This is a genomic window from Streptomyces sp. NPDC059679 (assembly GCF_042734105.1).
GTDB lineage: Bacteria > Actinomycetota > Actinomycetes > Streptomycetales > Streptomycetaceae > Streptomyces.
Genome location: NZ_JBHWES010000006.1, coordinates 230,047 through 280,665, shown reverse-complemented (window position 1 = coordinate 280,665; position 50,619 = coordinate 230,047). Strand labels below are relative to the sequence as shown.

Below are 50,619 nucleotides of genomic sequence, written 5' to 3'. Positions count from 1 at the left end.
GGTCCGAGCCGTCGGGGCGTCGGCGGATGTTCCACACCAGGGACAGGCCACGGCCGTTCGGCAGCCGGACCCGGGGCCCAACCCGTTTGTGCTGCACCCGTTTGTGCTGCGCGCTCAGCGCTTGTCGTGCTGCGAGGGCGCGACCGTCACCTCGACCCGCTGGAACTCCTTGAGCTCCGAGTAGCCCGTCGTGGCCATCGCCCGGCGCAGCGCACCGAAGAAGTTCATCGAGCCGTCCGGGGTGTGGGACGGGCCCAGCAGAATCTCCTCCGTGGTGCCCACCGTGCCCAGGTTCATCCGCTTGCCGCGCGGCACCTCGTCGTGCACGGCCTCCATGCCCCAGTGGTGACCCCGGCCCGGCGCGTCCGTGGCCCGCGCCAGCGGCGAGCCGATCATGACCGAGTCCGCACCGCAGGCGATGGCCTTGGGCAGATCGCCGCTCCAGCCGACGCCGCCATCAGCGATCACATGCACATACCGGCCGCCGGACTCGTCCATGTAGTCCCGGCGGGCGGCGGCGACATCGGCGACAGCGGTCGCCATCGGCACCTGGATGCCCAGCACATTGCGCGTGGTGTGCGCGGCGCCGCCGCCGAACCCGACCAGCACACCGGCCGCGCCTGTCCGCATCAGATGCAGCGCGGCGGTGTAGGTGGCACAGCCGCCCACGATGACCGGGACGTCCAGCTCATAGATGAACTGCTTCAGGTTCAGCGGCTCGGCGGCGCCGGAGACATGCTCGGCCGAGACCGTGGTGCCACGGATCACAAAGATGTCGACCCCGGCGTCCACGACGGCCTTGGAGAACTGCGCGGTGCGCTGCGGGGAGAGCGCGGCGGCCGTCACCACGCCCGAGTCGCGCACCTCCTTCAGCCGCTGTCCGATCAGCTCTTCCTTGATCGGCGCGGCGTAGATCTCCTGCATACGCCGGGTCGCGGTCTGCTCGTCCAGCTCGGCGATCTCCGCGAGCAGCGGCTCCGGGTCCTCGTAGCGGGTCCACAGGCCCTCGAGGTTGAGCACCCCGAGACCGCCCAGCTCGCCGATCCGGATGGCGGTCTTCGGCGAGACCACCGAGTCCATCGGGGCGGCGAGGAACGGCAGCTCAAAGCGGTAGGCGTCGATCTGCCAGGCGATGGAGACCTCCTTCGGGTCCCGGGTACGACGACTCGGCACAACGGCGATGTCGTCGAACGCGTACGCCCTGCGGCCGCGCTTGCCGCGCCCGATCTCGATCTCAGTCACGTTGGGTGCCTTTCGCTCTTCAGGTCTGCCGTCCCAGTATCCCTGCCCCTTCGTACGCGCTAACGAGCGGAGTAGTTGGGTGCCTCGGTGGTCACCTGGATGTCGTGCGGGTGGCTCTCCTTGAGCCCGGCCGCCGTGATCCGTACGAAGCGGCCCTTCTCCTTGAGCTCCGCCACATTCGCCGAGCCGACATACCCCATCGACGCCCGCAGACCGCCCACGAGCTGGTGCGCCACCGAGGCGAGCGGGCCCCGGTAGGGCACCTGGCCCTCGATGCCCTCGGGCACCAGCTTGTCCTCGGAGAGCACATTGTCCTGGAAGTAGCGGTCCTTGGAGTACGAGCGGGCCTGGCCGCGCGACTGCATCGCGCCCAGCGAACCCATGCCCCGGTAGGACTTGAACTGCTTGCCGTTGATGAAGACCATCTCGCCCGGCGACTCCTCGCACCCGGCCAGCAGGCTGCCCAGCATGACCGTGTCCGCGCCCGCCGCGATCGCCTTCGCGATATCGCCAGAGAACTGCAGGCCGCCGTCACCGATCAGCGGCACCCCGGCCGCATGGCACGCCTGCGCGGCCTCGTAGATCGCCGTCACCTGCGGCACACCGATGCCCGCGACCACCCGGGTGGTGCAGATCGAGCCCGGCCCGACGCCGACCTTGACCCCGTCCACACCGGCGTCGATCAGCGCCTGGGCGCCGTCCCGGGTGGCGACATTGCCGCCCACCACATCGACCCTGATGTTGGACTTCAGCTTGGCGATCATGTCGAGGATGCCCCGGCTGTGGCCATGCGCACTGTCGACCACGAGGAAGTCCACCCCGGCCTCGACCAGCGCCTGCGCCCTGTCGTACGACTCGTCCCCGACGCCGACCGCCGCGCCGACGATCAGCCGCCCGTCGGCGTCCTTGGCCGCATTCGGATACTTCTCGGCCTTCACGAAGTCCTTGACGGTGATCAGGCCCTTGAGCACGCCCGCGTCGTCGACCAGCGGCAGCTTCTCGATCTTGTGGCGGCGCAGCAGCTGCATCGCGTCCTCGCCGGAGATCCCGACCTTGCCGGTGACCAGCGGCATCGGGGTCATGACCTCGCGGACCTGGCGGCCCCGGTCCGTCTCGAAGGCCATGTCACGGTTGGTGACGATGCCGAGCAGCTTGCCCGCCGCGTCCGTCACCGGGACGCCGCTGATCCGGAACTTTCCGCACAGGGCGTCCGCCTCGGCCAGCGTCGCATCCGGCCGGACCGTGATCGGGTCGGACACCATGCCGGACTCGGACCGCTTGACCAGGTCGACCTGGTTGGCCTGGTCCTCGATCGACAGATTGCGGTGCAGCACGCCCACACCGCCCTGACGGGCCATGGCGATGGCCATCCGGGACTCGGTCACCTTGTCCATGGCGGCGGACAGCAGCGGCACATTGACCCGGACGTTTCGAGAGACTCTGGACGAGGTGTCGACCGCGTTCGGCAGCACCTCGGAGGCGCCCGGCAGCAGCAGCACATCGTCGTACGTCAGCCCGAGCATCGCGAATTTCTCAGGCACTCCGTCGACGTTGACAGTCATGACACCCTTCCAATGGTCTTGCCCCAGCGCGGACTCCCATGCTAACGGGCGCGACAGCTGCCCCATTCCTCCCTGTGGAAAACCCCGTGGCCTGCTGAAACCCGCCGGGACCTACTGCTCGGCGAGCGCTCGCAGCCTGCTCAGGGCCCGGTGCTGGGCCACCCGCACGGCGCCAGGCGACATCCCGAGCATCTGCCCGGTCTCCTCCGCGGTCAGCCCGACCGCGACCCGCAGCAGCACCAGCTCGCGCTGGTTCTCGGGAAGGTTCGCCAGCAGCTTCTTGGCCCACTCGGCGTCGCTGCTCAGCAGCGCCTGCTCCTCGGGGCCGAGCGAATCGTCCGGCTGCTCCGGCATCTCGTCCGAGGGCACAGCCGTGCTGCCCGGGTGGCGCATGGCCGCGCGCTGGAGATCGGCGACCTTGTGCGCGGCGATGGCCACGACGAACGCCTCGAAGGGCCGGCCGGTGTCGCGGTAGCGCGGCAGCGCGCACAAGACCGCGAGGCAGACCTCCTGCGCCAGGTCGTCCACGAAATGGCGGGCGTCGCCCGGCAGCCGCGAAAGCCGCGTACGGCAATAGCGCAGGGCGAGCGGATGCACATGGGCGAGCAGATCGTGGGTGGCCCGCTCATCCCCCTCTGCGGCGCGCCGGACAAGGGCGCCGATGGCCCCTTGGGTCCCGGAGCCGCCGACCGGCGGGGACCCCTGGGTCTCGTCGTCGCGCATCCGTCCATGGTGCCTTGGCGCCGAGGCTTCCGTGGCACCGCGTGCGTAGTTGTGCGCTGAAGCGTTATGAGCAGGTGCGCCGGCTGTCGTCACGTCCTGCGCTCTCCCCTCACGCCCGACCGACATGTCCCCGAGGAACTCCACACCTTCAAGGATGCGGCATCGCCCGGCGAACCAACATAAGCCGCCGCCCTTCGCCCCGCCCGCCACCCGACGGGCGGGGACCGTCGGCCCCCTGTTTTGGGCTCTTGTCCGGTCTAACGGACCAGGCCCCAGCGGAAGCCGAGCGCCACCGCGTGTGCCCGGTCCGAGGCGCCGAGTTTCTTGAACAGTCGCCGGGCGTGCGTCTTGACGGTGTCCTCGGACAGGAACAGCTCACGGCCGATCTCCGCATTGGACCGGCCGTGGCTCATGCCCTCCAGCACCTGGATCTCACGGGCGGTGAGCGTGGGCGCCGCGCCCATCTCGGCGGAGCGCAGCCGGCGCGGGGCCAGCCGCCAGGTCGGGTCGGCCAGCGCCTGGGTCACGGTGGCGCGCAGCTCGGCGCGCGAGGCGTCCTTGTGCAGATAGCCACGGGCGCCGGCGGCCACGGCCAGCGCGACGCCGTCCAGGTCCTCGGCGACCGTGAGCATGATGATCCGGGCGCCGGGGTCGGCCGAGAGCAGCCGCCGCACGGTCTCGACACCGCCGAGGCCGGGCATCCGCACGTCCATCAGAATCAGATCCGAACGGTCGGCCCCCCAGCGGCGGAGGACTTCCTCGCCGTTGGCCGCCGTCGTCACACGCTCGACGCCGGGCACGGTCGCCACCGCACGGCGCAGCGCCTCTCGGGCAAGCGGGGAGTCGTCGCAGACGAGGACGGATGTCATGACCGCCCTCCGCAGCTGATGCGCGTCACCTTGAGCCTCCAGGCTGGTACATATCGTCACCTGTGCGATTGACAGCCTCGGACATCCGTCCGAGAGCTTTACCCATCAACCGCCTCCGCACTCTCAACGACGGTCACCCGAAAGAGTTACGGGGTCCAGCGGCCACCTTCGACACTCTACGTGAGGGAACGGACACAGAGCTGCTTCATCGCGGCCGCCGCGCCCCAGCCCGACTTTCGCCCTCTTCGATGGCATTTGGCGACCTTGCTTCCAATTTGCCGGTCTCTGTGGCTAGATTCGCAATGAGTCATATTTACATCTACTTACACAGTAGGTGTACGACCCAGGACGCAGCGTCCGCACCAGATCGCTTCGAGGAGATAAGGCAATGGCAGATTTCTCCCGTCTTCCCGGTCCGAACGCCGACCTGTGGGACTGGCAGCTGCTGGCCGCGTGTCGCGGGGTCGACAGCTCGCTCTTCTTCCATCCGGAGGGAGAGCGCGGCGCTGCCCGCAGCGCGCGCGAGATGTCAGCCAAAGAGGTGTGCATGCGATGCCCCGTACGCGCGGAGTGCGCGGCGCACGCGCTGGCGGTTCGTGAGCCGTACGGCGTGTGGGGCGGACTGACCGAGGACGAACGTGAGGAGCTCATGGGGCGGGCACGCCACCGGGCCGTGGCCACCTCGGGCGCCGGAGCTCCCGGCGCCTGATCGCGCCCGCGATCACCACAATTCTGAAGAAACGTATCGGCACCGACCGCGGAGCCTTCTTTCGAGGGCTCGGCCGCTGCTGCCGCCCGCCCATGCCTGCCTCCGAACCGCCGTTCAGCCGCCCGTCACGGCCGCGGTTCGCCTCGCGCCGCCGACTCCAGCCGCTCCAGCATCGCCGCCACCGCCGGGACCCGGGCGAGGTCCGGCAGAGTGAGCGCGACGACCTCCCGCCGCACGGCCGGCTCCACCGCCACCATGGCGGCGCCCTTGGCCCGTACGGACTCCAGCGCCAGCTCCGGCAGCACCGCCACCCCAAGACCGGCCGCCACCAGCCCGATCACCGCCGGATAGTCGTCCGTCGCGAAGTCGATCCGGGGCGTGAAGCCCGCCGCCTCGCACACATCCACCAGATGCCTGCGGCAGCGCGGGCAGCCCGCGATCCACGGCTCCTCGGCCAGCTCCCCGATGCCCACCGCACCGGCCCCCGCCAGCCGGTGCCCCTCGGGCACCACGCCCACCAGCCGGTCGCTCAGCAGCGGCCGTACGACCAGGTCGTCCTTGCCCCACGGGCCCTCGGCCGGAGCGATCAGCTCCTCCGCGTCCGCCACCGCCGGCTCGACCTCCGGGTAGCGGAAGGCCACGGCGATCTCGACGTCGCCCGCGCGCAGCAGCTCCACCGAGCGCGGCGGCTCGGCCTCCACCAGCGAGACCCGGGTCCCCGGGTAGTCCTTGCGCATCTCGGCGAGCGCGGTCGGCACGAGCGTCGAGCTGCCACTGGGGAAGGACGCCAGCCGCACCCGGCCGGCCCGCAGCCCGGCGATCGCGGCGACCTCCTCCTCGGCGGCGGTCAGCCCGGCCAGGATCCCCGCCGCATGCCGCACCAGCGCCTCGCCGGCCTGCGTCAGCCGCATCTCCCGGCCCGTACGGATCAGCAGCGGCGTGCCCGTGGACTGTTCCAGGGCCTTCATCTGCTGGCTGACGGCGGGCTGGGTGCAGCCCAGCTCACGGGCGGCCGCGGAGAAGGAGCCCGTGGCGGCCACGGCGCGCAGCACCCTCAGATGACGAGGCTCGATCATGCTTCGAGCATAAGCGATCCTTGGATACGACCTCGAATATCGCGTTGATGCTTTGGTCGATGTTTTGAAGCTCGAAGGCCGAAACACCTTTGAACCGCGCCGCCGCGGTCCCTTAGCGTGCTGTCATGACCCGTATCCCCGAGGCGACCGCGACCGTGCTCACCGTGAACGTCGGCCGCCTCATGCCGGTCGAGTACACCGACGCCCCCTCCGGCGGCACCGGTATCGACAAGCGCCCCGCCGACGGGCCGGTGCGGGTGGTGGCCCCGGGCCGCAAGGGCGAGGCCGGGAGCGGACTCGTCGGCGATATGGTCAGCGACACCCGCCACCACGGCGGGAACGATCAGGCGGTGTACGCCTACGCGCGCGAGGACCTGGACGCCTGGGCGCGCGAGCTGGGCCGCGAGCTGCCGAACGGCGTCTTCGGCGAGAACCTCACCACCCAGGGCCTCGACGTGACCGGCGCCCGAATCGGCGAGCGCTGGCGGATCGGCCCCGACCTGCTGCTCGAGGTGGCCTCCGCGCGTATCCCGTGCCGGACCTTCGCGTCCTGGCTGGGCGAAGTGCGCTGGGTGAAGCGGTTCACTCAGGCCGCCGTGCCCGGCGCGTATCTGCGGGTCCTCGAGCCGGGCGAGATACGCGCCGGGGACCCGGTCGAGATCGTGCGCCGTCCCGACCACGAGGTGACCGTCGGCTTCGCCTTCCGCGCCGCGACCACCGAACGCGCCCTGCTGCCGCGGGTGCTGGCCGCGGGCGACGCGCTCCACCCCGAACTGCGGGAATCCGCGCGCTCTTTCACCGGAACTCTTTCCATCACATCGAAGAACTGATCCGGACGAGTGCGCTCCGCCCCCTCCATGGCCGCTAACGTGCGCGTATGACGACTGCGTTGATTACGGGAACCACAGCGGGCATCGGCGCCGCCTTCGCGAGCCGGCTCGCGGCGGACGGGCACAACCTGGTGCTGGTGGCGCGGGACGAGAAGCGGCTGCGCGAACAGGCCGCCGACCTCCACGACCGCCACGGGGTGGAGGCGGACGTACTGCGGGCCGACCTGTCCGAGGACGACGGCATCGCGGCGGTCGAGGCGCGCCTGGGCGACCGCAAGCACCCGATCGATCTGCTCGTCAACAACGCCGGGTTCGGCAACAAGGGCCGCTACCTCGAGGTGTCCCTGGCGGATGAGCTGCGGATGATGAAGGTGCACTGCGAGGCCGTCCTGCGGCTCACCACCGCCGCGGCCGAGACCATGCGGGCCCGGGGGCGCGGCGGGGTGATCAACGTCGCCTCGATCGCGGCGTTCTTCCCGCGCGGCACGTACGGGGCCAGCAAGGCATGGGTCGTGCAGTTCACCCAGGGCGCGGCGCGGGACCTGGCGAGCTCGGGGGTGCGGCTGATGGCGCTGTGCCCGGGGTTCGTACGGACCGAGTTCCACGCGCGGGCCGGGATCAAGCCGGACAGCGTGCCGAGCTGGATGTGGCTGGACGCGGACCGGTTGGTGACGGCGGCGCTCAAGGACTTCGCGCGGGGCAAGGCGCTGTCCATCCCCGATCCGCGGTACAAGGCCATGACGGGGCTGGCGAAGATCGCGCCGCGGGCGGCGGTCTCGGTCGTCTCGTCGAACGTGGGACGGCCCCCCAAAGGACAGCCGAAGGGACAGTCCGAGGAATAGCCCGAGGGACGCTGCCCCCCCCCAGGACTGAATCCCCAGACCCGAACCCCCAGACCCGAACCCTCAGACCCGAAACCGCCCCGGAACGCATCAGGCGCGGCCACCCGCGAGGGGTGACCGCGCCGTGCGTGGAGTGCGCGGTGCGCGCGTCAGTGCGAGTGACCGTGGCCGTGGCCCGCGGCCTCCGGCTCCTCCTCGGCCGGCTTCTCGACCACCAGCGTCTCGGTGGTGAGCAGCAGGGAGGCGATGGACGCCGCGTTCTCCAGGGCGGAGCGGGTGACCTTGACCGGGTCGATGACGCCGGCCTTCACCAGGTCGCCGTACTCGTCGGTGGCCGCGTTGTAGCCGTGGCCCTTCTCGAGCTCGGCCACCTTGGAGGTGATGACGTAGCCCTCAAGGCCCGCGTTCTCGGCGATCCAGCGCAGCGGCTCGACCGCGGCGCGGCGGACGACCGCGACACCGGTGGCCTCGTCGCCCTGCTTGCCGAGGTTGTCCTCGAGCACCTTGACGGCGTGGACGAGCGCGGAGCCACCACCGGAGACGATGCCCTCCTCGACCGCGGCGCGGGTCGCGGAGATGGCGTCCTCCAGGCGGTGCTTCTTCTCCTTGAGCTCCACCTCGGTGGCGGCGCCGACCCGGATGACGCAGACGCCGCCGGCCAGCTTGGCCAGCCGCTCCTGCAGCTTCTCGCGGTCCCAGTCGGAGTCCGTGGCCTCGATCTCGGCCTTGATCTGGGCGATCCGGCCGGTGACGTCCCCGGTGTTGCCGCCGCCGTCGACGATGGTGGTGTCGTCCTTGGTGACGGTCACGCGGCGGGCGGTGCCCAGCACGTCCAGGCCGACCTGGTCGAGCTTGAGGCCGACCTCCTCGGCGACGACGGTGGCGCCGGTGAGGGCGGCCATGTCGCCGAGCATCGCCTTGCGGCGGTCGCCGAAGCCGGGGGCCTTCACCGCGACGGCGTTGAAGGTGCCGCGGATCTTGTTGACGACGAGGGTGGACAGGGCCTCGCCCTCCACGTCCTCGGCGATGATCAGCAGCGGCTTGCTGCCACCCTGGATGACCTTCTCCAGCAGCGGCAGCAGGTCCTGGATCGAGGCGATCTTGCCCTGGTGGATCAGGATGTACGGGTCCTCGAGGACGGCTTCCATGCGCTCCTGGTCGGTGACCATGTACGGAGACAGGTAGCCCTTGTCGAAGGCCATGCCCTCGGTGAAGTCGAGCTCCAGGCCGAAGGTGTTGGACTCCTCGACGGTGATCACACCGTCCTTGCCGACCTTGTCCATCGCCTCGGCGATGAGCTCGCCGACCTGCTTGTCCTGGGCGGACAGGGCGGCCACGGCGGCGATGTCGGACTTCTCGTCGATCGGGCGGGCGGTGGCCAGCAGCTCGTCGGACACGGCCTTGACGGCCGCGTCGATGCCCTTCTTCAGGGCGGCCGGGGAGGCGCCGGCGGCCACGTTCCGCAGGCCCTCGCGGACCAGCGCCTGGGCCAGCACGGTGGCGGTGGTGGTGCCGTCACCCGCGATGTCGTTGGTCTTGGTCGCCACCTCCTTGACGAGCTGGGCGCCCAGGTTCTCGTACGGGTCCTCGACCTCGACCTCACGAGCGATGGTGACACCGTCGTTGGTGATGGTCGGAGCGCCGAACTTCTTGTCGATGACGACGTTGCGGCCCTTGGGGCCGATCGTCACCTTGACGGTGTCGGCGAGCTTGTTGACGCCGCGCTCGAGGGCGCGACGGGCGTCCTCGTCAAACTTCAGGATCTTCGCCATGGGTTGCGTATGTCCTCTCGAACGAACCGCGCCCCGGCCCCGGTATGGACAGGGGCACCGGGGCGCGGCTCACAGGCAAAACTTCGGTGACTTACTTCTCGATGATCGCGAGGACGTCGCGAGCCGAGAGGACGAGGTACTCCTCGCCGTTGTACTTCACCTCGGTACCGCCGTACTTGCTGTAGAGCACGACGTCGCCGACGGAGACGTCGAGCGGGAGACGGTTGCCGTCCTCGAAGCGGCCCGGGCCCACGGCCAGGACGACGCCCTCCTGGGGCTTCTCCTTGGCAGTGTCCGGAATAACCAGGCCAGAGGCCGTGGTCTGCTCGGCGTCGAGCGGCTGGACCACAATGCGGTCCTCGAGCGGCTTGATGGCAACCTTGGAGCTGGCGGTCGTCACGATCCGACCTCCCCCTTCGGAGATCTCACGGGGTTAACTGTCTGAGGTGGCGACCAGGTGGATCCGTCGTCGCGGGTGCCGGACCTGCCCGTCGCTGTGTTTGGCACTCATCGATGCCGAGTGCCAGCCACGACATTATGACGCGGTTAGCACTCAGTCAACCAGAGTGCCAAAGCGGCGGGGTGACGCGGCGCCCTCCGGGTGCCCCTCAGGCGCCCCGGCAGTGCCCCTCAGGCGGCCCGCAGACGCCCCTCAGGCGGCCCGCAGACGCCCCTCAGGCGGCCCGGGCAGCGCCCCCTCAGAGGTAGTCCTCCAGCCGCGCCACGGCGAAGCCCTGCGACTGGATCTCCCGCAGCAGCGAGGTCATCACATCGGTCATCGTCCGCCCCTCCTGCTGGGCGGGGCCGCGGAAGTGGGCCAGGATGATGTCGCCGGGGTGCAGCCGGTCGCCGGCCGCGTACTCAAGACCGCCGGCCTTCATCTCGGCCGACCACATCACGAGCGCCCGCACCCCGCAGGCCGCCGCCGCGCGCACGGTGTCGTCGTCGACCGCCCCGTACGGCGGGCGGAAGAGATACGGCCGGGTGCCGAACTCGCGGGTGAGGTTCTCCTGCTGGCCGCAGATCTCGTAGACCTGATGCTCGTACTCCAGATCGGGCAGCCTCGGATGGGTGAGCGTGTGGTTCTGCATCCCGTTGCCGAGCCGGCGCAGCTGCTCGAAGTAGCCGTAGTCGCCGGCCACCACGTCGTCCGTCAGAAAGCCGGTGAACGGCAGCCCCAGGTCATGGGCCTGCTGCAGAAAGGCCGGGTCCTTCTCGGCGCCGTCGTCGATGGTCACGAAGACGACCGGCTCGTGGGTCGGCACATGGTCGATGATCGGCGGCCCGGCGGGCGCGCCCGCGGCCGGCGGTACGAGGGCCGGTTTGGCCGAGGGCGGCGGCGCCGTCTCCAGCGGCCCGTCGAGCCCCCAGCGGTGGTAGCCGTCCGGAGCCGCGGCGGAGGGCGAGGGCAGGCCGGAGCCCGACGCGTGGGGCGAGTCGTGGCCCGCGCCCGGGGCACGGGTCCCCGACCCGGACGACGACGTGAAGGACGGCGAAGACGAGGCGGCGCCCGAGCCCTTGCCCACCCGCGCGGTCCCGGCACCGGCTCCGTCGACATCCGAGCAGCCCGCGAGCAGAGTCGCGGCCGCGACCAATACGAAACACCTTGAAAGGCCAGTAAGGCCATTCTTGATCATCATCACATAAGCGATCTTCAGCCGGGTGTCGCGAACGCGCTCGCTGGAGCGGGGAGAATGGGCGACGTGGACGTTCACGCCTTCGACTCACTGCTCCGCGACGAAGGGCAGGCGCTGCTCCGCGAGCTCCAGGACTACGACCCGGCACGAGAGCTCGCCACGGCGACCCGGCTACGCCGTGACCACCCCGCGGATCTGGTCTCGGCAGCCCTCACCCAGGCGCGGCTGCGGCAGCGCGCGGCCGCGAAATTCGGCGCCGACGACGCCCACCGCATGTACTTCACGCCGAACGGCGTGGAACAGGCCACCCGCGCCTCCGTCGCCGCCTACCGCGCCGACCGCTTCGTCGAGCTCGGCGTGCGCCGCGTGGCCGACCTGTGCTGCGGCATCGGCGGCGACGCGGTCGCGTTCGCCCGCGCGGGCATCCCCGTCCTGGCCGTCGACCGCGACCCGCTGACCTGCGCGGTGGTCCGGGCCAACGCCGAGGCCCTGGGCCTGGCCGAGCTCATCGAGGTGCGCCAGGCGGACGTCACCGAGACCGACACCTCCGGATGCGACGCGGTCTTCGCGGACCCCGCCAGGCGCGGTGGGCGCGGCCGCGTCTTCGACCCCGAGGCGTACTCCCCGCCGCTGTCCTGGGCCGTCCAGGCCGCCCGTACGGCCCCGCACGCGGCCCTCAAGGTCGCACCGGGCATTCCGCACGAGGCGGTCCCCGAGGACGCCGAGGCCGAGTGGATCTCGGACCACGGCGATGTGAAGGAGGCCCTGCTGTGGTTCGGCACCGCCCGCCCGGGCATGCGCCGCGCCACGCTGCTCCCGGACCGCCACTCCCTCCTCGGCACCCCGCTGCTGCCGGACCCCGAGCCCGGCCCGGTCGGCCGCTGGCTGTACGAGCCGGACGGCGCGGTGATCCGCGCGCACCTGGTCGCGGACGTCGCCGCCCGGATCGGCGGCCGCCTCATCGACCCGACGATCGCCTACGTCACGGCGGACGATCTGCGCCCGACGCCGTACGCCCACGCGTACGAGATCACGGATGTGCTGCCCTTCAACCTCAAGAAGCTCAAGGCGCTGCTGCGCGAGCGGAAGGTCGGCGTCCTGACGGTGAAGAAGCGGGGCTCGGCGGTCGAGCCGGAGGAGCTGCGGAAGAAGCTCCGCCTCGAAGGGGTGAATTCCTGCACGGTCTTCCTGACCCGGGTCAGCGGCGCCCCGACGATGCTGCTGGGACACCCGGCGCAGCCTTAGGGCGCTCCGCCCCCGCCCCTCGTCCGCAGCTCGAACCAGACGCCCTTGGCGTACATCCCCGCCGGGTCCCCGTCCGCCGTCCCCCACTCGTCGGCCAGCGCCGCGACCACCCCCAGGCCGCGCCCGTACATCCGGTCGCCCTCCGGGAGGTACGCACCGGTGGGGAGCTCGCTGCTCGCGTCGTACACGCTGATGCGCAGCCGCGGCTGCTCGATCATCACGCGCAGCATCAGGGAGTCGCCTTCGGCGTGCAGATAGGCGTTGGTGGCCAGCTCCGAGGTGCAGGCGGTCGCGGTCTCGACGAGGTCTTCATGGCCCACGGAGTTCAGCACGCAGGCGACGAAATCCCGGCAGATCTTGGGGGAGGTGGCCCGGCGGGTGCTCTGCAGCGTGTACACGTACGGCTCTTCGGGGCCCGGGGAGGGCGAACTGCCCGCAGGACTGTCGTCAGGCTCGTGGTCGGGTCCCAATGTCAACGTCAACTCCCTGCGACGGGGCTGTTGGTGCGCGTACCGTTACGATGATCAACGCTTCGTAGCGGCGACACCACCTACCGTAGGACAGCGCTGCAAACAAGTGCTACGGATTCGTTGAATTTCCCCGACAAATAGCCCGCGAGGGTGACACGTATGGGAGGAACATGCCACCCAGGAGCGCCCCAACCGCCCGGCAACAGCGGTTGGGCACCGAGCTGCGCAGGATGCGGGAGGACGCGGGCCTCAGCATCCAGGAAGCCGCCGACCGGCTCGGCATCAACCGGACCCACATCACCAATCTGGAGCTGGCCCGGTTCGGGGTGAGCGAGGAGCGGGTACGCACCCTCGCCGCCATCTACGCCTGCCCGGACACCGCGTACATCGACGCGCTCGCCGCCATGACCCATGAGCGCAAGGGCGGTTGGTGGGAGGACTACCGGGGCCTGATCGCCACCGGCGGACTCGACCTGGCCGAAATGGAGTACTACGCGGCGAGCCTGCGCGTAGTCGGGCTCATCCACATCCCGGGGCTGCTGCAGACGGAGGAGTACGCGCAGGCGGTGATGGGCCAGGCCGTGCCCCCGTGGTCACCGCCGGAGCTGCGCCGCAGGCTCTCCCACCGGATGAAGCGCCGGGACATCCTGGACCGGGACGCGCCCCCGCTGTGCAGCTTCATCATCCACGAGGCCGCCCTGCACACCCGGTTCGGCGGGACCCGGGTCCTGCGGGCGCAGCTGGAGCGGCTGCTGGAGGCGTCGGAGCGCGAGAACGTCACCGTGCGCGTCATCCCGCTCGTCACGGACGGATTCCCGGTCGCCGGTTCCACGGTCACCTATGCCTCGGGGCCCGTGCCCCAATTGGACACCGTGCAGTTCGACTCGGCGCTCGGCTCGATGTTCCTGGACGCGGAGTCCCAGCTGCGGAAGTACCGAGGGGTCCTGGACCACACCGTGGAAGTGGCCCTACCCGTCGAGGAGTCACGGGACCTCGTACGCACCGTCGCGCGCCGCCTCAGATGAAGGCAACAGGCAAGGCAACAGGCAAAGGGAATGTGCACCATCAACTGGCAGAAGTCCTCCTACTCCGGCCAGGGCGAAGGAGACGCCTGCGTCGAGGTCGCCTCCATGGGCGATGACATAGCGCTCCGCGAGAGCGATGACCCCGACAGAGTCGTGATCACCACCCCCGCGAAGCTCGGTTCGCTCCTCGCCGGCATCAAGGCCGGCGAGTTCGATCGGCTGGCGCCGCCGTGACCTTGCTGTCGCCACCCGGAACGCCGGACACATCCGGCGCTGCCGAGGCACCCGTCGCGGCGCCTGTCGAGGCACCCGTCGCGGCGCCCGTCGCTGCGTCCTCGCCCCGCGCCCGCCCCGGGAGCAGCAGCGCCGCGCTCAGGGCGGCCACGGCCAGCAGCGCGCCCGAGACACCGAAGGCCGTGGCGTAGCCGCTCGCGAGGGACCGCGGATCGTCACCGCCCGCCGCATGCGCGGCCACCGTCGCCAGCACCGCGAGCCCCAGCGAACCCCCGATCTGCCGCGAGCTGTTGACCAGACCTGAGGCCATGCCCATCTCCGGTGCCGGCACGCCCGTCGTGGCCGCCGTCCCGAGCGGGACGACGCACAGGCCGACGCCGACGCTCGCGACCAGCGACGGGCCGAGCACCGAGTCGGCGAAGCCGCCGTCCACGCCGATCGCCAGCCCGAACCAGCCCATTCCGGCCGCCCCCAGCAGCCCGCCGCCGACCAGCAGCGTCCGCACGCCGAGCCGGGCGACGGCCCGGGTGGCGATGAGCGACCCGATCACGTTGCCGGCGCAGAACGGCAGAAACGCGGCCCCGGTCGCGATCGATCCGTATCCGAGGATCTGCTGCATGTACAGCGAGGCGAAGTAGAAGGCCCCGAACTGGCCCGAGAAGAGCAGCAGGACGAAGAGGTTCCCGGCCAGCACCGGCCGCCGCCCCAGCAGCCCGATCCGCAGCAGCGGCCGCTCCACCCGCCGCTCGACCACGACGAACGCGGCCAGCAGCACCAGCGCCGCGCCCAGCGTGCCCAACGTCGGCGCCGAGCCCCACGCATAGGTCCGGGTCCGTACGAGCGCGAGCACCAGCGCCGTCATACCGCAGGTGACCAGCAGTGCCCCGGCGACATCGAGCCGGGGCCGCGGGCCCTCGCGCCGGTCGGGCTCGACCGCGGCCCGCGCCGCCGCCAGCGCGAGGACGACGATCGGCACATTGATCAGCAGAACGGAGCGCCAGCCCGCCCATTCGGTGAGCAACCCGCCCACCAGCACCCCGACCGCCCCGCCCGCCGCCGCGGCCATGCCCCACAGCCCCAGCGCCCGGGAGCGCGCGGGCCCTGCCGGGAAGGCCACGGTGATCAGCGTGAAGGCCACCGGCGCGAGCGCGGCAGCGCCGACGCCCTGGACCGCGCGGGCGGCGATCAGCGCGCCCGGCGATCCCACCAGGCCGCCGCCGAGGCTGGCGGCGCCGAAGAGCGCGAGCCCGCCCATCAGCGTCGCCCGCCTTCCGACGATGTCGGCGAGCCGCCCGCCGAGCATCAACAGCCCGCCGAAGGCGAGCGCGTAGGCGTTGACGACCCACAGCAGGGCGTCGGGTGTGAAGCCGAGGTCTTCGCGCATATCGGGCAGCGCGACATTGACCACCGACATGTCCAGAGCCACGACGAATTGCACGGTGAGCGCCAACGCGAGCACCAGGCGGGCGTGTCCCGCACGGTCGTTCATGAGCTGCCTTCCTCTCGGTCCCCCAAGGCCAGGGCAGTTAGTGTACGCGTACACTAACTTGGAAGGCGATGCCTCGGGTGGACAATGAGGCGGTGACGAGCGAGACGGGCGACACGGCAGGCGATACGGCGGGTGGCACGGCGGCCAGCACGGGCGGGGCGCGCGCCGAGGGCAGGCGGGGCGGCGGGCGGCCCCGCCGGCTGGAGCTGGAGACGATCGTCGGCACCGCGCGCCGCATCCTCGAGGGGGAGGGCACGGCGGCCCTGTCGATGCGACGGCTGGCCAAGGAGGTCGGCTCCACGCCGATGGCCCTCTACCGCCACGTCCGCGACAAGGACGAGCTGCTGATCCTGGTCCTGACCGGAGTCTCCGAGACGCTCCCCCGCCCCGAGCTGCCCGAGGAGCCGCGCGAGCGGCTGTATGTGACGGCCCGCCACATGTACGAGGCGCTACGGGAGCTGCCGTGGGCGGTGGAAGTGCTCAGCCTCGGCGAGCTCACCGACCGGCACGCGCTGTGGATCGTCGAGGAGATCGTCGACTCGGCCATGGCCTGCGGGCTGAGCGAGCGCCAGGCCGTGCACGCCTACCGCACCCTGTGGCACTACGTCCTGGGCACGCTCACCTACCAGGCGGCCCTCGCCGACCGCTCCCAGGACCCGGAACGGCGGCCCCACTTCCCCGACATGCTCTCCGAGCTGGACGCCTCCGAGCTGCCGCGGCTGGCCGCGCTGGGCGGGCGCTGGCAGGCCATCACCGACGCGTACGACGTCGCGGACCAGCTGCGCGCCCTCGTGGACGGGCTGCTCGGCCGCCCGAGCGCGTCCAATTGACGACGTAGCTCTTCGAGCAAGCCCCCACCCATGGCACGATCATCCCGCTAATGGGCGGATGAGAGGGTGGCAGGGGGCATGGGCAAAGAAAAAGTGTCCGTATCGGATCAGGATCTGACAAGCCTGATCAAAGACCTGGAGGGGATGCAGAGCTACGTCGAGACGAAGATCGAACGGCTGAACCTCCTGGTCGAGTCCGTCGACAAGGACTGGAAGGGGCCCGCGGCCACCGCCTACAAGAAGCTGCAGCGCGATGTGAGCATGGACGCGGTACGGATCAGGCAGATGCTGAACGCCGTCGAGGAGGCGACACAGGCACAGGGGGCGGACCCCGACCCCCGGTATCTGGACCTGCTGAAGCGGTTCCAGGCGCTCCAGAAGTCACCGGAGGGGCAGCATGGGCTGCACCCCCTGGGAGCCGCTGACGGCGACGACGATCCGGAGCCCGCGGCCTGACCCTCCCCGAGAGGCGCCCACCAAGGCCGGGCGCTCAGCGCATGTCGTCCGGCCGACCGCCCGTTGGGTCCGCTTCGAACTCCTCGAACTCCCCGGGCACCTCGGGCTCTTCGCACTCTCGGGGCTCTTCAAGCTCTTCGAACTCTCCGGGCTCTTCGAACTCTCCGGACTCTTCGAACTCTCCAGGTTCTTCGGGCTCTCCAGGCTCCTCAGGTTCTTCGGGCGCGGGGGTGAGTTCGCGGCCGACCAGGCGGTAGTAGCCGACCGCCTTGGCCATCCCCAGCGCTCCCGTCCCCGCGGCGACGAGAGCGAACCCCAGGGCGCGGGCGGAGCCGTCCGCGGCCGCCGCGGCCGTCGAGGCCGCACCGAAGCAGCACAGCACGAGGGACGGCAGCAGCCAGAAGAGGGCGCGGCCCGGGGAGTGCCACCGGGCCAGGGAGTCCCGGTCCCGCGCCGACCCGGCCCAGGCGCGCAGCCGTTCGCGCGCCTTCAGGTCGTCACGGACGCCGGAGCCCACGGCCAGCGTCGAGGGCACCACCAGCCCCACCGCCACGGCCAGGAAGAAGGCGCCCACCACGACGCTGACCAGGTCGTCCATCACCACATAGCGGCACCCCACCCAGATCGCCGCCCACCCCGTCGCGACCAGCCCCGCCGACAGCCACAGCAGCAGCGCCCGCCGCCGCGCCAGATACGACGGGACCAACTCCCGCAGCACCTCTGCCCGCTCGGCGAGGCGGTCGGCACGCCCGGCCGGCGGGGACGGTCTGCCCGAGGCGGGGTCGGGCGGGGACGGGAGGCTGGAGCCCGGCACGCGGCTCACACCTCGGGCGCGGAGGGCTCGACGGACACGGCCGACCCGACGGGCTCGACGGACACAGCCGGCTCCACAGACGCAGCCGATCCGACCGGACCGTCGTACGCGACCGACTCGAACCGCCAGCGGTGCACGGCCCGGCGCACCAAGTCCTCCCCGGGCTCGGGCAGTTCGGGCAGCTCGGCGTCGTACGGGGCGTCCCACCAGGTGATGACCAGCACGCGGTCCGCGGGGGCGCGGAAGGTCTCACGGCGCAGCGGCGCGGGGTCGAGCTCCTGGCGGCGGGCCCAGGACAGCAGCCGCTCGCCACCGCCGTCGACGGCCCGCGCCTCCCACATCAGGGCGACGGTCATGCGTAGAGGTTCTTCCGGCTCAGCTCGTGCACGTGATCGTGGTCATGTACGTGTTCGTGATCGTGGTCGTGTCCGGCGGGAGCCGGGACATGCGGATCGGTCACCGGCAGCGAGGAGTCCGCCGACAGGCCCCAGGACGACGCGGCCCGCCCGCGCGCCACCATCTCGGCGCCCAGTGCCGCGACCATCGCGCCGTTGTCCGTGCACAGCTTGGGCCTGGGCACGCGCAGCGTGATGCCCGCGTCCTCGCAGCGGCGCTCGGCCATCGCGCGCAGCCGGGAGTTGGCGGCCACGCCGCCGCCGATCATCAGGTGGTCGACGCCCTCGTCCCGGCAGGCGCGTACGGCCTTGCGGGTCAGCACGTCCACGACCGCCTCCTGGAAGGAGGCCGAGACATCGGCGACCGGAACGTCCTCGCCCGCCGCCCGCTTGGCTTCGATCCAGCGGGCCACGGCGGTCTTGAGGCCGGAGAAGGAGAAGTCGTACGCGGCGTCGCGCGGGCCGGTCAGCCCGCGCGGGAAGGCGATCGCGTCAGGATCGCCCTCGCGCGCGATGCGGTCGATGACCGGGCCGCCGGGGAAGCCGAGGTTCAGCACACGGGCGATCTTGTCGAACGCCTCGCCCGCCGCGTCGTCGATCGTCGAGCCGAGCGGGCGGACGTCGGAGGTGATGTCGGGCGCGAGGAGCAGCGAGGAGTGGCCTCCGCTCACCAGCAGGGCCATCGTCGGCTCGGGCAGCGGGCCGTGTTCCAGCTGGTCCACGCAGATGTGCGAGGCGAGGTGGTTGACGCCGTAGAGCGGCTTGCCCAGCGCGTACGCGTACGCCTTGGCGGCCGAGACGCCGACCAGCAGCGCGCCCGCGAGCCCGGGCCCGGCGGTGACCGCGATGCCGTCCAGGTCGGAGGGGGCGACCCCGGCCTCCTTCAGGGCGCGCTGGATGGTGGGGACCATCGCCTCCAGATGCGCCCGGCTGGCGACCTCGGGGACCACGCCGCCGAAGCGGGCGTGCTCGTCGACGCTGGAGGCGACGGCGTCGGCGAGGAGGGTGTGGCCGCGGACGATGCCGACGCCGGTCTCGTCGCAGGAGGTCTCGATGCCGAGTACGAGCGGTTCGTCAGCCATGGGTCTTCGTTCCTTGTACGGGGCCTGCTGGTACGGAGGACGGCGATACGGAAGCCGGACGCGGGCCGGCGGACGTCGGGGGCGCCGGATCGGTCAGGCGCATCACGAGCGCGTCGACGTTCCCGGGCTGGTAGTAGCCCTTGCGGATGCCGATGGGCTCGAAGCCGAAGCGCTCGTAGAGGCGCTGCGCGCGCACATTGTCGACGCGCACCTCCAGAAGCACCTCACGGCATTCGAAGGCGGTGGCGGCCGTGACGAGGTTCGTCAGCAGCCGGGCGCCGAGCCCGGTGCCCCAGTGGTCGCGGGCCGCGGCGATGGTCTGCACATCCCCGGTGCGGTCGACGGCGGCGAGCCCTGCGTAGCCGACCAGCCGTCCGCCCGTCTCGGCGACCACGTAGTGGCGGGTGGCGGCCGGGCCGCGCGCGTGGGCGAGCTCGGACCAGAACATGCCGGGCGACCAGGCGTCGTCGGGGAAGAGGTCCGCTTCGAGCCGGAGCACGGGCTCGATGTCCCACCAGCGCATCTCGCGGATGTGCACCACCGGGGTCTCCGGAGTCTGGGGTGTGCCGGGGGTCACCGGGGCGTGACCACCTTGTAGTTGGCGGGCACCTGGGCGTCGGGTCGGCGCAGATACAGCGGCCGGTTGGGCAGCAGCTCCGCGCCGCGCGCGAGCTGCTCGGCGGCCAGCGCCGCCAGCGCCCCCGCCGACTGGTGCTCGGGCATTCCGGCCGGTACGTCCCCGAAGGCGTCCGGGTAGAGCAGGGCGCCCGCGCCGACGGCCGGCACCCCGGCGACCCGCTCCCCGAGGTCCGCGGGCCGGTCGACGGCGGGCTCGGTCACGCGGGTGCGGGCGTCCTCGTACCGCGCCCAGTAGACCTCCTTGCGCCGCGCGTCCGTGGCCACCACGAAGGGACCGGTGAGGCCCGCCTGCCCGGCGGCGTACGCGATCCCGTCGAGCGTGCACAGCCCGTGCACGGGGATGTCGAGGGCCGCCCCGAAGGTGGCCGCCGTCACCAGGCCCACCCGCAGCCCGGTGTACGGTCCGGGCCCGACGCCCACGACCAGATCGGTCACCTCGCCGAGCGCGGCGCCCGCCTCGGCGAGCACCCGGTCGACGGCGGGCAGCAGCAGCTCGCCGTGGCGCCGCGCGTCGGTCTGACGCGATTCGGCGAGGACGGCGGTGCCGTCGTGCAGGGCGACGGTGACGGCGGGGGTAGCGGTGTCAAGCGCGAGCAACAGCACGAGGACAGCCTACGGCGGCCGTACGGGAGCGGGAGCACGGGCGGGAGCGCACGACCGTGGCGCGGACGGAGCACGAGCCAGAGCGCGCACGACACTGCGCACCCGCGCGCCGGTGCTACGGTCGGCTTGCCCCCTGTCCTCACGGCCACCGCGGTCCTCGCGGCCCGGCCCGCGACGACAGGGAGATCCGGACCTGAGGAGAGGGTGGCAAGCCGTGCCAAGGAGCAGCACCGGGACCGTCGTGGCAGCGCTCACCGCCGCCGCACTCGGCGGCGTCGGCGTCCTCACCTACCAGGCCGCGGCCACCGCTCCGGACCGCCCCGCCCACTCCCGGCACGACTCACAGGCGGGCGATTCCAAGTCCAAGCCGAAGGACAAGGGCAAGGGCAAGGACGGCGGGAAGAAGTCCACCGCGCTGCCGGGCGACTCCGGCACCGGGCTGCGCGTGGTGTACGCGCTGGAGGACCGGCGGGTGTGGCTGGTGGGCGCCAATGAGCAGCCGACCCGCACCTTCGAGGTGTCCCCCAGCACGGCGAGCCCGAGCCCGGGGACGTACGAGGTCACCTCGCGGGTGCCGAGCACGATCGGCTCGGACGGGGTACAGATCGAACACGTCGTCGTCTTCGACACGGAAGACGGAGTCGTCTTCGGCTTCAGCGCGGCGGTCGACGGCTCGGCCCCCGACACGAGCGCGGCGAAGAAGACCGGCGGCATCCGGGAGAGCCGCGCGGACGCCACGGCGATGTGGGAGTTCGCACCGGCCGGCACGAAGGTCGTCGTCATCGCCTGACCCGTCGCACCCCGTACCCAAAAGGGCTACGCCGCGTGGCGCCGCCGCTCGTCCTCCCCCTCGCACGCGGAGTCCTCCGCGGACTCCCCGGACCCGGGTCCGGCCGGCTCCCCGCGCGGCGCCGCGCCCGGCGAAGTGGACACCGGCGGAGTGGACACCGCGGTCGCCGCCGCGCAGGCCGCCAGCAGCTCCCTCATCGTCGGGGGCCGGTCATCGCGCCGACCTGCCTCGGCAGCGGGCTCTTGGGACGGCATGGATGCCTCCTGAGGGTCCTGGGGCAGTCGATCAGGCACAGCAGGCGGCCAACTTAGGCACACCTAACCTGCCCTCCCTTCCCATGTGACCACGGGGGATGCCCCTCGCGCAACATTTTGCCGACGGCCTGTCGGAATCTTGTCGCCGCCCGGACCCAAGCCCGGCTCGAACCTCAGCCCGCCAGCGACGCCAGGTCCTCACCGGCCCAGCGCGGCCCGACCCCGGTCACCACCACACCCCGTACGTCCTCGGGCGCGGCCGCGGCGTCGTCCCCGACCGCCCGCTCGATGACGACGTGCAGCCGGTCCTCCGAAAGCCCCTCGACCTTCCCCTCGCCCCACTCCACCGCGATCACCGAGTCCGGCAGCGATACGTCGAGGTCCAGGTCCTCCATGTCGTCCAGGCCGCCGCCCAGCCGGTAGGCGTCCACGTGCACCAGCGGCGGGCCGTCGCCCAGCGGCGGGTGGACGCGCGCGATCACGAACGTCGGCGAGGTGACCGCCCCGCGCACCCCGAGACCTTCCCCCAGACCGCGCGTCAGCGTCGTCTTGCCCGCGCCCAGCTCACCGGTGAGCAGCACCAGATCGCCTGGGCGCAGCAGTTTGGCGAGCCTGCGCCCCAGGTCCCGCATCTGCTCGGGGGAGGTGACGGTGATGCGCTGGGCAGCGGCGTACGGGTCGTCGGCGTGCGGGTTGTCCATACCGGCCGATGTTACGGCTCGGACCCGGGCCCTGGCCGGAGTCGCCTACCCCGGCATGGGGCGGCCACCGGGCGCCGGGCCGGCTACCTGGCGCCCGCGGGGCGGTTATCCGCGCGCCGAGCGCCGCCGGCCGCTCCCGCTCCCGCCGGACGCGGCCCGCGGGGCGTCCGTGCCGACCGCCTGCGCCAGCAGGTCGATCAGATGTCCGTTCACCACTTCGGGGTGCTCCAGCATCACCAGGTGCCCGCCCTCCTCGACGATCACCAGACTCGCGCCGGGCAGCACCTCCGCGATGGCCTCGCTGTGCTCCATCGGGGTGATGAGGTCCTTGTCGCCCGCCAGCACCAGCACCGGCAACCCGTCGAAGACCGGCAGCGCCTCCGCCTTGTCGTGCTCGACGAAGGCCGGGTAGAACTCCGCGACCACATCGATCGGCGTCGCCTCGATCAGCCGCTCCGCGAACCGCGCGACCCCCGGGTCCACATCCTTCGACCCGAACGAATAGCGCTTGATCACGCCCGCGAACAGATCGGCCGTGGCCCGACGCCCCCGCTCGACCAGCTCCGCCTGCCAGCCCAGCGCCTTGAGCAGGCCCGGCAGCAGCCGCCGCACCGCGTTCACCCCGACCACCGGCAGGCCGAAGCTGACCTCGCTGAGCTTGCCCGACGACGTGCCCACGAACGCCGCGCCGATCACCCGCTCCCGCACCAGCTCCGGGTACTGCGCGGCCAGCGCCATCATCGTCATGCCGCCCATGGAGTGCCCCACCAGCACCACCGGCCCCTCGGGCGCGGCCGCCTCGATCACGGCCTTCAGATCGCGGCCGAGCTGGTCGATGGTGACCTGCGTGCCGTCCGTCTGGGCGCGGCCGCGCGCGGACCTGCCGTGGCAGCGCTGGTCCCAGTAGACGGCGCGGACCTCCCCGCGCAGCACCGCCCGCTGGAAGTGCCAGGAGTCCTGGGCCAGGCAGTAGCCATGGCTGAAAATCACCGTGACCGGGGCGGGGGTGCGCCGCCCGAACAGCCGCTTGCGGCGCGCCGGCGCCTGCGTCTGTATCTCCTCGATTTCGTAGTGCAGCTCGGTGCCGTCGTCGGCGATCGCCGTGCCGACGACGCCGCGCAGCGTGCCGAAAGGGCCCGCGGCGTCCAGCTCAAGACGCGCCTTGCGCCGTACGCCGCGGCCCACGGTCAGCCGCTCAAGACCGACGCCCACGGCGGCGCCGGCCGCGACGACGCCGATCGCGACGCCCGCGAATCCCGCGCCACGCCGCCACCCCACGGCCGTTGCCCCCGCCGCCACCCGTGCCGCCGTCTCTGCCGTGCTGTCGCCTTCCATGGTCAGTTCCCTGTGCCCTCAGCCCGACCGACATAAACGCGTGGCACACGCGCCGAGATCCGGGTGACGATCTCGTACGCGATCGACCCGACCGCCCGCGCCCAGTCCTCCGCGGTCGGCTCGCCCCGGTCACCGGGCCCGAACAGCACCGCCTCGTCCCCCGGCGCCGCGGCGTCCCCGCCGAGGTCCACCACGAACTGGTCCATCGCCACCGTGCCCGCGACCGTCCGCCACTTTCCCGCGACCAGGACCGGACCGGTCCCCGAGGCGTGCCGCGGAATCCCGTCCGCGTAGCCCACCGGCACCAGCGCGAGTGTGGTCGGGCCGGGGGTGATGTAGCGGTGCCCGTACGACACGCCGTGTCCGCCCGGCACCCGCTTCACCGAGGCCAGCGAGGCGACGAGCGTCATCACCGGCCGCAACCCGAAGTCGCCCGGATGGCCGACCTCGGGGCTCGGCGAGATCCCGTACATCGCGATCCCGGTCCGTACGAGGTCGAAATGCGACTCGGGCAGGGTCAGCGTCGCCGGCGAGTTGGCGATATGCCGCACCTCCGGGCGCAGCCCCGCCTGCTCCGCCTGCGCCAGCAGCGTCCGGAACGCCTCCAGCTGCGCGGCGATCGAGGGGTGCCCCGGCTCGTCCGCGCAGGCGAAATGCGACCACACGCCGGTCACCGTGACCGTGCCCGCCGCCTCTGCGGCGCGCGCGGCGGCGACGAGTTCCGGCCAGTCCTCGGGCGGGCAGCCGTTGCGGCCGAGCCCGGTGTCCGCCTTCAGCTGGACGCGCGCGGTACGGCCGCACTCCCGGGCCGCGGCCACGGCCTCCCGCAGCGCCCACACCCCGCTCAGCGACACGTCGACATCCGCCTCGATCGCCTCCCGCCACGGGCCGCCCGGCGTCCACAGCCAGCACAGCAACCGGCCCGTGTCGCCCGCGGCGCGCAGCGCCAGCGCCTCCTCGGGCGTGGCCGTGCCCAGCCAGCTCGCACCCGCCTCGCGCGCGGCGCGCGCACACGGCACCGCGCCGTGGCCGTAGGCGTCCGACTTGACCACGGCCATCAGCCCGGCCCCGGGCGCCGCGGCGCGCAGCGCGCGCACATTGGCCCGCAGGGCGGCCAGGTCGACCACGGCACGGGCACGCATCGGTGTCTCGTTCATCAGCGCCAGTCTCTCAGGCCCGCGGCGCCCGGCGGGTGTGGGCAGGGTCCGGGAAACTGGTCGCCATGAGGATTGCGTACAGCGTCGAGACCGTACGGGCCGCGGAGCGGGACTTGATGGCGCGGCTGCCCCAAGGAGCGCTCATGCAGCGCGCGGCCGCGGGCCTGGCAGCCGCCTGCGCGGGGCTGCTGGGCCGCGTCTACGGGGCCCGGGTGGCCCTCCTGATCGGCAGCGGCGACAACGGCGGCGACGCCCTGTACGCCGGGGCCCGCCTCGCCCGCCGCGGGGCCGGGGTGACGGCCGTACTGCTGGCGCCGGATCGCGCCCACGCGGGCGGGGCGCGGGCGCTGCGCGACGCGGGCGGCCGCGTACTCCCCGCGGACGACTCTTCCGCCGAAAGGATCCTGTCCCAGGCAGACCTGGTCCTGGACGGAATCGTAGGCATCGGCGGCAAGGGCGGTCTGCGCCCCGACGCCGAACGCCTGACCCGGGCCGTACGCGGCACCGTGGTCGCCGTCGACCTGCCCAGCGGCGTGGACGCCGACACCGGCGAGGTACGCGGCCCCGCCGTACGCGCCGACGCGACCGTCACCTTCGGCACCTACAAGCCCGGCCTGCTCATCGACCCCGCCCATGAACACGCGGGCGCGCTGCGCCTGATCGACATCGGCCTGGCCCCCCACCTGCCGCCAGTCCCCGACGCCGAGGCCCTGCAACACGGCGATATCGCGGCCCTCCTCCCCCGCCCCGACGCGGAGAGCGACAAGTACCGCCGCGGCGTCGTCGGCGTCGTGGCCGGCTCGGCCCGCTACCCGGGCGCCGCCGTCCTCGCCGTCGCGGGCGCTCTGCGCGGCGGGGCGGGCGCGGTCCGCTATGTCGGCCCGGCGGCCGAGGCGGTCATCGCCCGCTTCCCCGAAACCCTCGTCCACTCCGGCCCGCCCCACAAGGCGGGCCGCGTCCAGGCATGGGTGGTCGGCCCCGGCCTCGGCGACGACGCGACCGCCCGCAAGTCCCTCGACGACGTCCTCGCCTCCGACGTCCCCGTCCTCGTCGACGCCGACGGCCTCCGCCTCCTCCCGCCCGGCGACCTGCGCTCCCGCAACGCCGCCACGATCCTCACCCCGCACGCCGGGGAGGCCGCGGCGCTGCTCGGCGTCCCGCGCGAGGAGGTCGAGCAGACCCGCCTGGCCTCCGTCCGCGCCCTCGCCGAGCGCTACGGCGCGACGGTCCTCCTCAAGGGCTCCACCACGCTCGTCTGCTCCGGCCCTGGCTCCGGCCCCGTACGCGTCAACCCCACCGGCACCGGCTGGCTCGCCACGGCAGGCAGCGGCGACGTCCTCTCCGGCCTCACCGGCTCCCTCCTCGCCACCGGCCTCGCCCCCCACGACGCCGCCTCCACCGGCGCCTACCTCCACGGCCTGGCCGCCCGCCACGCCACGGGGCCCGCTGGCGCGCCCATCGCGGCGTACGACGTGGCGACGGCGCTGCCGGAGGTCTGGCGGAACGTGCTGCTGGGCTGACGGTGGCCGCCGGGCCAGACGGCAGTGCGGCAGGCGCGTCGCCGACCTCGGTGTGGGGTCGAACCGACCAGATGAGGCCATCTTGACCGTTTTGGCCCGTGGGGCAACGTGTGCCTCATAGCGTTGCCCATGGAACGAAGTCGGGTCGGCGAAGGGAAGGCGCGCGTGGCGGTGCAGGACGGGGAGTACCGGATGTGGGCGGCTCTGGCCCGGCGGGATGATCTGCCGGACGCTGCCCATGGCGCGATCATCCATGGGCTGTTGCCCGAGGACGGCGCCTTCGCGTCTTCGTCGTGGCAGCATGGTGTGTTCAAGGAGATGCTGCCGTCGTTGTTCGCCCGAGTGGCGGACCAGGGGCTTCGCGACAGGCTGATCGCGGCTGGGACCAGCGGGCAGATCGCCGGGCTGATACACCGGAACGTACTCGGCCCGGACGATGTACCGGGCGTGCTGCGGCACCATCGGGTCACCGACGAGCTCATCGCGGCCCTGGCGCGGCATGAGACTCACCGCGAGGTGGTACTCGACCTGGTCAAGGAACTGCGGCTGGGTGACCTGGTGACGGCCGCTATGTCGTGCGAGCTTCTCGACTTCGAGGAGCTGGACCAGATCCCGCGGGTGCCGAGCTGGCTGCTCGATGCCCTGGTGCGACACGGGCTGAACCTGGTGACCGCTCGCCTGAACGCCTTCGGAACCAGCGGCGACCGGCGGAGCAGCAAATACGGGAGGCCCGCGGCGTGGCCCAGCTATGAAGCGTGCCACCTCGTGCTGGAACGGTGCCCCGACGAGTGGCCCACGCTGGTTGAGGACACGGTGAACGGCCAAGCGATGCGACACATCCTCCTGGATTGTGTAAAGACCGAGGAGATCAGTGACGAGATCCTGGCGTCTTGTGTACCCGCGCTGTGCCTGCCGGAGTGGGCCACACTGACGCAGCCTGGCACGGATCACCGGGGGCGGCTGCGGCACATGGCCCGGCGTGTGGCCGCTCACCCGCGACTGCGCGAGATGGCCGCGGAGCAGTTGAAGGATGCGGCAGACCAGTGCGTCGGTGAGGGCCGACTGCTTCATCCCGCGAAGGTGAAGCGCTACAAGCCGTACGCACTGACGTCGCTGGCCGCCGATCTGGCGCTGACCAGCGGCGACTCCGGGCAACTGGCAAAGCTGTGCACGCTGGTCAGCCGTCTGCCCGAGCCCATAGCCGTCCAGCGGCGCTACACCGACCACGACGAGGATGGCCCGATCCGGCCGAAACTGCTCCTGAGCAGTGACTCCCGTATCAGCACGCTCGCCGCGCTCGCCCGTAATCCTCACCTCGAACAGAGCCTGGTAACCGGTCTTCTGGGACGCCTTCATCCCGTCGAGGTGCAGTGGCTGCTGGCCTACGACAAGGAGGTTCCGGCGTGGCTCCGCCAGGCGGCGACCAAGCACGCCGCCTCCCTCCCCCCGTGGGAAGTACCCCGCATCCTGTCCGATACCGAGCTCGACACCTGTGCGGACCCTCAGGCCGTCATGCAGGGCTGGCTTGACACCATCAGGAACCACAGCGGCTGCTTCTACGACCAGGTCGAGTACGCCATCCTCGCCTCCCGTCACCGGACCGATGCCCTGGTGCGCCAGTTGCCGGCCGACATCGTTCTCAGTAACTACCAAGTTCCGGTGGCGTCGGAAGCTCTGTTGCGTACATGCGGGAGTGATCCGACCCGCTGGCAGACCATGGCGGAGATGCTGGCTACGTCACGGCTCGACCACTCGGAAACTTTCGGGCAGTTCATCGACCGCTTCCATGCCGAATGTGACGGCGCATAGCCGGTCAGGCCGCTCTAGCTCGCTATGGACTTGTTGAACGAGTACGGTCAGCCAACAGAAGCGACCGCTTAGGATCAGTCGCATGGACGCTCTCGGACCTCGTGATCCTGAACTCATAGGCATTTACGTCCTGCTAGGGCGACTGGGAGCGGGCGGCATGGGGCAGGTGTATCTTGGCCGTTCCCCGGGTGGTCGCCTAGTGGCGATCAAGGTGATCCGGGACGAGATTGTCGATCACCCTGGCGCGCTCGACCGGTTCCGGCGCGAGGTTGAGACAGTGCGGGCGGTACGCAGTGCCTACACCACAAGCCTGATCGACGCAGCCTTGGATGCGGCTCCCTACTGGCTGGCAACCGAGTACGTGTCAGGTCCGACCCTGGGCAAGGCGGTCGGCGCGCGGGGCCCTTTGCCGTTGGAAACCTGTCGCAATGTGTTTGCCGCCTTGGCGGAGGGGCTTGCAGCGGTCCATGGGTATGGCGTTACTCATCGGGACCTCAAGCCGCAGAACGTGATCCTGTCGGCCCAGGGCCCCCAGCTCATCGACTTCGGTATCGCGCGCGGGATCGGGCAGACCGCGCTTACCGAGACGGGATATGCGCCGGGAACGCCCGGTTTCACCGCCCCCGAAGTGCTGCTGCGTAATGAGGTAGGGCCGGCAGCGGACGTCTTCGCGCTCGGCGCCACCATGGCATACGCCGCTACCGGACGGCCTCCGTTCGGCAGTGGCGAGGCAACTGGCGTCAGTTACCGCGCGGTTCACGAGGACATTGACGTGGCCGGTCTGGACACACCGCTTGCGGAGCTGATCCAGGCGTGTGTGGCCAAAGACCCAACCGCGCGACCGGCGCTGCAGGACGTCGTTGCACGCTGCTCCGTGCGGTCGGCCTTGGCAGAAGACCCTACCTACGCCGCCCTCGTCGCCCTCGCAGAGCCGATACCCCAGGCCCCGCCAGCATGGCCCTCGGAAGGCAGGCTACCGACGGCTCCCGGTTTCGGCTCGGCTGATGCCGTCACGCAGACTGGCCTTTCGCCAGTACCACCGCCGTACCCGTACACCCCGACTCAGATATCCGCGCCACGGGCCCCGAAGCGGCGCGCCTGGTTATGGGGTACGTCCGCTGGTCTTGGTGGCGCAGCGCTGGCTGTCGTGACGGTGCTCCTCGTCCAGGGGTTGGCTGATGGTGATCGCGGCGGGGAAGCCGCAGAGAGAAAAAGCGACGGCAGGAAGGCACCAACGAGTCCGACGGGCGAGTCCGCCAAGACACCGGCGAAGCAGGGAGCGCCAGCCTATATTGACAGCGACGTGGACATCTCGCGCGATTACTGGACCGCCGACCCATCCAAGTGGGCGGGCGGGGAATGCAATCTGCCGTCCGAGGAGCGGCACGATGGGGACCTTCTGACCTCCATCGGTCCGGACCCGAAGACCGGCAGGGTGAGCATTACGTTCCGGGACAAGTATGCGCAGGAGACCGGCCGGAAATATTACCTTTCCGTCGCTGTAAAGCCCCCACACGAGATTGACTCGGACACCGAGAAGCCCTATGACTTCGGCGACGGTCCCGCTCAGCAGAATCTTAATTTGGGCTACACCAGCAAGCCTGTTGATCTATACAGCCTGCCCGGTTCATCAGGCGAGGCACAGCTGATCTACCCGGACGACTTCACCGAGTGGGTCAGCGGCAAGAAAAAGGCGGCAGAAGGCATCCCCCTGAGCAATGATCCGGGCGACTGGACGGTGCAGTTCATACATGCGGAGAACCCCAGGAAATACGCAAGCATCTTCTGCACAGGTTTCACCTGGAAGTGACACCTACGACGTGACCACGGCCCTGCCGGAGGTGTGGCGGGACCTGCTGGGCTGAGCACTTTGGGTACGGGCGTGGGGGTGGTGCGCCTGCTCTTCGCGTACGCGTCACCCCTCCTTCTCCCGCCGTCACGCGGCTACCCATCCGCCCGTAGGCCGAGGACCATCACGTCATGCAGGTTGGCGCCGTCCCACGGGTGCGACTCCCCCACCTTGCGGTACCCCCACGACCGGTACGCGGCCTGAGCGGCCTCGACGTCCGGCCGTGCGTTGAGCAGCACACGTTCTGCGGTGGTGTCGGCCAGGACCGCCTCATGCAGTCGACGGGCCACGCCCAAGCGGCGCCACGGGGCGCGTACGGCGAGCTCCATCAGCCCGAACGTCCGCCGCCCGTTCTCGCGGCGCAGCTCGTCGCTCACCGGTGTGGTCAGCCGGTCCCACCAGCCGGTGCTCGAGCTGAGCGGGTAGCCATAGGCGATGCCCACAGGTTCACCGCCAATGGTGCGGGCGAGGGCTCCCCGAAAGGTCGCCCTACGGACCTGTGAGCGGAACCCCCGGAAGCTCGCGTCGATCGAGTCCGGAGTCTCCTCGTACGGCTCTTCCGCCAAGACCTCGGCATAAACGAGCCTGAACTCCGCCTCGGCCTGCGCGGCAGCCGGGCCGTCCATGCGCTCGACAACGATCGTCTCCGACTCGGTCATGAACAGCCTCCTCGTGTGGCCTCGCATATGCGAGCGGGCAGTCCTACGGGCGGCAGATCAGGATCCCACCGAGACAGGTGATGCGGAACGAACCCTTCGTGGCAATGGCAGCGGTGACGAGGTCCCGGGCTCTGGCCACGGTTTCCTCGAAGGGAACACCGCACTGTTCGGCCCAGGCTTCGTACGAGGCTAGGTGGGCGACAACCGGGGCCGGATCGGAGACCTCGATGGTCCCGGGAAGCTTCAGCACCCTGATGGCGCTGAACGCGGCCCCGAGGAGGCCGGGGGCCTTCTCCAGCGAGAAGCGTGAGCTGAGGGAGACCCGGTCAGGCCCCTCGGCGACGCCCAGAACATCGCCCGCCGCCCGCTGCCACAGCTGGTCAAGCTCTCGCTTGTCGGTGCGGCTGTTGGTGGATGCGATCACCACACCACCCGGCCGGAGGACTCGTGCCAGCTCCTGCACCGTGGCCGGAATGTCCCCCACGTGGTACAGCATGTGCATAGCGAGAACCGCGTCAACCGTCTCGTCCGCGAGCGGCAGTGCCTGGGCGTCCGCTACAAGGACCGGCCTCTCGACGTCGCCAAGGATCCCCTCCGAGACATCCATGCCCACCACACGCAGGTCCGGGCGGTCCTTGTGTAGCCTGCCTACATACTTCCCGTTGCCGCAGCCGACATCGACAACGGTCCCGGAGATGCCCGTCAGTTCCTCCACGACGATCCCTGGCAGGTCGTACCGGGGCTGCTGCCACTGATAGATGGATTGCCGCGCTGCCAAGTGACGCCCATCCGAGTAGGCGCTGCGCGCGAGCAGCTTCCTGTCGGCTACGGCCGCGTCCTGCTGTTCCGTGTTGGTCATCACTTGTCCGACTCCGGAGAGTTCGTAAGGGCGGGGCGAGAGCAGGCTTCCCTGACATTCTCGCGAAGGTCAAGAACCATCGGCGAGCCCGCGTAAACGGGCTCCGAGAGGCGGGCGCTCACCGCCAGAAGCCGTTTGGAAATACTCGCCGTACGCCGGCCAGGCTCCATTTCGAGCACAGTGATCAACTTGTCCCGGAGGCCATCAATGTCGCCGTTGGCCAGGTGCGCGGTGGCAAGATCGAGACGGGCCGCCTGGATGTCGCCGGACGACTGGTCCTCCTGTGGCGCGGACTCGTACAGAACGATGGCGCGAGAGGACGCCTCAATAGCGCGGCCCACATGTCGGCCTCCGAGGGCCAGCAGGGTTGTCCCGGCGTAGGTCCACTGCTTGGCTTCGGGGAAGGTGAAGACGCCGGGAAGCTCAACACCCGAGGCGTAAGCGCTTCGGGCATCCTTCGCGGCTTCCACCGCTCGTAACGCGCTCGCTCTGTCCCCCAACGCTGCGATGGCACGGGCTTCGAGGCTCAGCAGACGGGCCCCGATCGTGCCGCCACCAGCGTATGGCATCCCGGCCCTGGCCAGCTCCGCAGCCTGACGGTAATCCTGCCGCCAGTAGGCGATCAGCGACTGCATGGACCTGACCCAGGCTCGGAGCCCGTTGTGGCCTGCGGACTCGGCGCACCGCCAGACGGTACGAGAGTGGGTCGCCGCTGCCGCGTACTGGCCGAGGTCGAGGGCTATATGGGCCGCCAAGCCACTGAGACGGCCAGCTGCCAGGTACAGGTGCGCGGACTGGTGGGGATGCTGACGCCCGTGCAGCAGATCGAAAACCGATCGCCGCAGCGTGCCAATCTCCTGAAAGACCTCGGACAGAGGCTTGCTGACGTAATCACTTGCCAGCCGGATGACATCGGTATCGAGCTGCTCCAACAGGGTGTCGTCCACATTGGACGCACTGGCGAAGTGGAGGAACAGGACTGACTCTGCCGAGTCGGCTGCGACAGCTTCCACGATCGGGCGGGTGTCACGAAACGGCTGTGGGGCTGGGCCGGTCAATGCGCGGCCGGCGACGGTTCGGGACGTCGCCGGGATTGCTTGGGGCCCCTGCGAACCTGATAGAAGGCGATCTAGTTGATCAAGGGAGACCCTCAAGGCGTCCGCGATTTTGGGCCGCATCCAGGGCTGCGGGGTGCCTCTTCCAGTCTCCCAGCGGCCCACGGTGGTGCGGTCCACCTGGAGGACTTCGGCCAGGGACTCCTGGGTGTGGCCGACGGCTTCCCTGCGCTGGATGAACTGGTGCCTCCTGCCTGACATTCCCGTCCTCCCCTGATGCTCAGGCTCTTTCATCACGTAACGATCCAGGCCACGCGTTGGTTTGCAGCACGGGTGCCTCACGACTGCATCAATTCTTCTCTGGCGCCGGGCCGGTTGGGAGCGGTTCCGTATAGACCTGCCGGGCGTTCAGGGCTCGGCATCGACTCTGGTCATAGATGGGTCCGGTCGGCCGCTGCCGGTTGAGGTGCAGCCGCGGAGTCATGCCTGATGAAAGGTCCTGATGCATGCCCGAGATCCCCTTCTGCCGTACCGCCCCGAGCATCGCCTCGGGCACTCAGACGGTGGCCATCCGAGTCGACGACCGCACGGCGCTGCCAGCCCCGGATACGTTCCACGTCGAAGACGGCGAGAACGCGGTAAGCGACGCCCGGGACCGGATTGTGGCTGTCGCCCTCACATGGGGAGTGCCACTGAGCCCCGCCGCCCTGAGCAATGTGAAGCTCTGCGCGTCCGAGATCATCACTAACGCGCTGACCCACGCGGGTGGCAAGTGCAGGATCACCACCGGATGGACTGGCCACCATCTGCGTGTCGCCGTCACCGACCGTTCTCTGCAATTGCCAGTGGTGACCGCTCCCCACCTTGACAGCGAATCCGGTCGCGGGCTCGCCATCGTAGAGGCGCTGGCCTACTCATGGGGCTGGGAACCGGATGATCTGGGCAAGGTTGTCCACTTCCGCATCGCCGCCGACGCCGCACCGAGCGGCGGCAAGCGCTTATGGGTGCTCTCCAGCACACCCAGGGGCCTCCCGCGTCCGCAAGCCGAAAGACAGCTCACCGGCATGGGGCGCGCCAAGAGCTGCCCGTCCACCTCGCATAGTGGCCAGCCGTGGCTCGTCAGTCCGCCTCATGACCATCAAGTAGGTGTCCATCCTCTTCGCCCCCAGTGACTCCCGCCTTCTATGGAGGTCGTCGTGCACACCGCTCACGTTCCGCTCGCTGCTTCCGAAGTCGACTGGACGGCCTTACGAAACTTCGCTGCCCTTCGCGGTCAGTTGCGCGTGTCCTTCGGTCCGCGCTGCAACATCGCTTGCTGGTTCTGCCACAACGAAGGTGATGTGCCACCCCCTTTGACCCGCGTGGATCGTTCGCGACAGCCCCGCCCCCGAGGTCTCGGCGTAGATGGATATCTCACGCTGATCACCGCCCTGATGGAGGCGGGATTGAAGCGTGTCTACTTCACCGGCGGTGAACCTCTGGCCTCGCCCCTGGCCCGACCCGTTCTGGAACAGCTCCCCAAGCCTGGCCCGGACGTCTCGTACACGCTGATCACCAACGGCACTGGCGTCCGAACACATCGGTCATGGCTGTCCAAGACTCCCTTGGACAAGGTAAAGGTGTCCCTCCACTACTTCTCCGACGAGTCCTTGCGCGCCATCGCCGGGACGCGCATCGGGATCAACACAGTCCTCGACGGCATCGAAGTCGCCCGGGAGATCTTCGAGCGGGTCGAGCTGAACACTCTCCTTCAGAAAGAAAATGCTCACGAGGTCCGCCAGATCCTTGACTTCGCTCTGGAGAGGCGGATGCCGGTGCAGTTCATCGAACTCGTCGGCACCGACTTCAACAAAGGTCGGGCTTCTTCCGCCGTATCGGCCGAAGAAATCATTGCGTATCTGCGCTCACTCACCAGCGACGAACACACCGAGGTGGCCGGCGTCGGGCAGGGCCGCCGTGTCTTCCGTGTCGATGGCGTCGAGGTCGACGTGATCCACCGGAACCTGGGGCGCCATCACGTGGGCCAGTGCGGGAGCTGCCCGCTCCGAGCCAAGTGCGTCGAGGGCTTCTGGGCCCTGCGCATTGACCACGACGGGGGCGTCCAGCCCTGTCTTCTGCGCGAGGACCTGCGTATGGAGGCGAAGGACCTCCTGGCCGATCGGGCACTGTTCGCCGAAGCCGTCGCCAGGCACATCACATCGTTCACCGAGGGGACCCTATGAGCCTGCCCCGGGCCTACCTGCCCATTGAGGTCGAAGGTCCCCGAGGCTCGCTCGTCGTCCTTGAAGGCGTCTCCGGGATCGGCAAATCGACGCTCGCGGAGGCACTGACCCAGCGACTCCGCGCAACCGGGCTGCACACCCTGCCCCTCCCGCATTCCGGCTGGTCGTCTGCGGTGAATTCGCGGCTGCGCTCCCTGCCACAGTTCGCCTTCTACCTCTCTGGCGTCCTTCACGCCTCCGACTCGATCCGCCTTGGGCGGTCGCTCGGCCCTGTGGTCGCCGATCGCTACGTCTCATCGGTGATCGCGTGTCACGCCGCCGTTCACGAAGTCGAGGTAGAGGCGGTCACCGAACTCTTGGCTCCGTTCCGCCCCTATCTGGAGATCCCCACCCACACCTTCTACCTGCACTGCTCGGAGTCGGCGCTGCGGCAGCGCATGGAAGGCAAGCAGGACATGAAGCGGGACGACACAGACCTCGTCGCCGTCCCCGGCCGCTTGGCGCGGCTGCTGGCGAACTTCGAGAAAGTGGCCGCCTCCGATTCCTCGGCCGTCCTGGTCGATACCGACAACAGGACTCCCGATGACCTCGCCGACTGGATCAGCGCTCACTTGGAGGCCCAGGATGCTTAACCCCATCGACACAGCAGCCGTCATCCGCGACGGCGGCGCGATCGGCTGCTTCCCTGGCGAAATCCATGAAGGTGTCGCCTGGTGGGTAGGCGCCTGCCTCGTGGTCGCCACCCAGGCTCATCGCATCGTCGTTGGCTACGACGGGTGTGCGACCAGCGCCGTGTTCTATCGACGCTTTTGCCGGGGCGCCGTCAATGCCCAGCACTTCGCCTGCGCCGTCACGGACCTTCGTGTCGCCACCGAGGCCATATTGGTCCAGACCACGCAAGAGCTAGGGGCCGTACCGGGCGCCCTGGTGACCACCACCGTCGACGACGGCGTGGAGCAGGTGAAGATCGCCCTGTATGACGGCGAAGGGCATCCGCTCGGTGAGGAAACCGGGCTGGCCCGCATTCGCCACATGATCGCTGGGGACCGTGTCCCGATCCCCGTCAACGAGCAGGCCAAGGGCCGAGTGGAGCTCTACCCCTGGCAGTCAGCCCCGGAAGGAGCAACAGAGTGATCGACGCGGCCGAGATCATCCAAACCGGCACCGGCATCCTGTTCATCACCCTCGACTCGTTGCGCTACGACGTAGCCCGGACTGCGCTCGAAGACGGACTCACCCCACGCCTGGCAAGCCTGCTGCCAGAAGGAGGCTGGGAGCGTCGGCACACTCCCGGGAGCTTCACTCTCCCCGCCCACATGGCGTTCTTCTCCGGCTTCCTGCCCAAACTCCCGCAGCCGGAGCAGCCGCCCCGCCTGTGGGAATGCCGCCCACCGGCCTTCAAGAAAGTCCCCGATGAGACGTTCGTCTTCGAGGCGCCCAACCTCCTCATCGGCCTCGCTGAATACGGTTATCGAAGCGTCTGCGTAGGCGGCGTCACCTACTTCTCGCGGGAGACACCGCTCGGTTCCGTCCTTCCCGACATGTTCGATGAGGATCACTGGCGGCCTGAGTTCTGCTCGCCCGAGATCGACTCGACCCGCCATCAAGTCGGCCAAGCCCTGGAGATCGCCGACAGGTACAACGGCCGCCCGCTGTACCTCTTCGTCAATGTCTCAGCCACCCACGTCCCCCACGGGCACTACATCGGCGACAGCAGAGACAGCCACGCATCACAGCGCGCCGCGCTCGCATATGCGGACGAGCACCTTTGGCGCTTGATAACGACTCTGACGGCGAAGCAGCGCTGGCTGATCATCATGTGTGCCGACCACGGCGATGCCTTCGGCGACGACGGGTTTCACGGCCGGGGGATTGCCCATCCCGTCGTCATGAATGTGCCGTACGCGGCGATGGTGCGCTGATGGTCGCTACTCTCGCCAGGCATGAACGACGACACTCAAGCCCTCGGGCCGGTCCGCGACGCTTCCGTCGTGGTCGCCCGCGATGCGGACGACATGGTGGCCGTCCTGACCGCCGACTTCCCCCGCCATGGCGGGGAGTACCTGTTCCTGCCAGGTGGGCGCAGAGAAGACGGCGAGACAACGGAAGAGTGCGCGCGCCGCGAACTGCGGGAGGAGGCGGGCATCACCGCTCAGCAGTGGCGTTCACTGGGCTCTTACGCCATCACCCTGGAATCGACTGCGCGCGTGCACCTCTTCGAGGCCCGAGACCTCACCTGCGGGCCGCAGGCACTCACCCCCACCGAGGAAGGCTTCAAGCTGTCCTGGTGGCCGATGGGTGACGCCATCCACGCGGCAGCGGAAGGTCGGTTTCTCCTTCCCGCCGGCCCCTTGGCACTGCTTCTCGCCAATAGAGCGGCGCCTTGAGATCGCATCTACGTGTCCGCCCATGCAATGAGCACCCGCGACCGGCAAGGCAGTCACGATTCCCGATGTCCAGTCAGGCGAAGGTCACGTAGCCACCCTCTTCGTCGATGCGGACGTGCCAGTCCCGCCACTCGAAGTCGTCGTCATCGTCGTGGCACGACCACGAGAGCTCCTGGCAGCGGCAGCCGGTGTTCTGGCCGACCTTGGCGGTGAAGAGCTCCGGGATCCGGTCGCATCGTGCCATTGGTCGGTGATAAGCGCTCCAAACCTTTAGTGCGAAGGCGTCGTAGACCTGTCGGGCTGTGACCACGCCCGTCAGAGGCCGGGAGGTGTACTGGTAGTCCGTGTTGCCGAAACCCCACGGCTCCACCTTCGTAATCTCCACCAGCCATTGCACCTTCATCCCCTCGTACGTGATGGTGCAGCGGGTGGTGGACCCGACGCTCCCGGCGACGTCGCCGTAGCACCGGCCGGGATCGGTCTTGCCGACTCGTTTGCCATGCGCAGGGTCTTCTGCCGCAGGTGGCGGAGCACCTGATCGGTGACAGAACCTTCCCTTATGGGCTTTGGCACGGCCTTCTCGAGCTGGGCGTACGTCAGCCCCTCGGGCTGCTTCTGGCTCGGCTGTATCTTGACGGGCCGTTCCTTGCCCCTGATCGCCGAGGGCTCTGTGCGCTGGTCCCAACACTCTCCCCCGTTGTCGGCACAGCCAGCAGTCAGCACTGCGGCAGCGGCCACAGCCAGGATCAGTGAACGGTTCATGCCATTGTTGTACTGGGCCATGCCGGGGAACGGTCCCAGTGCGGATGCGGCAGGCTTGTGGCCCTTGCACGGTCTTGGGACGGATGCCCGGCGGCAGCACCGACGCCCGGGGGGCGTAGGGGCTTGCCCTACGCGCTCAACGGGCGCGGGTCACCCGATTTTCTCGGCGATGGCCATGAGATCGGGGTGCAACCGGCTCCTGGCGTCGAAAAGTTCGACGCCCAGAAGCCGTCCCTGTGCGTCGAAATCGAGGACTGCGGTCATGTTGTCCCCAGCGATTTCCTGACGGACGGCTTCGCCTGGACCGATCTCCTCGACAAGGTAGATGTACGCCATGTTCGCCTTGGCGTCGTATGTGACTCGCATTGCCTCCCCCTCGTTCGCCCACCCGCAACGCCGATCCGGTGATCCGTTGGGTTCGCTGTCCGAGTCGTCCGCCTCGTCACACAGATCCCACAGCTCAAGCCCGACAGCAGGTCAGATGCACCCGTCCAGAGTCGAGTTGCGGCCGTACCGCAGCTCGCGCCCGTCGAGCAGGACGCCAACCCCCGTCGGCAGCACCGGAGCGTCCAGTTCCGGCAGGGCAAGGCCATCCCAGTCGACGCTTACTTCGATGGTCTCGGGGGATTCCGACGCGATCTCGTACATCTCCTGGGGCAGCACTTCCCAGACGGCGTCTTCGTCCATGCCGTCGTACGGCCCACCGGGCTCCGGCACGCCACCACGGGCTCGACCGTCCTCGGCGGACCGCATCGGCGTCAGCCCGGGGACCTTCACCGTCAGGAACGGGTCGAGCTCCCTTTCGACCAGCAGCTCGCCATGGCGATACACCCTGATCACGAACGTATGGCCGGCCGCCCACGAACCCGTGCGCACGTAGTAGGCGACCGAGGCGTCGAGCTCTTCGAGGTTGTTGCCGACCTCGAGGTGCTCCCAACCGCCGCCGCCTTGCCAGCAGGAGCCCTCGAACATGTAGAAGCTGTACACGTCACATCCCCCGAGCCGTCCGCACCATCCGCGCGGCTGCCGACGATACCGCTCAACCAGCGCGCCTACAGCTGCCGCAGGTGATCGCGGAGCGCGCGGGCGACCTGGGCCATCAGGGCCTCGGCGCCGGGCTGGGTGATGGCGGGGACGAGGGACTCGGTCAGGACGGCGATGGCGAATGCCTGGCCGTCGGAGTGCTCGACGACGCCGATTTCGTGGCGGAGGTTGAGGAGGGTGCCGGTCTTGGAGGACCAGGTGGTGGCGTCGGAGCCGAAGTCCGGGGCGAGGCGGTGGCGTAGCACGTTGTTGGCCATGAGGCGGCGCACGCGCTCGGCTACGTCCGGGTGGATCGTCGACGGCGTCCACAGGGCCTGGAGCAGTTCGGCCCAGGCGCGTGCGCTGCCGGTGTTGGCGCGGGTGGTGTCGAGCTGTGGCACCCGGTGTCCACGGCCGTGGGTGCCGGCGTCGATGGCGAGGGCGTGGGCGAGATGTGCCTGTGTGGTGTCGAAGCGTTCCACGGGCGTGTCACTCAGCTCGTCCGTGATGTGCCGGACCGTGATGCCGTGGAGGTCGAGCTCGTGGAGCAGGTCCGCGACCTGGGCGGGCGGGGTGAGGTCGAACAGCGCGTCGGCGGCCGCTCCGTCGCTGATGCAGGTGGACAGATAGAGCAGGTCGTCGATCGCGATCCGGGCGGGGTGGCGGAATCGGCTCAGTCCGGTCGGGCCGGGCGTGGTGATCCGCCCGGGTCGTACGTCGAGCATCGTGGCTCCGTCGAGCTCGCCGCGCCGGATGCGCTCCGCTGTCGCCAGCGCGAGCGGAACCTTGACCAGGGACGCGGACGGCAGCTGGACATCCGGATCGATGCCCAGCTCTTCGCCGGTGTGCAGATCCCGGACGAGGAGGTATCCGCGCAGGCCACCGTCGTGCAGTCGCCCGCGCATCTCGCGGAGCAGCGCCTCGGTCATGCGACCGCCCCCTCGGCACCGACGCAGCGTGCGATCGCGTCGCCCAGGCGTGCCTGGATGTGTTGTGGATCGCCGACCGCCGCGCCGGTGAGGGCATACCCCCGGGTGAGCGCGATCTCGCCGATGGGGCGCCAGCTCAGGGCGAGTTCCCGGGCCTGCGCGGGCGAGCACAGCAGCAGATCGCGTGAGCACAGCACCTCCGCCGCGGCGGTCGTGAGGTCGTCCGCGACGACGAGCTGTGCGGGCCGCAGTCCGACGGCGTCGCGCAGGCGCGTCAGCGGGTCGCGGACGTGCGGGACGTCGTCTTCCGGTTGGATCCAGATACGGCGGGGCGGGACGGGGTCGGCCCGTCCGATCCGCAGCGTCTCGACGTAGACCCGCTTCACGCCGGGATCCCGGGCGCCGGCCAGCCCGAGCGGCACGGACCACGCCGCCTCGTCCGGCGGCACCGGAAGCAAGGCGGCACGCACCTGTTGGGAGCGGACGAGCTCCAGCCGCCGCGGCGAAGGGCCGACGCGGAGTTCGAGGGTGACGCCGTGTCCTCGCGCGTCGGCGACGAGGCGGGCCAGATCGACGGTGGAGCAGATTCCGGGCACCGCGAGCCGCCACGGCTTGCGCTTGGCGGTTTCCGCCTCGTGTTCCAGTACGTCGGCGGCCAGGACGAGCTGACGGGCCGTCGGCAGCATCTCCCGGCCGAAGGGCGTGAGGACGGCCCGCCGCGAGGTGCGCTCGAACAGCTGCTCACCGAAGCGCTCCTCCAAGGCGGCGATACGGCGACTGGCCACTGGCTGGGACATCCGGGCGGCGGCCGCTCCGACGGTGAAACTGCCGCGCTCGCTCACGCTGACGAACGCGCGACACGCTCCCACCAGATCCACGGCCAACACCCCCTATGCCAAAACAGCATGGAACCCCACTCGATCGTATTGGATCGTATGGCTGCCGCGAGACGAAAGTGGCCCCATCAGCCACATCCCCCACAGGAGGTTCGGACCATGCGGCACATCCGCGCCCGGCGCGCCATTCGCGGTGCGCTTGCCACACTCACCCTCGTCCCGCTCGCGGCCTGCGGCCAGGACGGTTCCAATGCCTCGTCCTCTCCGTCCTCTCCGTCCTCGAAAGCGGCGAACAGTCAGGCGGCGTCGTATGTCCGCGAGTTCAGGGACCTCGAGCACAAGTTCGACGCGCGCCTGGGCGTCTACGCCATCGACACGGGCACCGGCCGTGAGGTGGTGTACAACGACGGCGAGCGCTTCGCCTACAACTCCACCTTCAAGGCCATGGCCGCCGGTGCCGCCCTGAAGAAGTTCTCGCTCAGCGGGATGGACAGAAAAATCACGTACTCCAAGGATGTACTAATCGCCAACTCCCCCGTAACCGAAAAGCACGTGGACACCGGGATGACCCTGGGCGAGCTGTGCGACGCCGCCGTCCGCTACAGCGACAACGCCGCGGCCAACCTGATCCTCAAGGAACTCGGCGGGCCCAAGGCCCTCGACGCCACGCTCGAGAAGTTGGGCGATGACGTCACCCGGATGGATCGCCCCGAGCCGTATCTGAGCGAGTGGGTCCCGGGCGAGCTGCGGGACACCACCACTCCGCGGGCGTTCGCGAAGGACCTGCGCGCGTTCGTCCTCGGGGACGTCCTCGCCAAGGGCGAACGGGCGCAGCTCACGAAGTGGCTGCGGACCAACACGACGGGCGACAAGGTCATCAGGGCCGGGGTGCCCAAGGGCTGGGTGGTCGGCGACAAGACCGGCACCGGCAGCTACTACGGCGGTCGCAACGACATCGCCGTGGTCTGGCCCCCCGACAAGGCCCCCATCGTGATCGCGATCCTGTCGCACCGCGGCAAGAAGGACGCCGAACCCGACGACAAGCTGCTCGCGGAAGCGGCGTCCGTGGTCGCCGACACGCTGTCGTAGGGGCCACGCCCCGCACCACCCACGCACCCCGGGCGCACCACCCCGCTCCCGCAGGGCACCCGCTCACCCCTCCGCGATCACCACCGCCGACGCGACCCCCGCGTCATGGCTGAGCGACACATGCCACGCCCGTACGCCCAGCTCCGCCGCCCGCGCCGCCACCGTCCCGCGCACCGTCAGCCGTGGCTGCCCGCTGGCCTCCGTCTCCACCTCCGCGTCGGTCCAGCGCAGCCCGCCCGGTGCGCCGAGCGCCTTGGCCAGGGCTTCCTTGGCCGCGAACCGGGCGGCGAGCGACGCGATCCCGCGCCGCTCGCCGCTCGGCAGGGTCAGCTCGGCCGGGACGAACAGCCGGTCGGCCATCCCCGGCGTACGCCGCAGCGCATCGTCGAAGCGGTCGATCTCGGCCACGTCGATGCCGACCCCGATGATCATCGGCCGCTCACTCCACGGTCACGGACTTGGCCAGGTTGCGCGGCTGGTCGACCTCGTTGCCGCGCGCCGTGGCCAGTTCGCACGCGAAGACCTGCAGCGGCACGGTCGCGACCAGGGGCTGCAGCAGGGTCGGGGTGACGGGGATCTCGATCAGGTGGTCCGCGTACGGGGCCACCGTCGTATCGCCGCGCTCGGCGATGACGATCGTCCGGGCGCCGCGGGCCCGGATCTCCTGGATATTGGAGACGATCTTGTCGTGGAGAACGGACCGGCCACGCGGCGAGGGCACCACCACCACGACCGGCAGGTCCTCCTCGATCAGCGCGATCGGCCCGTGCTTGAGCTCACCGGCCGCGAAGCCCTCGGCGTGCATATAGGCGAGCTCCTTGAGCTTGAGCGCGCCCTCCAGGGCGACCGGGAAGCCGACGTGGCGGCCCAGGAACAGCACGGTGTTCTTGTCCGCCAGCGTCCGCGCCAGCTCCCGCACCGGCTCCATGGTCTCCAGCACCTGCTCGACCTGGGTGCCCATCTCGGACAGCTCGCGGATCACGGACTGGATCTCGTCGCCCCACTTGGTGCCGCGCACCTGCCCCAGGTACAGCGCCACCAGGTAGCAGGCCACCAGCTGGGTGAGGAACGCCTTGGTGGAGGCGACCGCGACCTCGGGCCCGGCGTGGGTGTACAGCACGGCGTCCGACTCGCGCGGAATCGTGGAGCCGTTGGTGTTGCAGATGGCGAGCACCTTCGCGCCCTGTTCGCGCGCGTGCCGCAGGGCCATCAGCGTGTCCATGGTCTCGCCGGACTGCGAGATGGCGATCACCAGCGTCCGCCGGTCCAGGATCGGGTCGCGGTAGCGGAACTCGCTGGCCAGCTCGGTCTCGCAGGGGATACGGGTCCAGTGCTCGATGGCGTACTTCGCGATCATCCCCGCGTGGTACGCGGTGCCGCAGGCCACGATGACGACCTTGTCGACCTCGCGCAGCACCGACGCCGGGATCCGGACCTCGTCCAGGGTCAGGTTCCCCGCCACGTCGATCCGCCCCAGCAGCGTGTCCGCGACGGCCTTCGGCTGCTCGGCGATCTCCTTGAGCATGAAGTAGTCGTAGCCGCCCTTCTCGGCGGCGGAGGCGTCCCAGTCGACGTGGTACGTACGGACGTCCGCGGGCGCCCCGTCGAAGTCCGTGACCGTCACGCCGTCCCGGCGCGCCTCGACGACCTGGTCCTGGCCGAGCTCGATGGCCTCACGGGTGTGGGCGATGAAGGCGGCCACGTCGGAGGCGAGAAACGCCTCGTCCTCGCCGACGCCGACGACCAGCGGCGAGTTGCGGCGCGCGCCGACCACCACATCGGGCGCGTCCGCGTGCACCGCGACCAGCGTGAAGGCGCCCTCCAGCCGGCGGCAGACCTGCCGCATCGCCTCGGCGAGGTCGCCGCATGAGGAGAATGACTCGGCGAGCAGATGCGCCACGACCTCGGTGTCGGTCTCGGAGGCCAGCTCGTGGCCGCGCTCGGCCAGCTCGGCGCGGAGCGCGGCGAAGTTCTCGATGATGCCGTTGTGGACGACGGACACCCGGCCCGCGTTGTCCAGGTGCGGATGGGCGTTGGCATCGGTCGGGCCGCCGTGGGTGGCCCAGCGGGTGTGGCCGATGCCGGTGCCGCCGCTGGGCAGCGGGCGGTCCGCGAGCTCCTTCTCCAGGTTGGCGAGCTTGCCGGCCTTCTTGGCCGCGGCCAGCCCACCGTCGGCGAGCACGGCGACGCCCGCCGAGTCATAGCCGCGGTATTCGAGCCGCTTCAGCCCGGCGAGGACGACATCGAGGGCGGACTGCCCTCCCACATAACCAACGATTCCGCACATGCAGTGCAGCGTACGGCCCGTGGCCGCACCCACGAGCCACCCCCCACCCGCAATCCGCCACCTGCCGGTCATCCGTCGCACGTCCGGCATCCACGGCGATGCATAATGCGCATGGGCGGCCGGGAGGCCGCCCATCTCATCTCAGGGGGGAATCATGCGCCGCGCCACCACTCATGCCCTCAGAGCCTGCGGCGTCGCGACCGCGCTGCTCGCGCTCGCGACCGGATGCTCCTCGGACGAGGACCACACGAACCCTTCCGCCGAGAAGAAGGACGCGGGAAAGACCGCCACCGAGGCCGTCCGCGCCGCCGTGGCGAAGGTCCGCGGCACGAGCGCCGATATCCACGGGGAGGTGTTGGTCGCCGAAGGAGAGGGGGCGTTCCCCATTTCCCTCGACGGCCCCTTCGACCTGGCCAAGGACAAGGGGAAACTGGCGGTGGACTTCCCCGGGGGCGCGATCGACCACGTGGACGAGATCTTCGACGGCGACACCATCTACGTGAACGGGATCCAGGGCGTGGCGAAGGGCACCTGGGGCGCGGTCGCGCGCGGCAAGGCCGAGGCCCACTATCTGCTCCGCGCCCCGCTCAACGACCCCGAGCACTACCTCCGCCAGATCTCCGCGATGCGCAAGGTGGAACGCTTCGCCACCAACGAGACCGTCGGCGGGACCCTCACCACCAGGTACCGGGGCTCGATCGACCACGCCACCCTCACCCTGCGCCTCGCCGACAAGCCCCGCGAGGGCGCCGAGAAGATACGGGATGTTCAGGGCACCGACCTGCCGGTGTTCGCCGACGCCTGGGTGGACCACCAGGGGCGGCTGGTGCGGCTGAAGATGACCTACCGCATGGCGACGGTGTCCGTCACGACCACCATGACGCTGTCCGCGTTCGGGAAGCCGGTGAAGGTCGCCGCGCCCGACGCCTCCCGGACCGTCCCGGCGACCACGATGGGCGGCGTCCTGCTCGGCTGACCGAAAGCCGTGGCCGGCCGAAAGCCTCGGCTGCCCGAAAGCCTCGGCCGGCCGAAAGCCGCGCGTGGTGAACGCCACGCGAACGCCACGCGTGATGGACCCCACGCCCCGCCCGCCCCCACGCGCCCGCGCCGAGCCCCGACAATGAGAGGATGATCACGTCTCCCGCGCAGGACGCGCACCCCGCGCACCCCGCACACCCGGAGCACGACTCACCGCCCCAGCACCCTCCCCGCCCCCCACGGCGGACGGAACCGAGCCCGTACGTGGATCTGTCCCGCGCCGAGTGGAGCGCGCTGCGGGACAAGACCCCGCTGCCGCTCACCGCCGAGGAGGTCGAGCGGCTGCGTGGTCTCGGCGACGTCATCGACCTCGACGAGGTACGGGACGTCTACCTCCCGCTCTCCCGGCTGCTGAATCTGTACGTGGCCGCCACGGGCAGTCTGCGCGGCGCGCTCAACACCTTCCTCGGCGACACCAAGAAGGGCAACGGCACCCAGCCCGGTACGCCCTTCGTGATCGGCGTGGCGGGCAGCGTCGCGGTCGGCAAGTCCACCACCGCCCGGCTGCTCCAGGCGCTGCTGGCCCGCTGGCCCGAGCATCCGCGCGTCGAGCTGATCACCACCGACGGCTTTCTGCACCCCAACGCCGAGCTGCACCGGCGCGGCCTGATGTCCCGTAAGGGCTTCCCCGAGTCGTACGACCGCAGGGCCCTGACCCGGTTCGTCGCGGATGTGAAGGCGGGCAAGGAGGAGGTCTCGGCGCCCGTCTACTCCCACCTCATCTACGACATCGTGCCGGGCGAGCGGCTGACCGTACGCCGCCCCGACATCCTGATCGTCGAGGGGCTGAACGTGCTCCAGCCCGCGCTGCCCGGCAATGACGGCCTCACCCGCGTCGGCCTCGCGGACTTCTTCGACTTCAGCGTGTACGTCGACGCCCGCGCCGAGGACATCGAGCGCTGGTACCTGGGCCGCTTCCGCAAGCTGCGCGAGACGGCCTTCCAGGACCCGTCCTCGTACTTCCGCAAGTACACCCAGGTCTCCGAGGAGGAGGCGCTGGACTACGCCCGGATGATGTGGCGCACCATCAACCGGCCCAATCTGCAGCAGAACGTGGCGCCCACCCGCGGCCGTGCCACGCTGGTGCTCCGCAAGGGCCCGGACCACAAGGTCCAGCGGCTGTCGCTGCGCAAACTCTGAGACCGACCCGAACCTCTGAGACCCGAACGGGAGCATGACCGTGCTGCATCTGCGGCTGATCGTCCCGGCCGACCGCACCGACGAGGTGGTGCGCACCGTGGAGCACACGGTGGGCACCACCCACCTCGTGGTGCTGCCGGGCGTCGCGCGCAACCCGGCGGGGGACGTGGTGCTGGTCGATGTGGCGCGCGAGGCGGGCGACGCCCTGCTGGGCGAGTTGCGCGCGCTGGGCGTGGACACCTACGGCTCGATCGCCGTCGAGAACATCGACCTGTCGCTGTCCAAGCGCGCCGAGAAGGCGGAGGAGGAGGCGCCGGGCGAGGGCGCGGACGCCGTCCTGTGGGAGCACCTGGCCGAGGCCACCCACGAGGAGTCCACGCTCTCCGTCACCTTTCTGGCCTTCCTCGCCATCGCCACGATGATCGCGGCCTGCGGTGTGGTGCTGGACAACGCGATCCTGATCGTGGGCGCGATGGCGGTCGGCCCGGAGTTCGGCCCGCTGGCCGGGCTGTCCACCGCGCTGGTCCAGCGGGCCCCGCGGCTCGCGGCGCGTTCGCTGATCGCGCTGGTCGTGGGGTTCGCGGTGGCGATGGTGCTGACGACGGGCTTCGGCGTGCTCATGGACGCCTTCGGGCTGTTCTCCAAGGACCAGCTGGAGCGGCCGCGGCCGAACACCGACTTCATCTGGAAGCCGGACCTCTTCTCCTTCGTCGTGGCCCTGCTCGCCGGGGTCGCCGGAACGCTCTCGCTGACCTCGGCGAAGTCCGGGGCGCTGGTCGGCGTGGCGATCTCCGTCACCACGGTGCCGGCCGCGGCCAACGCGGCGGTGGCGCTCGGCTACGGCGAGATCGCCCAGATGTGGGGCTCGACGGAGCAGCTGCTGCTGAACCTGGCCGGGATCGTGGTCGCGGGCACGCTCACGCTGCTGGCCCAGAAGTATCTGTGGGCCAAGCAGCGAGAGCGCGCTCTCGGGCGTTAGCCGAGCGCGGACTTCACCGCGTCCGCGAGGCGCTCCGCGACCGACCGGGCCTGGTCGATGTCTGCGGCCTCGACCATCACGCGCACCAGGGGCTCGGTCCCGGAGGGCCGCAGCAGCACCCGCCCGGTCTCACCCAGCTCGCGCTCCGCGTCCGTCACCGCCGCGGCCAGCTCGGCGCTGGAGGCGACCCGGGACTTGTCCACGTCCCGGACGTTGATCAGCACCTGGGGCAGCCGCTCCATGACGGCCGCGAGATCGGCCAGCGTACGGCCGGTGGCGGCCACCCGGGCGGCCAGCAGCAGCCCGGTCAGGGTGCCGTCGCCGGTGGTGGCGTGGTCGAGCACGATGACATGGCCGGACTGCTCACCGCCCAGGGCATAGCCGTGCTCCTTCATCTCCTCCAGCACATAGCGGTCGCCGACCGCCGTCTGGACCAGCTCGACGCCCTCGCGCCGCATGGCGAGTTTGAAGCCGAGGTTGGACATCACGGTGCCGACGACCGTGTTCTCCCGCAGGCCGCCCGCCTCGCGCAGCGCGAGCGCGAGCACCGCGAGGATCTGGTCGCCGTCGACCTCCTCGCCCATCGCGTCCACGGCCAGGCAGCGGTCGGCGTCGCCGTCGTGCGCGATGCCCAGGTCGGCCCGGTGCTCGACGACGGCGGCCTGGAGCCGGTCCAGGTGGGTGGAGCCGTAGCCGTCGTTGATGTTGAGCCCGTCCGGCTCGGTGCCGATGGTGATGACCTCGGCGCCGGCCCGGGCGAACGCCTCGGGGGAGACCCGGGCGGCGGCGCCGTGCGCCCCGTCGATGACGACCTTCAGCCCGTCCAGCCGGTTGGGCAGGACGCCGATGAGGTGGGCGACGTACTTGTCGAAGCCCTCCCCGTACTCGCGCACCCGGCCCACGCCCGAGCCGGTCGGCCGGACCCACGGCTCGCCGGAGGCGTGCGCGCGGTAGGTGGTCTCGATCCGGTCCTCCAGGTCGTCCGCGAGCTTGTGGCCACCGCGGGCGAAGAACTTGATGCCGTTGTCGGGCATCGCGTTGTGGCTGGCCGACAGCATCACGCCGAGGTCCGCGCCCCGCGCACCGGTCAGATACGCCACCGCGGGCGTCGGCAGCACGCCCACCCGCTCCACGTCCACGCCCGCACTGGCCAGACCGGCCACCACGGCGGCCTCCAGGAACTCTCCGGACGCGCGCGGATCCCTCCCGACCACCGCCACCGGCCGATGGCCTTCGAAGGTTCCCGCCTCGGCGAGCACATGCGCCGCGGCGACCGACAGACCGAGCGCCATCTCAGCCGTCAGGTCGGCGTTGGCGACACCGCGCACACCGTCCGTACCGAAGAGTCGTCCCACTGGTGTCCTCCGAGATTACGAGCTGGGGGGCGGAAGCTTGCTTGTAGGTATACGCCCCCTGGTGCGAATAGCCGAACGCCCCGGCGGCACGGGTGGTGCCGCCGGGGCGTTCGAACAAGCGAGCGAAGCCGCCGTATGGGCAGCGCAGCCGCGCGATTAGCGCTTGCTGTACTGCGGCGCCTTACGGGCCTTCTTCAGACCGGCCTTCTTACGCTCGGTGGCGCGGTCGTCACGGGTCAGGAAGCCGGCCTTCTTCAGCGGGCCGCGGTTGTTGTCCACGTCCGCCTCGTTCAGCGCGCGGGCGATGCCCAGGCGCAGCGCACCGGCCTGACCGGAGACGCCGCCACCCGTGATGCGGGCGACGACGTCGTAGCGGTCGTCCAGCTCGAGCACCTTGAAGGGCTCGTTGACTTCCTGCTGGTGCACCTTGTTGGGGAAGTAGCCCTCAAGGGTGCGACCGTTGATCTTCCACTGGCCGCTGCCCGGCACGATGCGGACGCGGGCGATGGCGTTCTTGCGACGCCCGGTGCCGGCGGCCGGCTGCGGCTCGCCGAAGCGGGACGCGAGCGACTCGGAGGTGTACTCCGACTCGATCGTCTCCACGCTCTCGGTGGTGTACTCCTCGACATCGAGGGTGGTCTCGACGGGGGTCTCGGCGGTGGTCTCGGCCACGATGCTCCTCAGATTCTCTTCGTCTTAGGGGTGGCCGGGACTACTGCGCGACCTGGGTGATCTCGAACGGGACCGGCTGCTGAGCGCCGTGCGGGTGCTGGTCGCCCGCGTAGACCTTCAGCTTCGAGAGCATCTGACGGCCCAGGGTGTTCTTGGGGAGCATGCCCTTGATGGCCTTCTCGACGGCCTTCTCCGGGCTCTTCTCCAGCAGCTCGTCGTAGCGGATGGAACGCAGACCACCCGGGTAGCCGGAGTGGCGGTACGCCATCTTCTGGGTCCGCTTGTTACCGGAGAGGTGCACCTTGTCGGCGTTGATGATGATGACGAAGTCACCAGTGTCGACATGCGGCGCGTACACCGGCTTGTGCTTGCCCCGGAGAAGGGTGGCGGCCTGAGAGGCCAGGCGGCCCAGGACGACGTCGGTGGCGTCGATGACGTGCCACTGACGCTGGACGTCGCCGGGCTTGGGGCTGTACGTACGCACGGTCGTAGCCTTCGCTTCTTCAGTGAGTGTGGTCCTGACAAGGCCACCCGGACGATCACGACAGCCTTGGCCGCACATCGGTGACGCAAACCGAGTGCCTGCCGCTGGTCATCGGCCCGGTGGACCGGCGTAACGGCCTCTCACGTGAGAACGAGCAAGCCAATACGCATAACGAACTGGCAGAATACCGGCCCGCCCCCGTACGGGTCAAAACACCCCCGGCACGTCACGCTGCTCAGCGCTCCCACGCGCCGGGCCGCCCCTCGTCCCAGACCGGCTCCGGCGCCTCCCGCACCACCCCGTCCGACCCGAAGACCAGAAAGCGGTCGAAGGACCGGGCGAACCACCGGTCGTGCGTGACAGCCAGCACCGTGCCCTCGTACCGCTCAAGACCCTCCTGCAGCGCCTCCGCACTCTCCAGGTCCAGGTTGTCCGTCGGCTCGTCCAACAGCAGCGCGGTGGCCCCCGCAAGCTCCAGCAGCAGGATCTGACCCCTTCCTTCTGGGGGACACCCCCAGACCCCCGTGAGCCTGCTGCCCGCCCGACAGCTTGTCGAAGCGCTGGTCACCCTGGCACTCCAGCTCATAGCGGCACAGCCCGGCTCACCTCTTACGCGCCACCCGCCCCTCGTCCCAGACCGGCTCCGGCGCCTCCCGCACCACCCCGTCCGACCCGAAGACCAGAAAGCGGTCGAAGGACCGGGCGAACCACCGGTCGTGCGTGACAGCCAGCACCGTGCCCTCGTACCGCTCAAGACCCTCCTGCAGCGCCTCCGCACTCTCCAGGTCCAGGTTGTCCGTCGGCTCGTCCAACAGCAGCGCGGTGGCCCCCGCAAGCTCCAGCAGCAGGATCTGGAAGCGGGCCTGCTGCCCGCCCGACAGCTT

At 70.2% G+C, this 50,619-nt stretch carries 55 protein-coding genes and 2 pseudogenes (1 of these 57 only partly in view); 22 read left to right on the top strand and 35 right to left on the bottom strand.

Features of this window, described 5'->3' with window-relative positions; genetic code table 11:
* Positions 1-114 precede the first annotated feature (114 nt).
* The 4 genes from ACFV2X_RS10630 to ACFV2X_RS10615 form a co-directional block, all read right to left on the bottom strand.
* Positions 115-1,242: a GuaB3 family IMP dehydrogenase-related protein gene (locus ACFV2X_RS10630; RefSeq protein WP_385614006.1), complete on the bottom strand. Its 1,128-nt coding sequence runs from the start codon at positions 1,240-1,242 to the stop codon at positions 115-117.
* A 59-nt stretch (positions 1,243-1,301) separates the two neighbouring features.
* The gene (gene guaB, locus ACFV2X_RS10625; protein WP_385614003.1) at positions 1,302-2,804 is read right to left on the bottom strand and encodes an IMP dehydrogenase; all 1,503 of its coding nucleotides are present in this window, start codon (positions 2,802-2,804) and stop codon (positions 1,302-1,304) included.
* Between the two features lie 111 nt (positions 2,805-2,915).
* Positions 2,916-3,527 carry a sigma-70 family RNA polymerase sigma factor gene (locus tag ACFV2X_RS10620; protein ID WP_089509638.1) on the bottom strand — a complete coding sequence of 204 codons (612 nt, stop codon included), beginning with the start codon at positions 3,525-3,527 and terminating at the stop codon, positions 2,916-2,918.
* 257 nt (positions 3,528-3,784) lie between these two features.
* The gene (locus ACFV2X_RS10615; RefSeq protein ID WP_003948568.1) at positions 3,785-4,396 is read right to left on the bottom strand and encodes a response regulator transcription factor; all 612 of its coding nucleotides are present in this window, start codon (positions 4,394-4,396) and stop codon (positions 3,785-3,787) included.
* Positions 4,397-4,784: 388 nt separating this feature from the next.
* On the opposite strand from ACFV2X_RS10615, the gene ACFV2X_RS10610 reads away from it, so the two are divergent.
* Positions 4,785-5,105: a WhiB family transcriptional regulator gene (locus ACFV2X_RS10610; RefSeq protein WP_014178839.1), complete on the top strand. Its 321-nt coding sequence runs from the start codon at positions 4,785-4,787 to the stop codon at positions 5,103-5,105.
* 125 nt (positions 5,106-5,230) lie between these two features.
* Here ACFV2X_RS10610 and ACFV2X_RS10605 read toward each other — a convergent pair whose 3' ends face one another.
* On the bottom strand, positions 5,231-6,181 hold the full coding sequence (locus tag ACFV2X_RS10605) for a LysR family transcriptional regulator (RefSeq protein ID WP_385614000.1): 951 nt from the start codon (positions 6,179-6,181) through the stop codon (positions 5,231-5,233).
* Between the two features lie 125 nt (positions 6,182-6,306).
* Between ACFV2X_RS10605 and ACFV2X_RS10600 the strand changes: the two genes are divergently transcribed.
* Positions 6,307-7,011, top strand: coding sequence for an MOSC domain-containing protein (locus tag ACFV2X_RS10600; protein WP_385613997.1), 705 nt, complete (start codon positions 6,307-6,309; stop codon positions 7,009-7,011).
* Between the two features lie 47 nt (positions 7,012-7,058).
* The gene (locus tag ACFV2X_RS10595) at positions 7,059-7,853 is read left to right on the top strand and encodes an SDR family NAD(P)-dependent oxidoreductase (protein ID WP_385613995.1); all 795 of its coding nucleotides are present in this window, start codon (positions 7,059-7,061) and stop codon (positions 7,851-7,853) included.
* A gap of 149 nt (positions 7,854-8,002) precedes the next feature.
* Here ACFV2X_RS10595 and groL read toward each other — a convergent pair whose 3' ends face one another.
* The 3 genes from groL to ACFV2X_RS10580 form a co-directional block, all read right to left on the bottom strand.
* The gene (groL, locus tag ACFV2X_RS10590) at positions 8,003-9,625 is read right to left on the bottom strand and encodes a chaperonin GroEL (protein ID WP_385613992.1); all 1,623 of its coding nucleotides are present in this window, start codon (positions 9,623-9,625) and stop codon (positions 8,003-8,005) included.
* Between the two features lie 91 nt (positions 9,626-9,716).
* Positions 9,717-10,025, bottom strand: a complete 309-nt coding sequence (groES, locus tag ACFV2X_RS10585) for a co-chaperone GroES (protein WP_014178834.1) — start codon at positions 10,023-10,025, stop codon at positions 9,717-9,719.
* A gap of 298 nt (positions 10,026-10,323) precedes the next feature.
* Positions 10,324-11,220, bottom strand: a complete 897-nt coding sequence (locus ACFV2X_RS10580; protein WP_385613990.1) for a polysaccharide deacetylase family protein — start codon at positions 11,218-11,220, stop codon at positions 10,324-10,326.
* A gap of 99 nt (positions 11,221-11,319) precedes the next feature.
* Here ACFV2X_RS10580 and ACFV2X_RS10575 point away from each other — a divergent pair, with 99 nt between their 5' ends.
* Positions 11,320-12,507, top strand: coding sequence for an SAM-dependent methyltransferase (locus tag ACFV2X_RS10575; protein WP_385613988.1), 1,188 nt, complete (start codon positions 11,320-11,322; stop codon positions 12,505-12,507).
* Here ACFV2X_RS10575 and ACFV2X_RS10570 read toward each other — a convergent pair.
* On the bottom strand, positions 12,504-12,983 hold the full coding sequence (locus tag ACFV2X_RS10570) for an ATP-binding protein (protein ID WP_385613986.1): 480 nt from the start codon (positions 12,981-12,983) through the stop codon (positions 12,504-12,506). The genes ACFV2X_RS10575 and ACFV2X_RS10570 overlap by 4 nt on opposite strands.
* A gap of 164 nt (positions 12,984-13,147) precedes the next feature.
* On the opposite strand from ACFV2X_RS10570, the gene ACFV2X_RS10565 reads away from it, so the two are divergent.
* Both ACFV2X_RS10565 and ACFV2X_RS10560 read left to right on the top strand, forming a co-directional pair.
* Positions 13,148-14,002, top strand: a complete 855-nt coding sequence (locus ACFV2X_RS10565) for a Scr1 family TA system antitoxin-like transcriptional regulator (RefSeq protein WP_385613984.1) — start codon at positions 13,148-13,150, stop codon at positions 14,000-14,002.
* A 30-nt stretch (positions 14,003-14,032) separates the two neighbouring features.
* Positions 14,033-14,236 (top strand): DUF397 domain-containing protein, encoded by a 204-nt coding sequence (locus ACFV2X_RS10560; protein ID WP_385613982.1) that lies wholly within the window; start codon positions 14,033-14,035, stop codon positions 14,234-14,236.
* Here the strand turns inward: ACFV2X_RS10560 and ACFV2X_RS10555 are convergent.
* Positions 14,199-15,725 (bottom strand): MFS transporter, encoded by a 1,527-nt coding sequence (locus tag ACFV2X_RS10555; RefSeq protein WP_385613980.1) that lies wholly within the window; start codon positions 15,723-15,725, stop codon positions 14,199-14,201. The two genes, ACFV2X_RS10560 and ACFV2X_RS10555, sit on opposite strands and share 38 nt — an antisense overlap.
* Before the next feature lie 77 nt (positions 15,726-15,802).
* Here ACFV2X_RS10555 and ACFV2X_RS10550 point away from each other — a divergent pair, with 77 nt between their 5' ends.
* Positions 15,803-16,555 carry a TetR/AcrR family transcriptional regulator gene (locus tag ACFV2X_RS10550; protein ID WP_385613977.1) on the top strand — a complete coding sequence of 251 codons (753 nt, stop codon included), beginning with the start codon at positions 15,803-15,805 and terminating at the stop codon, positions 16,553-16,555.
* A gap of 78 nt (positions 16,556-16,633) precedes the next feature.
* Entirely contained in the window at positions 16,634-17,011 is a 378-nt protein-coding gene (locus ACFV2X_RS10545; RefSeq protein WP_385613974.1) for a WXG100 family type VII secretion target, read from the top strand.
* Between the two features lie 34 nt (positions 17,012-17,045).
* Here the strand turns inward: ACFV2X_RS10545 and ACFV2X_RS10540 are convergent, their stop codons facing one another.
* The 5 genes and pseudogenes from ACFV2X_RS10540 to tsaB all read right to left on the bottom strand — a co-directional run bounded on the left by ACFV2X_RS10540 (position 17,046) and on the right by tsaB (position 20,544).
* Positions 17,046-17,825: a hypothetical protein gene (locus ACFV2X_RS10540; RefSeq protein WP_385613972.1), complete on the bottom strand. Its 780-nt coding sequence runs from the start codon at positions 17,823-17,825 to the stop codon at positions 17,046-17,048.
* A gap of 110 nt (positions 17,826-17,935) precedes the next feature.
* Positions 17,936-18,181: pseudogene (locus tag ACFV2X_RS10535) on the bottom strand (hypothetical protein); the annotation flags it as partial.
* The gene (gene tsaD, locus ACFV2X_RS10530; RefSeq protein WP_385613969.1) at positions 18,178-19,302 is read right to left on the bottom strand and encodes a tRNA (adenosine(37)-N6)-threonylcarbamoyltransferase complex transferase subunit TsaD; all 1,125 of its coding nucleotides are present in this window, start codon (positions 19,300-19,302) and stop codon (positions 18,178-18,180) included. The pseudogene ACFV2X_RS10535 and the gene tsaD, both read right to left, overlap by 4 nt.
* Positions 19,295-19,825, bottom strand: coding sequence for a ribosomal protein S18-alanine N-acetyltransferase (gene rimI, locus ACFV2X_RS10525; RefSeq protein ID WP_385614024.1), 531 nt, complete (start codon positions 19,823-19,825; stop codon positions 19,295-19,297). Before rimI ends, tsaD begins: the two co-directional genes overlap by 8 nt.
* A gap of 50 nt (positions 19,826-19,875) precedes the next feature.
* Positions 19,876-20,544 (bottom strand): tRNA (adenosine(37)-N6)-threonylcarbamoyltransferase complex dimerization subunit type 1 TsaB, encoded by a 669-nt coding sequence (gene tsaB, locus ACFV2X_RS10520; RefSeq protein WP_385613967.1) that lies wholly within the window; start codon positions 20,542-20,544, stop codon positions 19,876-19,878.
* Positions 20,545-20,758: 214 nt separating this feature from the next.
* On the opposite strand from tsaB, the gene ACFV2X_RS10515 reads away from it, so the two are divergent.
* The gene (locus ACFV2X_RS10515) at positions 20,759-21,334 is read left to right on the top strand and encodes a hypothetical protein (RefSeq protein ID WP_385613964.1); all 576 of its coding nucleotides are present in this window, start codon (positions 20,759-20,761) and stop codon (positions 21,332-21,334) included.
* Between the two features lie 26 nt (positions 21,335-21,360).
* Here the strand turns inward: ACFV2X_RS10515 and ACFV2X_RS10510 are convergent, their stop codons facing one another.
* From ACFV2X_RS10510 to alr, 4 genes are all read right to left on the bottom strand, one after another.
* The gene (locus ACFV2X_RS10510) at positions 21,361-21,588 is read right to left on the bottom strand and encodes a hypothetical protein (RefSeq protein ID WP_385613963.1); all 228 of its coding nucleotides are present in this window, start codon (positions 21,586-21,588) and stop codon (positions 21,361-21,363) included.
* A 173-nt stretch (positions 21,589-21,761) separates the two neighbouring features.
* Positions 21,762-22,289, bottom strand: coding sequence for a tRNA (adenosine(37)-N6)-threonylcarbamoyltransferase complex ATPase subunit type 1 TsaE (gene tsaE, locus ACFV2X_RS10505; RefSeq protein WP_385613962.1), 528 nt, complete (start codon positions 22,287-22,289; stop codon positions 21,762-21,764).
* Between the two features lie 105 nt (positions 22,290-22,394).
* Entirely contained in the window at positions 22,395-23,624 is a 1,230-nt protein-coding gene (locus ACFV2X_RS10500) for an alpha/beta fold hydrolase (RefSeq protein WP_385613959.1), read from the bottom strand.
* Positions 23,625-23,626: 2 nt separating this feature from the next.
* Positions 23,627-24,781 (bottom strand): alanine racemase, encoded by a 1,155-nt coding sequence (gene alr, locus ACFV2X_RS10495; protein ID WP_385613957.1) that lies wholly within the window; start codon positions 24,779-24,781, stop codon positions 23,627-23,629.
* 65 nt (positions 24,782-24,846) lie between these two features.
* Here alr and ACFV2X_RS10490 point away from each other — a divergent pair, with 65 nt between their 5' ends.
* The 3 genes from ACFV2X_RS10490 (at position 24,847) to ACFV2X_RS10480 (ending at position 29,920) form a co-directional block, all read left to right on the top strand.
* On the top strand, positions 24,847-26,301 hold the full coding sequence (locus tag ACFV2X_RS10490; protein WP_385613954.1) for an NAD(P)H-hydrate dehydratase: 1,455 nt from the start codon (positions 24,847-24,849) through the stop codon (positions 26,299-26,301).
* A gap of 165 nt (positions 26,302-26,466) precedes the next feature.
* Positions 26,467-28,110: a hypothetical protein gene (locus ACFV2X_RS10485; protein ID WP_385613953.1), complete on the top strand. Its 1,644-nt coding sequence runs from the start codon at positions 26,467-26,469 to the stop codon at positions 28,108-28,110.
* An 82-nt stretch (positions 28,111-28,192) separates the two neighbouring features.
* The gene (locus tag ACFV2X_RS10480; protein WP_385613951.1) at positions 28,193-29,920 is read left to right on the top strand and encodes a serine/threonine-protein kinase; all 1,728 of its coding nucleotides are present in this window, start codon (positions 28,193-28,195) and stop codon (positions 29,918-29,920) included.
* Positions 29,921-30,054: 134 nt separating this feature from the next.
* Here ACFV2X_RS10480 and ACFV2X_RS10475 read toward each other — a convergent pair whose 3' ends face one another.
* From ACFV2X_RS10475 to ACFV2X_RS10460, 4 genes and pseudogenes are all read right to left on the bottom strand, one after another.
* Entirely contained in the window at positions 30,055-30,618 is a 564-nt protein-coding gene (locus ACFV2X_RS10475; RefSeq protein ID WP_385613949.1) for a GNAT family N-acetyltransferase, read from the bottom strand.
* Between the two features lie 43 nt (positions 30,619-30,661).
* The gene (locus tag ACFV2X_RS10470) at positions 30,662-31,477 is read right to left on the bottom strand and encodes a class I SAM-dependent methyltransferase (RefSeq protein WP_385613947.1); all 816 of its coding nucleotides are present in this window, start codon (positions 31,475-31,477) and stop codon (positions 30,662-30,664) included.
* The gene (locus tag ACFV2X_RS10465; protein ID WP_385614027.1) at positions 31,477-32,490 is read right to left on the bottom strand and encodes an XRE family transcriptional regulator; all 1,014 of its coding nucleotides are present in this window, start codon (positions 32,488-32,490) and stop codon (positions 31,477-31,479) included. The genes ACFV2X_RS10470 and ACFV2X_RS10465 overlap by 1 nt, the downstream gene beginning before the upstream one ends.
* A 120-nt stretch (positions 32,491-32,610) precedes the next feature.
* Positions 32,611-32,793 (bottom strand): annotated as a pseudogene (locus ACFV2X_RS10460) (helix-turn-helix transcriptional regulator); the annotation flags it as partial.
* Positions 32,794-33,038: 245 nt separating this feature from the next.
* Here ACFV2X_RS10460 and ACFV2X_RS10455 point away from each other — a divergent pair.
* The 6 genes from ACFV2X_RS10455 to ACFV2X_RS10430 are packed head-to-tail and all read left to right on the top strand — an operon-like array spanning position 33,039 to position 37,141.
* Entirely contained in the window at positions 33,039-33,704 is a 666-nt protein-coding gene (locus tag ACFV2X_RS10455; protein WP_385613945.1) for an ATP-binding protein, read from the top strand.
* A gap of 24 nt (positions 33,705-33,728) precedes the next feature.
* Positions 33,729-34,754, top strand: a complete 1,026-nt coding sequence (locus ACFV2X_RS10450) for a radical SAM protein (protein ID WP_385613942.1) — start codon at positions 33,729-33,731, stop codon at positions 34,752-34,754.
* Entirely contained in the window at positions 34,751-35,386 is a 636-nt protein-coding gene (locus ACFV2X_RS10445) for a thymidylate kinase (protein ID WP_385613941.1), read from the top strand. Before ACFV2X_RS10450 ends, ACFV2X_RS10445 begins: the two co-directional genes overlap by 4 nt.
* Positions 35,379-35,888, top strand: coding sequence for a hypothetical protein (locus ACFV2X_RS10440; RefSeq protein ID WP_385613938.1), 510 nt, complete (start codon positions 35,379-35,381; stop codon positions 35,886-35,888). The genes ACFV2X_RS10445 and ACFV2X_RS10440 overlap by 8 nt, the downstream gene beginning before the upstream one ends.
* Positions 35,885-36,676 carry an STM4013/SEN3800 family hydrolase gene (locus ACFV2X_RS10435; RefSeq protein WP_385613936.1) on the top strand — a complete coding sequence of 264 codons (792 nt, stop codon included), beginning with the start codon at positions 35,885-35,887 and terminating at the stop codon, positions 36,674-36,676. The genes ACFV2X_RS10440 and ACFV2X_RS10435 overlap by 4 nt, the downstream gene beginning before the upstream one ends.
* A 21-nt stretch (positions 36,677-36,697) precedes the next feature.
* A complete protein-coding gene (locus ACFV2X_RS10430; RefSeq protein WP_385613933.1) occupies positions 36,698-37,141 on the top strand; it encodes an NUDIX hydrolase in 444 nt (147 codons plus the stop codon).
* Positions 37,142-37,214: 73 nt separating this feature from the next.
* Here ACFV2X_RS10430 and ACFV2X_RS10425 read toward each other — a convergent pair whose 3' ends face one another.
* From ACFV2X_RS10425 to ACFV2X_RS10405, 5 genes are all read right to left on the bottom strand, one after another.
* A complete protein-coding gene (locus ACFV2X_RS10425; RefSeq protein ID WP_385613930.1) occupies positions 37,215-37,385 on the bottom strand; it encodes a hypothetical protein in 171 nt (56 codons plus the stop codon).
* A gap of 668 nt (positions 37,386-38,053) precedes the next feature.
* Entirely contained in the window at positions 38,054-38,269 is a 216-nt protein-coding gene (locus ACFV2X_RS10420; protein WP_385613928.1) for a DUF2283 domain-containing protein, read from the bottom strand.
* Positions 38,270-38,380: 111 nt separating this feature from the next.
* Complete coding sequence (locus tag ACFV2X_RS10415) at positions 38,381-38,875, bottom strand: hypothetical protein (protein ID WP_385613925.1); 495 nt, start codon at positions 38,873-38,875, stop codon at positions 38,381-38,383.
* 80 nt (positions 38,876-38,955) lie between these two features.
* Positions 38,956-39,855, bottom strand: a complete 900-nt coding sequence (locus tag ACFV2X_RS10410) for a serine hydrolase (protein WP_385613923.1) — start codon at positions 39,853-39,855, stop codon at positions 38,956-38,958.
* Entirely contained in the window at positions 39,852-40,733 is an 882-nt protein-coding gene (locus tag ACFV2X_RS10405; protein WP_385613920.1) for a LysR family transcriptional regulator, read from the bottom strand. Before ACFV2X_RS10405 ends, ACFV2X_RS10410 begins: the two co-directional genes overlap by 4 nt.
* A gap of 117 nt (positions 40,734-40,850) precedes the next feature.
* Between ACFV2X_RS10405 and bla the strand changes: the two genes are divergently transcribed.
* Positions 40,851-41,780 (top strand): class A beta-lactamase, encoded by a 930-nt coding sequence (gene bla / locus ACFV2X_RS10400; RefSeq protein WP_385613918.1) that lies wholly within the window; start codon positions 40,851-40,853, stop codon positions 41,778-41,780.
* A gap of 63 nt (positions 41,781-41,843) precedes the next feature.
* On the opposite strand, the gene ACFV2X_RS10395 is transcribed toward bla, so the two are convergent.
* Together ACFV2X_RS10395 and glmS are read right to left on the bottom strand one after the other, a co-directional pair.
* Positions 41,844-42,212 (bottom strand): holo-ACP synthase, encoded by a 369-nt coding sequence (locus ACFV2X_RS10395; RefSeq protein WP_385613915.1) that lies wholly within the window; start codon positions 42,210-42,212, stop codon positions 41,844-41,846.
* 7 nt (positions 42,213-42,219) lie between these two features.
* Positions 42,220-44,067: a glutamine--fructose-6-phosphate transaminase (isomerizing) gene (gene glmS / locus ACFV2X_RS10390; protein ID WP_089509670.1), complete on the bottom strand. Its 1,848-nt coding sequence runs from the start codon at positions 44,065-44,067 to the stop codon at positions 42,220-42,222.
* A gap of 154 nt (positions 44,068-44,221) precedes the next feature.
* On the opposite strand from glmS, the gene ACFV2X_RS10385 reads away from it, so the two are divergent.
* The 3 genes from ACFV2X_RS10385 (at position 44,222) to ACFV2X_RS10375 (ending at position 47,224) form a co-directional block, all read left to right on the top strand.
* Positions 44,222-45,043: a hypothetical protein gene (locus ACFV2X_RS10385; RefSeq protein ID WP_385613912.1), complete on the top strand. Its 822-nt coding sequence runs from the start codon at positions 44,222-44,224 to the stop codon at positions 45,041-45,043.
* 152 nt (positions 45,044-45,195) lie between these two features.
* Entirely contained in the window at positions 45,196-46,245 is a 1,050-nt protein-coding gene (coaA, locus tag ACFV2X_RS10380) for a type I pantothenate kinase (protein ID WP_385613909.1), read from the top strand.
* Positions 46,246-46,285: 40 nt separating this feature from the next.
* Positions 46,286-47,224, top strand: a complete 939-nt coding sequence (locus tag ACFV2X_RS10375) for a DUF389 domain-containing protein (protein ID WP_385614021.1) — start codon at positions 46,286-46,288, stop codon at positions 47,222-47,224.
* On the opposite strand, the gene glmM is transcribed toward ACFV2X_RS10375, so the two are convergent.
* The 5 genes from glmM to ACFV2X_RS10350 form a co-directional block, all read right to left on the bottom strand.
* Entirely contained in the window at positions 47,221-48,579 is a 1,359-nt protein-coding gene (gene glmM / locus ACFV2X_RS10370; protein WP_385613907.1) for a phosphoglucosamine mutase, read from the bottom strand. The genes ACFV2X_RS10375 and glmM overlap by 4 nt on opposite strands.
* A gap of 156 nt (positions 48,580-48,735) precedes the next feature.
* Complete coding sequence (rpsI, locus tag ACFV2X_RS10365) at positions 48,736-49,251, bottom strand: 30S ribosomal protein S9 (protein WP_385613905.1); 516 nt, start codon at positions 49,249-49,251, stop codon at positions 48,736-48,738.
* 40 nt (positions 49,252-49,291) lie between these two features.
* Entirely contained in the window at positions 49,292-49,735 is a 444-nt protein-coding gene (gene rplM / locus ACFV2X_RS10360) for a 50S ribosomal protein L13 (RefSeq protein ID WP_346173366.1), read from the bottom strand.
* A gap of 235 nt (positions 49,736-49,970) precedes the next feature.
* Positions 49,971-50,303 (bottom strand): hypothetical protein, encoded by a 333-nt coding sequence (locus ACFV2X_RS10355; protein WP_385613903.1) that lies wholly within the window; start codon positions 50,301-50,303, stop codon positions 49,971-49,973.
* A 34-nt stretch (positions 50,304-50,337) separates the two neighbouring features.
* A protein-coding gene (locus ACFV2X_RS10350) for an ABC-F family ATP-binding cassette domain-containing protein (RefSeq protein WP_385613900.1) crosses the window boundary here: on the bottom strand, positions 50,338-50,619 show its end. 1,338 nt of this gene lie beyond the right edge of the window; only the last 282 of its 1,620 coding nucleotides appear in the window; its start codon lies off the right edge, out of view; the stop codon is at positions 50,338-50,340.

Excerpts from the sequence above, each read along its gene's own strand:
- guaB (WP_385614003.1), bottom strand. The coding sequence starts at position 2,804 with ATGACTGTCAACGTCGACGGAGTGCCTGAGAAATTCGCGATGCTCGGG.
- ACFV2X_RS10620 (WP_089509638.1), bottom strand. The coding sequence starts at position 3,527 with ATGCGCGACGACGAGACCCAGGGGTCCCCGCCGGTCGGCGGCTCCGGG.
- ACFV2X_RS10615 (WP_003948568.1), bottom strand. The coding sequence starts at position 4,396 with ATGACATCCGTCCTCGTCTGCGACGACTCCCCGCTTGCCCGAGAGGCG.
- ACFV2X_RS10610 (WP_014178839.1), top strand. The coding sequence starts at position 4,785 with ATGGCAGATTTCTCCCGTCTTCCCGGTCCGAACGCCGACCTGTGGGAC.
- ACFV2X_RS10605 (WP_385614000.1), bottom strand. The coding sequence starts at position 6,181 with ATGATCGAGCCTCGTCATCTGAGGGTGCTGCGCGCCGTGGCCGCCACG.
- ACFV2X_RS10600 (WP_385613997.1), top strand. The coding sequence starts at position 6,307 with ATGACCCGTATCCCCGAGGCGACCGCGACCGTGCTCACCGTGAACGTC.
- ACFV2X_RS10595 (WP_385613995.1), top strand. The coding sequence starts at position 7,059 with ATGACGACTGCGTTGATTACGGGAACCACAGCGGGCATCGGCGCCGCC.
- groL (WP_385613992.1), bottom strand. The coding sequence starts at position 9,625 with ATGGCGAAGATCCTGAAGTTTGACGAGGACGCCCGTCGCGCCCTCGAG.
- ACFV2X_RS10575 (WP_385613988.1), top strand. The coding sequence starts at position 11,320 with ATGGGCGACGTGGACGTTCACGCCTTCGACTCACTGCTCCGCGACGAA.
- ACFV2X_RS10565 (WP_385613984.1), top strand. The coding sequence starts at position 13,148 with ATGCCACCCAGGAGCGCCCCAACCGCCCGGCAACAGCGGTTGGGCACC.
- ACFV2X_RS10560 (WP_385613982.1), top strand. The coding sequence starts at position 14,033 with ATGTGCACCATCAACTGGCAGAAGTCCTCCTACTCCGGCCAGGGCGAA.
- ACFV2X_RS10555 (WP_385613980.1), bottom strand. The coding sequence starts at position 15,725 with ATGAACGACCGTGCGGGACACGCCCGCCTGGTGCTCGCGTTGGCGCTC.
- ACFV2X_RS10545 (WP_385613974.1), top strand. The coding sequence starts at position 16,634 with ATGGGCAAAGAAAAAGTGTCCGTATCGGATCAGGATCTGACAAGCCTG.
- tsaD (WP_385613969.1), bottom strand. The coding sequence starts at position 19,302 with ATGGCTGACGAACCGCTCGTACTCGGCATCGAGACCTCCTGCGACGAG.
- rimI (WP_385614024.1), bottom strand. The coding sequence starts at position 19,825 with ATGCGCTGGTGGGACATCGAGCCCGTGCTCCGGCTCGAAGCGGACCTC.
- ACFV2X_RS10510 (WP_385613963.1), bottom strand. The coding sequence starts at position 21,588 with ATGCCGTCCCAAGAGCCCGCTGCCGAGGCAGGTCGGCGCGATGACCGG.
- tsaE (WP_385613962.1), bottom strand. The coding sequence starts at position 22,289 with ATGGACAACCCGCACGCCGACGACCCGTACGCCGCTGCCCAGCGCATC.
- ACFV2X_RS10500 (WP_385613959.1), bottom strand. The coding sequence starts at position 23,624 with ATGGAAGGCGACAGCACGGCAGAGACGGCGGCACGGGTGGCGGCGGGG.
- alr (WP_385613957.1), bottom strand. The coding sequence starts at position 24,781 with ATGAACGAGACACCGATGCGTGCCCGTGCCGTGGTCGACCTGGCCGCC.
- ACFV2X_RS10490 (WP_385613954.1), top strand. The coding sequence starts at position 24,847 with ATGAGGATTGCGTACAGCGTCGAGACCGTACGGGCCGCGGAGCGGGAC.
- ACFV2X_RS10480 (WP_385613951.1), top strand. The coding sequence starts at position 28,193 with ATGGACGCTCTCGGACCTCGTGATCCTGAACTCATAGGCATTTACGTC.
- ACFV2X_RS10475 (WP_385613949.1), bottom strand. The coding sequence starts at position 30,618 with ATGACCGAGTCGGAGACGATCGTTGTCGAGCGCATGGACGGCCCGGCT.
- ACFV2X_RS10470 (WP_385613947.1), bottom strand. The coding sequence starts at position 31,477 with ATGACCAACACGGAACAGCAGGACGCGGCCGTAGCCGACAGGAAGCTG.
- ACFV2X_RS10455 (WP_385613945.1), top strand. The coding sequence starts at position 33,039 with ATGCCCGAGATCCCCTTCTGCCGTACCGCCCCGAGCATCGCCTCGGGC.
- ACFV2X_RS10445 (WP_385613941.1), top strand. The coding sequence starts at position 34,751 with ATGAGCCTGCCCCGGGCCTACCTGCCCATTGAGGTCGAAGGTCCCCGA.
- ACFV2X_RS10440 (WP_385613938.1), top strand. The coding sequence starts at position 35,379 with ATGCTTAACCCCATCGACACAGCAGCCGTCATCCGCGACGGCGGCGCG.
- ACFV2X_RS10430 (WP_385613933.1), top strand. The coding sequence starts at position 36,698 with ATGAACGACGACACTCAAGCCCTCGGGCCGGTCCGCGACGCTTCCGTC.
- ACFV2X_RS10425 (WP_385613930.1), bottom strand. The coding sequence starts at position 37,385 with ATGGCACGATGCGACCGGATCCCGGAGCTCTTCACCGCCAAGGTCGGC.
- ACFV2X_RS10420 (WP_385613928.1), bottom strand. The coding sequence starts at position 38,269 with ATGCGAGTCACATACGACGCCAAGGCGAACATGGCGTACATCTACCTT.
- ACFV2X_RS10415 (WP_385613925.1), bottom strand. The coding sequence starts at position 38,875 with ATGTTCGAGGGCTCCTGCTGGCAAGGCGGCGGCGGTTGGGAGCACCTC.
- ACFV2X_RS10410 (WP_385613923.1), bottom strand. The coding sequence starts at position 39,855 with ATGACCGAGGCGCTGCTCCGCGAGATGCGCGGGCGACTGCACGACGGT.
- bla (WP_385613918.1), top strand. The coding sequence starts at position 40,851 with ATGCGGCACATCCGCGCCCGGCGCGCCATTCGCGGTGCGCTTGCCACA.
- ACFV2X_RS10395 (WP_385613915.1), bottom strand. The coding sequence starts at position 42,212 with ATGATCATCGGGGTCGGCATCGACGTGGCCGAGATCGACCGCTTCGAC.
- glmS (WP_089509670.1), bottom strand. The coding sequence starts at position 44,067 with ATGTGCGGAATCGTTGGTTATGTGGGAGGGCAGTCCGCCCTCGATGTC.
- ACFV2X_RS10385 (WP_385613912.1), top strand. The coding sequence starts at position 44,222 with ATGCGCCGCGCCACCACTCATGCCCTCAGAGCCTGCGGCGTCGCGACC.
- coaA (WP_385613909.1), top strand. The coding sequence starts at position 45,196 with ATGATCACGTCTCCCGCGCAGGACGCGCACCCCGCGCACCCCGCACAC.